The organism is Bacillus sp. ATD, assembly GCF_050585765.1.
Taxonomy (GTDB): domain Bacteria; phylum Bacillota; class Bacilli; order Bacillales; family Bacillaceae; genus Bacillus; species Bacillus stercoris.
On sequence record NZ_JBOBQH010000010.1, the window covers coordinates 1 to 57,671 of the forward strand.

Consider the following 57,671-nt stretch of genomic DNA (forward strand, 5'->3'; position numbering starts at 1 on the left):
CCCAGGGGACGGCTTTTTTCTATTGATTCAGTTTCCATTTAAATGGGTCTTCAAACAGCGACCAGTCGGAATCAAATTCATACTCAGTCAGCAGGCATTGATCAAGCTCTTTCGTGATCGCTTCTTCGTCCAGATCAGTTCCGATAAACACTAACTGCGTTAGGCGGTCGCCAAATTCAGGGTCCCACTCCGCCAACATTTCCGGCTCTTGCTGTTTGACTTGCTCCTGCTCAAGCTTTGGCAGCGCCGCCACCCAATATGATACAGGCTCAATCGTAACCGACGGACCTGCTTGCGACATCAGTAAAGCAAGGTTGTTATGAGATGCGCACCAGACGATTCCTTTGGCACGTACCACGTTCTTTGGCATTTGATCCAGCCAACGGTAAAATCGTGTAGAATGAAACGGCAAACGTCTCTTATACACAAATGAAGAGATACCGTATTCTTCTGTTTCCGGGGTATGTTCCGCATGACCTGCCGTCAGCTCTTGAATCCAGCCGGCCGATCCGCTCGCTTCCTCGAAGTTAAATAGCCCTGTATGTAAAATCTCCTGCGGTTTTACATTTCCTTTGACAGAACGTATGAATTTGGCCCTAGGCTGCAGTTTGCGTAGAACGTTTTCAAGCTGTTCGAGCTCTTGCTCGCTGACCAAATCACATTTATTTAAGATCAGTACATCGCAAAATTCAATTTGATCGATCAAGAGGTCGGCGATTTCTCTTTCATCCTCTTCCCCCAATGCCTCTTTGCGGTCCAGAAGGCTTTCGCCTGACTGATAATCATGCCAAAAACGGTTGGCATCCACCACTGTCACCATCGTATCCAGCTGACAGAATTTTGTCAGGTCGATTCCCATCTCTTCATCGATATAAGAGAAAGTCTGGGCCACCGGGATCGGTTCGCTGATTCCTGTCGATTCGATGACGATATAATCAAACCGTCCGTCCTTTGCCAGCTTCTCAACCTCTATTAATAAGTCTTCGCGAAGCGTGCAGCAAATGCAGCCGTTTGACATTTCCACAAGCTTTTCATCTGTTCTGGAAAGGCCCCCTTCCTGCTTAACCAAGCCCGCGTCAATGTTCACCTCGCTCATATCGTTTACAATGACCGCTATTTTTAAGCCTTCGCGATTCTGCAGAATGCTGTTCAACAACGTTGTTTTTCCCGCACCGAGATAGCCGCTCAGTACGGTAACCGGAATTTTTTTCATCATGATATCCTCTCTTTAAAATAGAACGATTACGATTTAAATTTTATGCTTCGCCGTATAAGCAATGGTGTAAGCAGCTTTTCGCGCTCCGAAAACATTTCTTGCTGCCGCCCGATTGCTAAATCAGTAAAGGCTCCAACCGCGTTTAATCCTTTTCCCCATCGCAAATCTCTTCCCCTTGCCGACAGCAAGATCCTTAATCAATGTCTTTCTGTTTTTCACGGATGCACAGCCAATGATAACCCATTTATCGCAAAACGTAATTGTTACGATTTGAATTGTATGGTCTTTTTTCCTTTTTGTCAACAGCTTTCAATTCAGTTGATCACCACTTTTGTATGTTCAGGGATATTTTCATATATCCATTTCGCATCCGGGATGGTCAGCCTGATACACCCGTGAGATGCTTTCGTTCCTAGTTTTGCTGCTTCAGCTTTGATGACTTTTTGATCCTTTGTCATTGGCACACTATGAAATAGAAATTCTCCATGGTTTTTCCATGATACCCAATATTCCGCGCCTTCCTGGTATCCTTCGGAGAAAAACCATTCTCCCCGTTCAGGCTCTATATGAAAGGTGCCCTTTGGCGTAGCATCATCTTTTGTTTGATCCAGTCCTGACGAGACAATCATTGTATATAAAGTTTTACTTCCTTCTTTGATGTAAGCCTTCTGTTCTTTCACGACCACATCAATCCAGACATGTTTCTGCTTGATATCCGGGTATTTACCGCCCGATGGTTTTGTCCAATCGATGCTAGTTTTTTCTGTCTTTTGGTCGGACGTTACGTGCTCTGCCGTTTTCTTTTTATCGGCACTTGCGTGTTCTTCCGCATGATCGGAGCAGGCTGACAGCAGGCATGCTGGCATAAAAACGGCAATAATGAATAATGAGAGTTTCATATTCTATCCACTTCCTTTGAAAAACACAGCTTCGCATAGGCATCGTGGAGATGGATTGATTCTTCATTCCGGCATTCAATCTCAAAGGCTGACACCCATTCAAGCTCAAACAAATCCGCAGCAATCAGCCGGGCGAGATCCTCAACAAACCTCGGATTCTCATAGGCCGTTTCCGTCACCGCTTTTTCATCAGGGCGCTTCAATACCGGATGCAGTCTCGCAGAGGCATTTGATTCTGCGGCGTGAAGCAAATCAGCTTTAACATCACTTGGCAGCGATGCAGCCGGGTGAATATCAGTCCAAATATTGACCGTTCCCCGCTGATTATGGGCACTGTATTCACTAATTTCCTTGGAACAAGGGCACAGAGTCGTTACTTTAGCTGAGATGCCGGCACGCTGTTTAAACGGCTGATCTTCACGATACATAACAGACATGAATATGTCAGCATGCATCAGACCCGTTTTCTCAAGCTTCGGACTTTCTCGTTCGAAAAACCATGGAAACCTCACTTCAACTGAAGCAGAGGATGCGTCCATGTTTTCTGCAAGCTCTTTCGTAAATTGCTGAAGGGAGGAAAATGAGAGAATCCAGCCGTTTTGATGATAGACTTGGAGCAGCTCTGTTAACCGGCTCATGTTAATCCCCTTTTGATTTCTCGGCAAATCACAAGTCATAATAAAGTTCGCGGCCGTTGTTTGCTCGGCAGGCGTCATTGCAGAAGTGATTGTGACTGGATGGGACACATCAGCGACACCTACATGCTGAATGTCAAAAAAATAATCCTTCCTGATATTTTGCAGGTCCTTCATTTTCTCTTTTTCCACTGGTTTCTCACCCTTGGCCGGACTGACCGACCCAAAGTATTGAAGACGCTCCGTTTTTTTCGGGAGCAGCATGTGTTGATTCATTCAGAAAACTCCTCTCGCTAACAAATCGTAATAATTACTATTTATTCTGATCGGTTCACTGATGAAAATCAAGAGAAAATAAAAAAGACACGCACAAACGCGTGTCCGTCAAAAACCTACACATCCGCCGGGCTGCTTTCCGCGCTCCAGCTTTTCCGCCAGTAATAGCCTGCGGCGAGCACAAGCGCAAACGCCAGCAGCGCGATACAGGAAAACGTGATAAAACCGATGGCATACGTGCCTGTCATCTGTTTGAGGGAACCTAGGATGTTCGGCAGGAAAAACCCTCCGATTCCTCCGGCCGCACCGACGATTCCCGTCACCATGCCAATTTCTTTGCGAAAACGCTGCGGCACGAGCTGGAATACCGCGCCGTTGCCCATTCCGAGCCCCATCATTCCGACAAACAATAGAACGATGACCATTGAGAGGGACGGCAGGCTGCTGACTCCGGCCATACACAGTGCCACGATGACAAACAATACAGAAAGAACTTTCGTGCCGCCGACGCGATCCGAAATTAAACCCCCGACAGGCCTGAAAAAGCTCCCCGCCGCCACACATAATGTAACGAAGTCCCCTGCGTGAATTTTTGACAGCTGGTATTGATCAACAAAGAAAATAGATAAAAAGCTTGAGAGCCCGACAAATCCGCCAAATGTGACGCTATACAGCAGGCAGAAAAACCATGTTTCCTTTTGCCCGAACACATGAAGATAGCTTTTGAGCGGCTGCGGAGCCGGCTGTGCAGGAGAATCTTTAGCCAAGGAGACAAAAAGAATAAAGACGATCAATAATGGAATAAGCGCAATTCCCATAACAATGTGCCAGCCGAACTCCTCTGCCAGACGAGGGCCAAACAGGGTTGCAAACAACGTGCCACTGTTTCCCGCGCCGGCAATCCCCATCGCAAGCCCCTGCAAATGAGGCGGATACCAGCGGCTTGCCATTGGCAGCGCAACGGCAAAGCTTGCTCCAGCTACGCCAAGCAGAATCCCGATGGCATACAGCTCAGTCAGTGAACGGCCGCCAAATGTCCCCCACAGCAGCGGAATCATTGTCACCAGCATCCCGATCACTGCCGTTTTTTTCGGTCCGATTCTGTCCGTTAAAATACCCAGAATGATACGAAACACAGATCCAGATAAAATCGGCACAGCCACGACAAGCCCTTTCTCAAAAGGAGACAGGCCAAAATCCTGAGAAATATAAACACCCAGCGCCCCAAGCATCACCCATATCATAAAACTGACATCAAAATATAAAAAGGAACAGAGCAAAGTGAGTGGATGACCGCTAGTTTTCAGTTCCGACAGCTTCATAAGATTCCCCTTTCTTGACCCTCATTATTTTACATTTTCTGAATCAAGGATATAGGACCATTATTTTCTGGAAAAGACATGTGTTAGTTTTTGTGACACGTTTAATGCGTTAACAATGCATTGTGACATAATTTTTAATAGGAGAAAACTTACGAGCCGCGTCAAAGGAGGTCTGATACATGAAGAAACAAAGATTGGTGTTAGCAGGAAACGGCATGGCCGGTATTCGCTGTATTGAAGAAATAGTAAAGCTGAATCGCCACATGTTTGAGATTGTTATTTTCGGAAGCGAACCGCATCCCAACTACAATCGCATTCTCTTATCCTCTGTATTGCAGGGTGAAGCGTCACTCGATGACATTACACTGAACAGCAAGGCTTGGTACGACAAGCACGGGATTACGCTTTACACAGGCGAAACGGTTATTCAAATTGATACAGATCAGCAGCGCATCATCACGGATCGCAAGCGCATCCTGTCGTATGACAAACTCATTGTTGCAACAGGCTCCTCCCCTTATATTCTCCCTATCCCCGGGGCAGACAAAGAAGGCGTCTATGGATTTCGGACAATAGAAGACTGCCAAGCGCTGATGGAGATGGCCGAGCACTATCAAAAGGCGGCGGTGATCGGAGCCGGCTTATTAGGACTGGAGGCTGCAATCGGTTTGCAGCGGCTCGGCATGGATGTCAGCGTCATTCACCACTCCGCCGGCATTATGCAAAAACAGCTCGATCAAACGGCAGCGCGGCTGCTGCAAACGGAGCTGGAACAAAAAGGCTTAACCTTTCTTTTGGAGAAAGACACCGTCTCCATTTCCGGCACCACGCGGGCAGACGGAATCCATTTTAAAGATGGCGCTTCACTAAAAGCAGACCTGATTGTGATGGCGGCTGGCGTTAGACCAAATATTGAATTGGCTGTATCCGCTGGAATCGAAGTGAACCGCGGGATCATCGTGAATGACTGCATGCAGACAAGCGAACCGAATGTCTACGCCGTTGGCGAATGCGCCGAGCATAACGGAACGGTGTACGGATTGGTGGCACCGCTTTATGAGCAGGGAAACGTTCTCGCCAAACATATTTGCGGCGTTCCATGTGAGGGATATCAAGGCTCAGCCTCAGCTGCGGCATTAAAAATAGCTGGAATTGATGTGTGGTCAGCAGGAAAAATCCAAGAGGATGAACACACGACGAGCATCAATATTTACGACGAACAAGCTGGCATTTACAAAAAAGCGCTTTTTGAGGATGACAAGCTGGCCGGCGTTATTTTATTCGGAGACACCCGTGATAAGCAGCGGCTTCTCGACAGCTTACTGAAACAACGAGACATCTCCATTGTCAAAAAGCAGATCATCGAACCGCAGAAAAGCGGCACTTTATTTGAATCCATGCCTTCCAGTGAAACGATTTGCCAATGCAACTCAGTGACAAAAGGCGCGATTGAAGGCGCGGTGCACACGAAAAACTTAACAACTCTTGAGGAAATTAAGCACTGTACCAAAGCATCAGGCTCCTGCGGAGGGTGCAAACCGCTCGTTGAAGAACTCTTGAGATATATGGCAAGCAGCGAATATACGGAGCCCGCAGGCACACCTTCATTTTGCGGCTGCACCGATTTTACGGAAGACGACATCATCGCTGAGCTTCAGCGCAGGCCATTCACTGATCCGGCAGAAGCAATGAACAAGCTTGGGTGGAAAACGAAAAACGGATGCAGTACTTGTGTTCCTGCGATTCAATACTACCTGGAAATGCTGTACCCAGGGTTTGTTCAGCCTGAGCCAGCCGCTGAAGACACATGCATTCTGATCCCGCAAATGTACGGCGGGCGGACAAACGCGGAGCAGTTAAGAAACATCGCCAACATCATTGAGGCATACAGCATCCCTGACGTATCCATCACTCACGGCCAAAGACTGAAGCTTTCGGGGATCAAATCTGCGGATCTCCCGAACATAAAAAAAGACCTGAAGATGCCCGTTTCCACCAATGAACACCGGCACACGCTGCAAAGCATCAAAGCATGTACATGCGGGCAAAATCGATTGATTCAGCAGCTGGCAGCCCAAATCGAAAGACACCTTGAGACGCTTTCCTTCCCCGCTCCCATTTCTATCAGCTTATCATGTGAAACAGACTGCACCGATGCCGCCCTGCAGGATGTCGGCGCGGTTCGGACACAAGCTGGCTGGGACATATACATCGGCGGCGTCCGGGGAACCCATGCCCGTTCCGGAGTCCTGTTTTGCGTGACAGACAACGCAGAAAAAACTGCCGGCATGATCAAAGGGCTAATCCAGTACTATCGTGAAACGGCTCATTACTTAGAAGCCGTTCATCAGTGGATGGACCGTCTCGGAATCGTTCATATCAGAGAAGTGCTATTTGAAGAAGACCTAAGGACACAGCTGCTGGAAAGCCTTCATACAGACCTGTCACTGATTCAAAACCCGACTGTAGAGGCTGGCACATATAAGAAAGGATGAGGCATTTTGACCGAACGACTGCTTAGATATTTCCGCGATAAACAGCAAGACATCCAATCAGAAAAAACGTATGACACCCAATGCCCGTTTTGCAGCATGCAGTGCAAAATGCAACTCGTGGAACAAACCATCGTCACACGGAAAAAGTACACAGCGATTGGGATTGACAATCCTACGACAAAGGGCCGTCTCTGCATGAAGGGCATGAATGCTCACCAGCATGCGTTGAACTCCTCTCGCATCACCCACCCGCTGCTAAAGAAAAACGGCGAGTTTATGCCTGTTTCTTGGGAAGAAGCACTGAATTACATCAAAGACCAAGTGACGATGCTCCAAACAGAACACGGCCATGACGCCATGGCTGTATACGGAAGCGCCTCGATAACAAATGAAGAGGCGTATTTGTTGGGGAAATTCGCACGGGTGGGCTTACAGACAAAATACATTGACTACAACGGGAGGCTTTGTATGTCCGCCGCCGCAACCGCAGCCAACCAAACATTCGGCGCGGACAGAGGCTTAACGAATCCCTTATCAGACATTCCCCACACCCGTGTGATCATTCTGGCCGGCACCAATATTGCGGAATGCCAGCCTACAATGATGCCGTATTTTGAAAAAGCGAAAGATAACGGAGCTTACATCATTGCCATTGATCCGCGTGAAACAGCGACAACAAAAATCGCTGATCTTCATCTGAAAATCAAACCCGGCACAGACGCTGCCCTTGCCAACGGTCTCGTCAAAATCATCATTGACGAGCAGCTCATAAACGAGGATTTCATTCAATCACGAACAAATGGATTCAAGGAGCTGAAGCAGCATACTGACTCGTTGAACTTGAATAACATCGCTGAACAGACGAGTGTTCCGCTGGCGCATATAAGAAAAGCTGCTGTAAAGTTTGCAAAGGAAACGTCCGGCATGCTGTTTACAGCACGCGGGGTTGAACAGCAAACCGATGGAACAGCGGCTGTGAAAGGCTTCTTAAACATGGTGCTGATCACAGGAAAAATCGGCAAGCCTTACTCAGGTTACGGAGCGATCACCGGACAAGGCAACGGGCAAGGTGCAAGAGAGCATGGCCAAAAAGCCGATCAGCTTCCGGGCTACCGATCTATCGAAAACGAGCAGCACCGGGCACATATTGCGAAAGTGTGGGGAATTCATCAGGATGATCTGCCGCGAAAAGGTGTCTCAGCCTATGAAATGATGGAAAAAATCCATGACGGCGACATTAAAGGGCTGTTCCTCATGTGCTCAAATCCTGCTGTCTCCAGCCCAAATGCGAATCTCGTGAAAAAAGCCTTAAGAAAACTAACATTCTTTGTCGCAATCGATTTGTTTATTTCAGAGACTGCGGAATACGCAGATGTGATTTTGCCAGCCTCCTCTTATTTAGAAGATGAGGGCACCATGACAAATGTAGAAGGCCGCGTGACACTAAGAGAAGCAAGCCGGCCTTGTCCCGGCGAAGCAAAGCATGATTGGCAGATCATTTGTGATCTCGCATCCGTTCTCGGCAAAGGCCGCTACTTTTCTTATACGTCAGCGGAGGATATTTTTAATGAATTAAGAGAAGCGAGCCGAGGAGGGATCGCCGATTATTCAGGCATCACATATGAGAGGTTAAGATGTGAAGGCGGCATTCACTGGCCATGTCCGGAACCTGATCATCCCGGAACCGGGCGCTTGTTTACAGAATCATTTGCTCATCCGGATCAAAAAGCGGCATTAAGTGTAATTCCAAATGAACCGCCTGTTCCAAAAGAGAAGCCGACAGCCGATTATCCGCTTTATTTAACGACAGGCCGCGTCATGTCTCACTACTTAACAGGCGTTCAAACAAGAAAAAGCGCCGCCCTGGCCGCGAGACATTTTGAATCGTTTATGGAAATCCATCCGCAAACAGCAGCGACCTACAATATCGAGGACCGTGTACTGGTAAAAATAGAATCTCCGCGGGGAAGCATCACCGTCCGCAGCAAATTATCAGAACAAATCAGAAAGGATACCGTTTTTGTTCCCATCCATTGGGCAGACGCTCAAAATGTGAATGATTTAATCGGGGAGGCCTTAGATCCAGCCTGTAAAATGCCCGGTTTTAAGGTATGCGCCGTCCGAATCAGACCTATTTAAATTTTTCATAAAATTTTTAGAACTTTTCGTATATTTTGTTACATTTTATAACATGTATCTTAAATATTCCTTTTTGCTGTGCTACGCTGGAAAAAACATTGATAAGGAGCGGATCATCTGATGGGAAAAAAACAGCTAGTTCTTGTTGGTAATGGAATGGCCGGGGTAAGGGCCATTGAAGAGATACTGAGTGTTGCTAAAGACGAGTTTCAGATCACAATTTTTGGTGCCGAACCGCATCCCAACTATAATCGAATCCTTTTGTCAAAAGTGCTTCAAGGCGATACAGATATTAAAGATATTACGTTAAACGATTGGGACTGGTACGAAGAAAACAACATTCAATTGTATACAAACGAAACGGTCATCAAAGTAGATACGGAAAACAAAACAGTCATCACAGACGCAGACAGAATCCAGCCTTACGACGAATTGATTCTGGCGACAGGCTCTGTCCCTTTTATCCTTCCGATTCCGGGCGCAGACAAAAAAGGCGTCACAGCTTTCCGGGATATAAAAGATACAGACACAATGCTCGCCGCGTCAAAACAATATAAAAAAGCAGCCGTCATCGGCGGAGGACTTCTTGGTTTGGAAGCCGCTCGCGGACTGCTGAATCTCGGCATGGAAGTATCCGTCATCCACCTCGCCCCATTCCTGATGGAGCGCCAGCTTGATGCAACGGCAGGACGCCTGCTGCAAAACGAGTTAGAAAAACAAGGGATGACCTTTTTACTTGAAAAGCAAACCGAAGAAATTGTTGGTGACGATCGTGTCGAAGGCCTCCGCTTCAAGGATGGCACAAGCATTGAAGCTGATTTGGTCGTCATGGCTGTCGGCATCCGCCCAAATACAACGCTCGGGGCCGAGAGCGGCATTCCGGTTAACCGCGGCATCATCGTCAACGATTATATGCAGACGGAAATCCCGCACATTTATGCGGTCGGCGAATGTGCTGAGCACCGCGGAATCGCCTACGGGCTTGTGGCGCCACTTTATGAACAGGCAAAAGTGCTGGCGAAGCATATTTGCGGCATCGACACAAAACCGTATGAAGGTTCCGTTCTCTCCACACAGTTAAAGGTATCAGGCGTCGAAGTCTTCTCTGCCGGTGACTTTAACGAATCAGAGGAGAAAAAAGCGATTAAAGTCTTTGATGAGCAGGACGGCATCTATAAAAAAATCGTCCTGAGAGGCAACCAAATTGTCGGTGCTGTTTTATTCGGCGACAGCAGCGAGGGCAACCGCCTGTTTTCTATGATTCAAAAAGAAGCCGATATCTCTGAAACCTCAAAAATATCAATCTTACAGCCTCTCGACCAAGAAGCAGGCACAAGCATTACCGCAGCGATGAGCGATGATGAAATCATCTGCGGCTGCAATGGCGTGTCAAAAGGTGCGATTATTCAAGCCATCCAGGAAAAGGGCTGCTCGTCAACGGACGAGATCAAAGCATGCACCGGTGCATCCCGTTCATGCGGAGGCTGTAAGCCGCTCGTAGAAGAAATCCTCCAGCATACGCTCGGATCAGACTTTGATGCGTCAGCGCAAAAAGAAGCCATTTGCAGCTGCACCACATTGTCGAGAGATGAGGTCGTAGAAGAAATCAAAGCCAAAGGGCTGTCACATACAAGAGAAGTCATGAATGTGCTCGGCTGGAAAACGCCAGAAGGCTGTTCCAAATGCCGTCCGGCTCTGAACTACTACTTAGGCATGATCAATCCAACCAAATACGAGGATGAACGGACATCCCGCTTTGTTAATGAACGAATGCACGCCAATATTCAAAAAGACGGAACATACTCAGTCGTTCCTCGGATGTACGGCGGCGTGACCAACTCTACAGATTTGCGCAAAATCGCTGATGTCGTCGACAAATATGAGATCCCGCTCGTGAAAATGACAGGCGGCCAGCGAATTGATCTTATCGGTGTGAAAAAAGAAGACCTTCCGAAGGTATGGGAAGATCTTGATATGCCATCAGGCTACGCGTACGGAAAGACACTCCGGACAGTCAAAACATGCGTAGGCGAGCAATTCTGCCGCTTCGGCACACAAGACTCCATGGCACTAGGCATTGCGCTTGAGAAAAAATTCGAAGGGCTGAACACGCCTCATAAAGTCAAAATGGCCGTGTCTGCCTGCCCGCGAAACTGTGCGGAATCCGGCATTAAGGACCTTGGCGTAGTCGGCATCGACGGAGGCTGGGAGCTTTATGTCGGCGGAAACGGCGGAACCCATTTGCGCGCCGGTGATCTACTGATGAAGGTAAAAACAAATGAAGAAGTGTTAGAATACGCAGGCGCCTACCTGCAATATTACCGGGAAACTGCAAACTATCTGGAGCGTACATCCGCATGGCTTGAGCGCGTCGGTTTATCCCATGTCCAGTCCGTGTTAAACGATCCGGCAAAGCGGCAGGAGCTGAACGATAGAATGAATGAAACACTCTCTGTCCACAAGGATCCGTGGAAAGACTTTTTAGAGGATAAACAAACTTCTAAAGAATTATTTGAAAATGTCGTCACCACATCATAATGACAAAAACAAACATTAAGGAGGAATGGACATGGTAAACAAAGACGTAACAAAAGTATGTATCGGAAAAATTGGAGAATTGCCTGAACAATTAGGCAAAACAGTGTATATTGAAGATAAGGAGCTTGCAGTCTTCAAGCTTTCAAACGGAAGCATCCGCGCCATCGAAAACCGCTGTCCGCATAAGGGCGGCGTTCTGGCAGAAGGCATCGTCAGCGGCGAATTTGTTTTTTGCCCGATGCACGACTGGAAAATCTCCTTAGAAGACGGAATCGTTCAAGAACCTGACCACGGATGCGTCAAAACATACGAAACACTGATCGAAGGAGAGCATGTTTATCTCGTATATTGATCAAAAGACCGGATCACTTTTCTAGTGGTCCTTCATTTTTTACAGTGACGGAAGGATGACATGATCATGAAGAACGGAATCGTATATTTCGTGGGGGCCGGACCCGGTGACCCAGGCCTGCTCACCATTAAAGGAAAACAGGCGCTCGAGGAAGCAGATGTGATTTTATATGACCGGCTCGCCAACCCGAGGCTGCTCGAATTTGCATCACCGGACTGCCAGTTTATTTATTGCGGAAAACTGCCAGACCGCCATTTTATGAAACAAAAAGAAATTAACGCCCTGCTGGTTGAAAAAGCATTGAATGGGTCAACCGTCGTTCGCTTGAAGGGCGGAGATCCGAGCGTATTCGGCAGAGTCGGCGAGGAAGCGGATGCTCTTCATGAGCACGGCATTCGTTATGAAATGGTGCCGGGAATCACCTCTGGAATTGCAGCGCCGCTATATGCGGGCATCCCCGTCACGCATCGGGATTTCGCATCGTCTTTTGCCATGATTACAGCGCATGATAAATCATTAAAAGGCACGCCGAACCTTGACTGGGAAGGGCTTGCCCGAAGCGTTCAAACCCTTGTTTTTTACATGGGTGTCAAGAACTTGTCTTATATTTGCCAGCAGCTCATTTCATACGGAAAATCGCCTTCTGTCCCTGTCATTGTCATCCAATGGGGAACGTGGGGCCGCCAGCGAAGTGTGAAAGGAACGCTTGAGAACATTCAGCAAAAAGTGCAGGAACACCAGATTACAAACCCTGCGATTATCGTCATCGGAGATATCGTTAACTTTCAAACACACAGCTGGTTTGAAAGCAAACCACTTATCGGCCGGCATATGATGATAGTCACTCATGGCGAGGATGAAGACCCGCTTGCAGACAGGCTGCGTGATTCCGGCGCCGATGTCATCGAATGGCCCAAGTGGCGGACTGAAAATATGCCCGTCAATGAAGACATTCTTCGAAAGATCGGCAGCTTTGAAGACATACTTTTCACATCGCGCCGTGCGGTTTGTGAATTTTTCAAAGCACTGGCTTCTAAGAAAATCGACATCCGCCAGCTGACAGCCCGACTGAGTGCAGCAACTGAGCAAGCAAAGGCGGAGCTTGAAAAACGGGGTTTTCTTGTCACCGCCATTCAGCCTGATTCAGAAAAACGCCTTGTTGTCGGGAGCCGCCCTGCAGTGGAAAATGTCCAGACGCATGAGTCCAGTTCGTTTTATATCACTCATGAAAACGTCATAGACGACCGGTTCACCCACATGATTCAGCGTACCATCAGTGAATCCCCGTTGCACATGGTCATTTGCCCGAACAAGCTGTCCGTTCAGCAATTGATCAGTAATGGACAACAAATTGGCATTTCACCAGAACCGTCAGCAAGCCGCCCCCCTATCGTCTGCATAGGCGATGACTCGGCTGCCGGCGCTTATGGATTCGCAGCCGTCCAAGCACAGGATGAATTGTTTGCTTTCATCCACAATCAACAAACGGAAAAAAAACTCCTTCACAGCTGATGGCAAGCAGCCCTTTTCCTCAAGGGCTGTTTATTTATGCACCAATTTTTTATGATGGGTTGAATACATCGCCATATTCTCAGCCTTAGGGTCCAAATAAGCCTTAGCGCTGTTGACCGCTGTCGGGCCTTCGGTAAAGCCGCCGGCAATCAATCTCAGCTTGCTTTCATAAAAAGCCGCGTCCCCTGCCACAAAAACGCCCGGAAGATTCGTCCGCATATGTCTATCCGCTTTCACCCTGCCTTCCTCAATCTCCAGCCCCCACTCCTTCATCGGCCCGAGATCAATTTTGAAGCCATGATTAATGATCAGTTCATCAACCTCTATCTCTTCCCTCTGGCCTGATTCAGTATGACAAATCGTCACGCTTTTGATGCGCTCCTCATTGCCGCTCAGCTGCTCCAGACGATAAGGCGTCAGCACTCGCACTGATGATTGCTTCATTTTCGTCACACTGCTTTCCATTCCGCCGAATGCCTCGCGGCGATGAACGACAGTCACAGACGCCGCAATCGGTTCCAGCTCATTGGCCCAATCGACGGCAGTATCTCCGCCGCCTGATATCACCACGCGCTTCCCTTTAAACGCATCAAGCTTCTCCACTCCATAATGAAGATTTTTGCCCGCGTACCGAGTTGCATCCTCGCTGTCAAACTCATTGACCTCAAGCGTGCCCATGCCGCAAGCCAAAATCACAGTTCTTGTATAGTGCTTTTCCCCTTCAGAACCTGTCAATACAATGGTGCCGTCATTCAGACGTTCTAACCCGGTCACACGCTGATTCAGCACGATATCAGGATCAAACGTCGCCGCCTGCTCCTTCAGCTGCTCGATCAGCTGCTTTCCCGCAATCCCCGGTATGCCGCCGATATCGCGAATGATTTTCTCAGGAAAAAATAAAGACACTTTCCCTCCGAGCTTCGGCAAAAATTCGATTACCTTTGTTTTCAGCTCCCGCATCCCGCAGTAAAAAGCAGTAAACAGCCCAATCGGCCCCCCGCCTATAATCGTAACGTCATATACCTCTTGATTCTCAGCCATCCGTCCTGCCTCCCGTTCACATCTATATCAACAACTTTAATTGAGAATGAATATCAATACAAAGTATATCATATTTCAAGGTCCTTTGTTTATTCATTTCTTCTCCTTGTGGTCAATTGCTGAAAACTCTATAATAGGCAAAAAACAATTGGGTGAAACAAATGAAAAGACGAGTCGAAACAATCACTATCGAAGGCCGTACACTAGAATATTCTGTGACAGGCAAGGGCACCCCAATCCTTGTCATGCATGGCGGCCATTCAAATTGTTACGAGGAATTCGGGTACACAGCACTGATTGAGCAGGGGTATTCCATCATTACGCCTTCAAGGCCCGGCTACGGACGAACGTCAAAAGAGATTGGAAAAATCCTTGCTGATGCCTGCCGTTTTTATGTGAATATATTAGATCATTTACAACTCGAACGCGTCCATGTGATCGCCATCTCAGCAGGAGGGCCGAGCGGCATATACTTTGCCTCACATTATCCGGAAAGAGTAAACACTTTGATCCTGCAATCCGCGGTCACAAAGGAATGGCTTACCCCCAAAGACGCGGAATATAAAGTCGGAAGAATCCTCTTCCGTCCGCCGCTGGAAAAGTGGATATGGAAGCTGATTTCTTCTTTGAATAACGCCTTTCCACGTTGGATATTTCGTGCTATGAGCCCGCAATTCAGCACGCTTCCGTTTCAGCGAATCAAGTCCTTGATGGATGAAAGCGACATAGAAGCTTTTCGAAAAATGAACAGCCGCCAGCGCTCGGGTGAAGGATTTCTTCTTGACTTGTCACAAACAACCGCTGTCTCTTCGAAAGAACTGCAGGCTATCTCATGTCCTGTGCTGATTATGCAAAGTGTTTATGATGGATTGGTTGACTTGTCACATGCACATCATGCAAAAGAGCACATTCGTGACGCCGCCCTCTGTTTGCTTCACTCATGGGGGCACCTGATTTGGCTCGGAAAAGAAGCTGCTGAAACAGACAGTATCCTACTCGGCTTTTTAGAATCCTCACCAAAGTGAAACGATCCTTTCCCCTCCTCCGTCAAACAAGCAGTGCCTTTTTTTCTGGTATCATAAGAGAGGCAGCTTACCATGAGCGGAGGTTTTATTGTGACAGCACAATCATCTTTTCTTCAGCTGAATTCTATTTTTATCAGCATTTTAATAGAAGCCATTCCGTTTATTCTGATTGGCGTCATACTTTCCGGAATCATTCAAATGTTTGTTTCTGAAGAAATGATTGCAAGAATCATGCCGAAAAACCGTTTTCTCGCCGTTTTATTCGGTGCGCTGGCCGGCGTTTTATTTCCCGCCTGCGAATGCGGCATCATCCCGATTACGAGGCGGCTTCTGTTAAAGGGAGTTCCTCTGCATGCGGGCGTAGCTTTCATGCTGACCGCGCCTATCATTAATCCTATCGTTTTATTTTCTACTTATATTGCGTTCGGAAATAGATGGAGCGTGGTCTTTTACAGAGGCGGACTGGCTCTCGCCGTTTCGCTGATCATCGGGGTCATCTTATCCTATCAATTTAAGGATAACCAGCTTTTAAAGCCTGACGAACCCGGGCACCATCATCATCACGGCACCTTGCTCCAAAAGCTGGGCGGGACCTTGCGTCATGCCATTGATGAATTTTTCTCCGTGGGGAAATATTTAATCATCGGCGCCTTTATCGCAGCAGCCATGCAGACGTATGTCAAAACATCCACTTTGCTTGCGATCGGGCAAAGTGATGTATCCTCTTCCCTCGTGATGATGGGTCTGGCATTTGTCTTGTCGCTTTGTTCAGAAGTTGATGCATTCATCGCGTCTTCCTTCAGCAGCACATTTTCATTAGGATCGTTAATCGCCTTTCTCGTCTTTGGGGCAATGGTGGATATTAAGAATCTATTGATGATGCTTGCGGCCTTCAAAAAACGATTTGTTTTCCTGCTGATTACATACATTGTCGTGATTGTTTTAGCGGGATCACTACTGGTAAAGGGGTGATTGGGTGTTTCGTCTATTGGTGCTGATGGGATTTACGTTTTTCTTTTATCATCTGCATGCCTCAGGAAATCTAACAAAATATATCAATATGAAATATGCCTATCTTTCCTTTATTGCGATCTTCCTGCTGGCCATTCTGACCGCCGTCCAAGCATATCTATTTATCAAGTCGCCTGAAAAAGGCGGGCATCACCATGACCATGATTGCGGGTGCGGCCATGATCACGAGCATGACCATGAACAAAACAAGCCATTTTATCAGCGTTATTTGATTTATGTTGTTTTTCTTTTTCCATTGGTGTCAGGCATTTTCTTCCCGATTGCAACGCTTGACTCATCGATTGTCAAAACAAAAGGGTTCTCGTTTAAGGCAATGGAGAGCGGAGATCATTACTCTCAAACACAGTATTTGCGGCCTGATGCCAGCCTTTATTACGCACAAGACAGCTATGACAAACAGATGAAACAGCTGTTTAATAAGTATTCCGGCAAAAAAGAGATTTCTCTGACCGATGATGATTTCCTAAAAGGAATGGAAACCATCTATAACTATCCGGGTGAATTTCTCGGACGGACGATTGAATTTCATGGATTTGCGTACAAAGGAAACGCCATTAACAAAAATCAGCTGTTCGTGTTGAGGTTTGGCATCATTCACTGTATCGCTGATTCCGGCGTGTACGGGATGCTTGTCGAGTTTCCGAAGGACATGATCATCAAGGATGATGAATGGATTCAGATTAAAGGCACTTTGGCCTCAGAATATTACCAGCCATTCAAGTCAACTCTTCCTGTTGTGAAAGTAACCGACTGGAACACCATTAAAAAGCCTGATGATCCGTACGTTTACAGAGGATTTTAAATGAAGACGAAACCAGTACAAGTACTGGTTTCTTTTTTATTTCTTTTTCATCAGCATCAAATCAAGATAGAGCTGGCATCGCGTTCTGAAATCGCTTAAATCGATTGATGTCATCTCAGTAATCTGTTTGATGCGGTAATTCAATGTATTTTGGTGAATAAACAGCTGTTCAGCCGCTGGTTTTGTTTTGCAGTTGTTGAGGAGATAGATTTCCAAGGTTTTGAGCAGCTCAGTGCTGCTTTCTTCGTCTTTCGCTTTTAATAAAGCCAAATCCTTATTCTCGTATTCTAAAAGTTCGTTTTTCTGTTCAATGCTTTCTAAATAGCGATAAATGCCGAGTTTGGCATATTCATATGGAATGTTTTCCTGATTGCCGGTGATTTCTGCGGCTTTGATGACTTCGAGTGCTTCTGTGTAGCTCTTGCCAAGCTTGAGAAGGTGATTATATTCGTTTCCGATACCGATATAAATAGGGGTAGGTATTTTTTGAAAGTGAAAATGTGTTAACAGCTTGTTAATAAATTCAGAAGCTGCTGAGGAGACGGAGCTTTTTTGGGAAAAACTCGCTACGACGATGACAATATTTGATTCGATCGTTAAGACATGACTGACTTTATCCCGTAAATTCAGGTACGACCTGATATTTTCCTTTAAATCCTCAACCGCTTCCCCATCCCCATTCGCGGCGTGCAGGATAACAACTGAAAACATGGAAGGCAGCACGGTGTTGATCTTTTCAGCTTCTCGTCTGAGGTCCTTCTCAGAGGTGAATTGCTGATAGATCGCCCGTTTGATGAGATCCTCTGCTTTTTCTTCCTTTTCCTGTTTCAATTTGTTCGTTTTATAAATGATTTTCCCGACATGAAAAGAGGTCTCATACAAAAAGTCGAGCTCTTCTTCCGTCAGATTTTGGTCCAGCTCCTGAACCCAGATGTAGCCCATGACTTCCCCTTTGTGCTTTGCACTCACGACCACCCTCTGGTTTAACCCAATGCTTTCAATTTTATTGACGCGAAAAGGCTCAGGTTCTGTTTTCAGTTTTTCAATGATTCCGTCCTTCAAAAACCTCTCAAAAATCTGAACCGGACATTTTTTTGAAAAAATAGTCTGCTGGTTGGCAGAATCAAAATGGTTAATATAGTAAGAATTATAGGCTAACAAAAAGAAATCCGCGCTTTCCAGGATGACTGGTTTTTGCAGTTCATAACTGATAAAATCAATCAGCTTATCAACATCTGAAAATGAAAAAACTCTCTCTAAAAGCTCTTCCATACCTTTTTCTCCTATACTTTTTTTACTTTAATCATATCCATACGGGGGCTTTTTGTATAGAAAAAAATACGTTTGTTTCCAAAAGAAAAAAATGGCCGCTTAAAAGGAGAAAAGAGGAAAAAGGGATAGCCCCTTCCTCCTCCTTTCGATTTTTATTGTGACATTGTATCTTGGTAGTCTTTAAACTGGTCTTCGACAGCTTGTGACGGAGCTTGCGTCAATACACTGACGATAAAGACAGTTAATAGACTCGCAGCAAAACCAGGTATGATTTCATACAGAAAGTCCGAAAGACCGGCATTCGCCCAAATGATTACAGTTGCTGCTCCCACAATCATGCCGGCGAGTGCCCCCCATTTGGTCATTCGTTTCCAAAACAGACTGAGCAGCACAACCGGCCCGAATGATGCACCGAAGCCCGCCCACGCATAGCTTACCAATCCAAGGATTGTATTATTTTTCTCCCAAGCCAGGAATAATGCGATGACAGAAATCACAAGCACAGCCATACGGCCCAAAAACACCAGCTCTTTATCAGAAGCTGAGCGTCTGAACATCGACTTATACAAATCTTCTACCAGAGAGCTTGATGTCACAAGCAGCTGGGAAGAAATTGTGCTCATAATTGCGGCCAAAATAGCTGAAATCAGAAAACCTGTGATAATCGGATGGAACAAAATATTCCCTAATTGAATAAAAATCGTCTCAGGATCCTTCAGTGTCATGCCATTCTGATGGTAATAAGCGATTCCGCCCAAACCGGTCAGCACAGCGCCGACTGCCGACAAAATCATCCAGCCCATTCCGATTCTGCGCGCTCTTTTGATCTCTTTTACGGACGTTATCGCCATAAAACGCACAATGATATGCGGCTGGCCAAAGTAGCCCAAACCCCAGGCAAACAAAGAAATAATGCCAAGGACGCTTGTTCCTTTGAAAATATTAAACATATCTGGATCAACAGAGCGGATTTCAGTAACTGTTTCACTTGCTCCTCCCGTATGGAAAAACGTAACGATCGGAACAAGGATGAGTGCGGCAAACATAATGATCCCCTGAACAAAATCTGTCCAGCTGACTGCCAAAAAGCCGCCAAACAGGGTATACGCCACAACAACACCAGTCACAACCCACAGGCCGGTGTGATAATCCATCCCCAAAATACTGTTGAATAAAACGCCGCCGGATACCATTCCAGACGAAACATAAAATGTGAAGAAAACTAAAATCACAATCCCTGAAAATAGTCTCAGCAGCTTCGAATGGTCTCCGAAGCGATTTTCAAGGAACCCGGGAATTGTGATGGAATTCCCCGCTTGTTCAGTATAAGTTCTCAGCCGAGGCGCAACATAGAGCCAGTTCGCCCATGCCCCAAGGCAAAGTCCGAACACAATCCAAATACCGCTCAGACCTGTTGAAAACATGGCGCCCGGGAGACCCATCAGCAGCCAGCCGCTCATATCGGCAGCACCGGCACTGAGAGCGGTTACGGCCGGACCCAAAGAGCGTCCTCCAAGCATGTAATCCGTCAGATTCGACGTGCGCTTGTAAGCAAAGTAGCCGATCAGCATCATCCCCGCCATATAAATACAAATCGAAATAATCAGCTGTATGTTTTCTATGGCACTTCCTCCTCTTTTTTATGGTATATGGATGAAATGGACATCCCCGCAGGGAGGATGCCCATTTAGTCCCGCTTTAGAACATTTCACTGATTGTTTTTGCTTGCATATGCAGTGCCAAGTAATCCGGTCCGCCTGCTTTTGAATCCGTTCCGGACATTTTGAAGCCGCCAAACGGATGGTAGCCGACGATAGCACCTGTACAGTTGCGGTTGAAGTATAGGTTTCCAACATGGAATTCCTGTTTCGCACGCTCGATGTGCTTGCGGTTGTTTGTAATCACCGCGCCTGTCAAACCATATTCAGTATTGTTTGCCACTTCTAAAGCTTCATCAAAGTCTGACACTTTACAAAATGCAACGACAGGTCCGAAAATTTCTTCCTGCATAAGTCTTGCTTTCGGATCAAGGTCAGCGAAGATCGTCGGTTTGATGAAGTATCCTTTCGAATCATCACCAGTGCCGCCGCTTACTAAACGCCCTTCCTGTTTTCCGATCTCAATATAGCTCATAATTTTATCATAAGAACCTTGGTCAATGACAGGTCCCATATAAACATCTGCACTGTCAGGTTTAGCAGTTACTTTTGATTCCGTAATTTCAATGACACGCTCTAATACTTGATCATACACTTTTTCATGGACAACTGCACGTGAACCTGCAGAACATTTTTGTCCGGCAAAGCCGAATGCAGATGTGAAAATCGATTGAGCCGCTAATTCAATGTCCGCATCCTCGTCGACAACAACCGTATCTTTACCGCCCATTTCAGCGATGACACGTTTTAAATGCTGCTGGCCCGGCTGAACCTTCGCCGCGCGTTCGAAAATTCTCGTGCCAACTTCTCTTGATCCTGTAAATGTGATAAGGCTTGTTTTCGGATGGTCAACAAGATAATCGCCTACTTCTGCTCCGCTTCCAGGAACAAAGTTGACTACGCCTTTTGGCAATCCGGACTCTTCAAGCACCTCAACAAATTTTGCTGCAATAACAGGTGTAGCACTCGCAGGTTTTAGAACCACTGTGTTTCCAGTAACGATCGGCGCCACTGTTGTTCCTGCCATGATCGCAAACAAGAAGTTCCACGGCGGAATAACAACTGTCACTCCAGTCGGCGTGTATACATATTGGTTTTTCTCGCCTTCACGGCTGTTGACCGGTTTGCCTTTTGCCAGTTCGATCATTTGGCGTGCATAATACTCCATGAAGTCAATCGCTTCAGCCGTATCTGCATCCGCCTCATTCCAAGGCTTTCCTGCTTCTTTTACAAGCAAAGCGGAAAATTCATGTTTTCTTCTGCGGACTTTGGCAGCAGCGCGGAACAGGACAGCCGCTCTCTCTTCAGGAGATGTGTATCTCCACTCTTCGAATGCTGTCGCAGCCGCTTGAATCGCTTGCTCAGCGTGCTCTTGAGAAGCTTTTGACACTCGGCCGACGACTTCTTCTTTATCAGCCGGGTTGATTGAAACGATTTTCGCTTCTGTTTCTACCCTCTCGCCGTTAATGACAAGCGGATAGTCTTTTCCTAAATATTCGCTTACTGTCGCAAGCGCTTTTTTAAACGCTTCCACGTTGTTTTGGTCTTGGAAATTTGTGAATGGCTCGTGTTTATAAGGTGTTGTCATGATAATCTCTCCTTTTTTACTTCTTTGTCATTCCTTTGAAAGCGAAGGCAATGTTTGACGGACGTTCTGCAAGGCGTCTCATAAAGTAGCCGTACCAATCCTCGCCGTATGGCAGGTAGACTCTCATGTTATAACCTTCTTTTACGAGGCTGAGCTGGGTTTGCGACCGCATGCCGTACAGCATCTGAAATTCAAACTTGTCATTGGCAATGCCATGTTCCTTGGCAAGCTGCTTTGTAAAGTCGATCATTTTGTCGTCATGTGTGGCAATCGCTGTATAGTGACCGTTTAAGAGCTGCTTTCGGATGATTTTTTTGTAATTTTCATCGACGTCGCTTTTCTCCGGGTAAGCTACTTTTTCTGATTCTTTATAAGCTCCTTTTACAAGGCGAAGGAACGGGTTTAAAGAATCTAACTCGTCAATGTCTTTTTCCGTCCGGTACAGATAGGCTTGCAGCACTGTGCTTACATACTCGTATTTCCTTCTGAAATCTTTGAAAATATCAAGCGTTTTCTGGCATCTGACTTCATCTTCCATGTCGATGGTGACCATGATTTTATGCTTCTCAGCCGTCTGAAGGATTTTCGTCATATTTTCATACACCAGATCCATATCTATATCCAGACCTAAAGACGTCATTTTTAAAGAAACGTGTGAGTTCAGCTCCTGATCCGCAATGGTCGCAATGGTTTGAATGCACTCTTCCGTACGCTCCCGTGCGACCTCGGCGCTGTTCACAAACTCTCCTAAATGATCGACAGTAACTGACAAACCTTGGCTGTTAAGCTGTCGAATGGTCGGGATTGAACTGTTAAAGTCATTCCCGCCGATAATTTTACCCGCTGCTACTCTGCTTCCCCAGTTCTTTGCCATTTTATTGAGAAAGCCGCTTTTGGATAAAAATAAGAAAAAATCTCTTGTGATCACTTCCAACCTCAACACCCCGCAATCTAAGAAGTATTTGTATGAGTTTATTGTAAATGGACAAAACCAACGTTCACAATATTCTCAAAATACAAAGATTCTGATTATTTTTGTGGTTTTTCCACAATCAGATAGTTAGAAAGTCGGGGAATTCTGTCGAATAAAGGAGAAAAGGAAGCGACAAAAAACATCAGCTTCCTCCATCCTTCCACACTTCTTCAACCGTATTCAAAAGCAAACGGTTCAATTCAGGTGTCATATCTTTTTTCTCTGTCTTCAGTTCTTTTGCCGCTTCCATGATTCTTTCGATTTCCGTTTCAATGAATTGGTGAATAACATCGATTCTTGCTTCGAGGTCAAGCTCTTCACCTCTTTTTTTCCGTGCAAGCAAGGTCTCCATTTCAGCCTTCAGCTCGGGTTCAGCAACAAGTTCCTCCATCAAAACAGTAAAGTCCATTGGCGGAATGGTTCCGTGCTTTTCAATCCATTGGCAGGCCAAGATAGGCCGAAGCACGTAGAAATACTTTTTGATTTTGACCTCTTGTCCTTGAAGGTAATCTTTGACGTTTCTTCTCGCCATATTGATATAGTGATACACGCTTGCTTCAGGCTTAAATGTCTCCGTGCGCAGTTTTCTTAACTGCTCTGCGGTCGTAAATGCTTCGTAATACACAATGTCTGAGGACAGCCATTCGAGGAGCGGAGGGTTTGACTTTTTGAAAAGCCGAAGCGTCTTTCTCAGCTCCCAGCCGCTGATATCCAGCAAATCATGAATCGGTTCTTCAATGACATCGCGCTCCTGCTCAATTGAAAAATACCACTCCTTTTTTGGCACATAAATAAAGCGGACATCGTAATCACTATCCTGCGACGGGAATCCCCATGCGCGGCTCCCTGACTCGACGGCATACACGATTTTGACCCCGTATGACTGCTCGATTCGTTTTAATTCATCAATGATTCTTTGTTTCATATCTATTCGTCTCCAGTCTGTTCTCATTCCGGCAGTTTGCAGAAAAAAACCGCCGGAAAATATTTGGCGGCTTTTCACATTTATCAGCCTTTAAGATGCTGCTTAAAGAAAGCGAGTTTTTCCGTTTGAAAAGCAGGGATATACTCATGTCCGAAGTAACGGTACACCTTCAGCTCTTTCTCTGTTTCCAAATGATTGTAGGCGGCAAATACGGTGGACGGCGGCGTGACCTTGTCAATCAGACCGATCGACATCAGGACAGGCACTTTCACTCGATCAGCGAGATTCATAATATCGAAATATGAAAGTGTCTTCATCGCCTGCAGTTCTGTTTCCGGGCTGCCATTTCTTCTAAAGAAGGAATTGATTTCAAGGTACGGCTGTTCAAGCGCCACATCAATGGCCCGTTCGAAGTTGCTTAAATAAGGATAATCGGCAACGGCGGCTTTTGGAATGTCTGACAGAGCTGCGGCGGCAATGGTTAATCCTCCGCCTTGGCTTCCGCCTGTCACACCGATCCTTGTTTCGTCAACCTCGTCAAAGCTGCTGATCACTTCAAGCGCGCGGACGGCGTCCAAATAAACACCGCGGTAATAGTATGTATCTTTATCAAGAATGCCTTTGGTCATCCAGCCCAAAGCGTGACCGTGCGGAGAAATACTCGTATCCTCACTGCTCTGCTGGCCGCGGACAAGCATGCCGAATGCGGCGTAGCCATGAAGTGCCCAGTTTACCATTTCATGAATTTCACCGTCATAGCTTGCATTGTAGCCATGATATTTCACGATCGCCGGATGCGGGCCTTCCTTGTCAGGCACCGCGTACCATCCAGAAATGCGGGCGTTTCCGAAACTTTTATATGTGAGGCGGTACACTTTTACTCCGTCAGCAGGATAGTCAACCAGTTGTAAATCAGGTTCTGCTTGGACTTTTGCAAGTTCATCCAAAGACAATTTCCAAAACTCAGAAAAATCTTTCGATGCTGTTTTTTCAGGCTTATATGTTCGCAATTGGTCGAGCGGCAGATCGAATAGTTGCATTTCCGATTATTCCCCTTTGTTTTATAAGATTTAGTTTGTATTCCTATACTATCATGTTTCAGATTTGTTTTCTAAATATTTTCATCTTTGTTTCCCAGACAGCTTTCATCAAACGTTTGTTTAAGACCTTCCCGGCTCAGTTCCATAAAGGCCCGGGCTGTCAGACTGACATAGCGGTTCTTTAGAAAGACAAAGACGAGGGTTCGTGATGGCGCGGATTGAATCGATAAATAGATCACACCCGGATCTTTATCCCTTCTAACCATATTCGGCGCCATTGTCACGCCTAATCCGTTAGCCACAAGGGATTGGGCCGTTTCAATATGGCTCGTCTTGAAGGCAGCATTCGGCTTAAAGCCGCTTTCCGCACAGAGATCGAGAACTGTTCTGCGAAAGCCGAAGCCTTCTTTTAACAGAATAAATGGCACCTGCCTGACCATGTCAAGCGGCACGCACGGCTGGCGGCCCTCTTTACCTTCCAGCGCTTTCTCAATCAGCGCGATCATTTCCGGCGGCATCCATCTTTGCTTTTCCTTCGGCACTGCGAGAACAATCGGTTCCGTGAGCAAGGGTGTAATGGAGAGCCGTTCATCTTCGATCGGCAAGGATAAAACAGAAAGGTCAACCTCTCCCTTTGCCGTCATTTCCTCTAATGAAACCGGATCTTTTTCAACAAGCTGAACCTCCACATGGGGATAGCGCGCCAAAAACTGCTTCAGCAGCGGCGGAAAGAGATATCTCCCTGTTACAGCAGGAATCCCAATCGAAAGTTTGTGCCCAATTCCTTGCGAGCGCTCCTGCATCTCCCGGAGCAAGTCATCTCTGGAACGAATGATGTCCTCGGCTTTTTCAATGAAACGCCTGCCGTGGGGTGTCAGTGTAACAGAGCCGTGGGATCTGTGAAAAAGAGTTAGGCCCAGCTCTGCCTCAAGCTTTTTGATTTGCTGGCTGAGAGACGGCTGAGCGATATGAAGATGCTCCGCCGCTTTTGTAAAGCTTTGGCGCCGGGCGATTTCCGCTGCGTATTCCATTACTCTAATATCCATTTCAGCCTCCATAGGTTGAACCTATCGTTTTTATCATTTTTATATCTTGGACGAATCATAACAGAAATTGCTAACATAATCCATATCATCATTAAACAAAAGAAGGAGCTGGTTCAAATGACAAATGAAACACCGTTTTCTACAAATGCCGAGATGTATCGGGATGAGAAGGTATTTGCCGAGGGGGAAGATTTGGGGCTGATGATCAAAACGGCGGAATGCCGGGCAGAGCATCGGGTGCTGGATATCGGAGCGGGTGCCGGACATACGGCGCTGGCATTTTCTCCTTATGTACAGGAGTGCATCGGTATTGATGCGACGAAAGAGATGGTAGAGGTTGCGTCCTCCTTCGCGCAAGAAAAAGGAGCTGAAAACGTACGCTTTCAACAAGGAACGGCAGAGTTACTTCCCTTCCCTGACGATTCATTTGATATCATCACCTGCCGATACGCAGCCCACCATTTTTCAAATGTCCGCAAAGCCGTCAGCGAGGTTGCGCGCGTATTGAAACAGGACGGACGTTTTCTTTTAGTGGATCACTACGCGCCTGAAGATCCCATTCTTGATGAGTTTGTCAATCATTTGAACCGGCTTCGAGACCCTTCCCATGTTCGAGAAAGCTCATTATCAGAATGGCAGGCGATGTTCAGCGCCAACCAACTGGTCTATCAAGACATCCAAAAGTGGAATTTGCCGATTCAATATGATAGCTGGATCAAACGAGGCGGAACCTCCGCTGACCGGGAAAAACAAATCATTACCCACTTGAATCACGCATCAGACGAAGCACAAGACACATTCTGTATTACATTGAACCAAAACGGACAGCCCGACTCCTTTTGTTTAAAAGCGATTTTGATACAAGGGATAAAACGATAAAAAAAGCCGTGCGCTGCGCACGGCTTTTTACATCGGCTGATAAAGGTCCCAGCCAATTTTTAATGTCTCTACAATATAATCGGCAACCTCTTCCGGGGAAAGGTTGTCTGTTGCCACTTTTGAATTGTGCTTGTCATAAATGACTTTTCTCTCGTTAAACAGCTGTTCCATTTCATCCATTGAACGGTTATGCAGCACTGGGCGGCTTTCGATCAATAAATCCGCGCGCTGCTTCCAGTTCTCCCATGACAGGTCCAGATGGAGCACGAGACAGTTTTCCAGACAGCAATTTCTGATTTCTTCTTGTTTAAAAGATCCCCCGCCCAGAGATACGATTTTGAATCGTTTATGATGGCAGATGTCTAAAATATATTCCTTCTCCGTTTTTCGGAAAAAGTCTTCTCCCTTTTCCTCAAACATCTCAGGGATTGACATGTTGAAATCCTTTTCGATCTCTTGGTCAATATCGATAAAATCTCTATATAATTTTTTAGCGACCAATTGGCCGATTGTTGTTTTTCCAACACCCATGAATCCGATCAGGACGATATTTCTTTCTCTTACTGGGATGGCTCGTTTTGCGTTCATCTTCGGCGAAATCCTCCTAAGGAATGAAATTTTATTTTCATTATATGCTTATTTAGCGAATATTTATATAGATGCCAGCTTGCCCGTCCTTTTCCGTTCAAACGTTTTTGCCTGAATGACATTCATTGTACAACATTTCTGCAGATATTTTAATACTTCGACGCAAAAAAGCATTAAAACCTTCTGTATTTTTCCAGCTGATTCTTCGATCGAAGGGTCTTTTTTTGTATGATAAATAAGAAGGGAGAAATGGCGATGATCATTTGGATAAACGGGGCATTCGGTTCCGGAAAAACACAAACAGCCTTCGAGCTGCACAGAAGGCTGAAATCCTCTTATGTGTATGATCCTGAGAAAATGGGCTTTGCGCTGCGCTCCATGGTGCCGCAAGAGATTGCGGAGGACGATTTTCAAAGCTATCCCTTATGGCGGACGTTCAATTACCGTTTGCTAGCTTCTCTGACAGATACATACCGCGGCATCATTATTGTGCCTATGACGATTGTGCATCCTGAATACTTCAATGAGATCATCGGCAGGCTCAGACATGAAGGCAGGATCGTTCACCACTTTACACTAATGGCTTCAAAGGAAACCTTGTTAAAACGGCTGCGTACCAGAGCAGAAGGAAAAAACTCATGGGCCGCCAAACAAATTGACCGCTGCGTTGAAGGATTATCATCATCCATTTTTGAGGGCCGCATTCAAACAGACAACCTGTCGATTCAGGATGTGGCAGAAACCATTGCCGCGAGAGCCGAGCTCCCATTAGATCCTGATACGAGAGGCAGTCTCCGAAGGTTCACCGACAGATTAAGGGTTAAACTGAATCATATCCGCATCAAATAAAGCGCCTGTTCACGACAAAAGCCCGCTCTCGGAGCGGGCTTTCATCTACTTATTTCCACCAGTCATCAAACATTGACGCTGGAACCTGACGTTTATGTTCAGTTATGCTGTAGCGTTTTTCCAATGCTTCTGATACTTTCGCTGATACTTGTTTTCCTTCGAGATAATCGTCAATCTCCTCGTAGGAAATGCCAAGCTCTGTTTCATCCGACTGCTGCGGTTTTTCATCGAGCAGATCGGCAGTTGGTTCTTTTAAGTATAAGCGTTCCGGTGCACCCAGCTCTTTCAGCAGGCTTCTTCCCTGGCGCTTCGTCAAGCCTGTCAGCGGCAGGAGGTCTGCTCCGCCGTCACCGTACTTCGTAAAGAAACCAGTCACTGCTTCAGCCGCATGATCTGTTCCTAACACAAGAAGGCCTTCCTGGCCGCCGATCGCGTATTGCGCAATCATTCTTGTTCTCGCTTTTACGTTTCCTTTATTAAAGTCAGTCAGCTGGCCGCCTGTTTCCTGCTGATACTGATCCGAAAAAGCGCTGACTGTCGATTTAATATCAAACTTCCATGATTTATCCGGCTTAATAAACTTCAAAGCGAGCTGGGCATCGTCTTCATCCTGCTGTGTGCCATGCGGAAGACGGACCGCGATAAATTGAGCGTCCCCGCCCTCCTCGCGAATACTCTCCACCGCAAGCTGGGCAAGTCTTCCCGCAAGCGTTGAATCCTGTCCGCCGCTGATTCCCAATACAAAGCCTTTAGCACCGGTTTTCTTTACATATTGTTTTAAAAAATTGACTCGGTCCTCAATTTCTTGCTTTGGATCAATTGAGGGCTTCACATGTAACTCACGCATAATCTTTTCCTGCATGCTCATCCCAATCATTCCTCCTGTACATTTTCCCTTGTTACTGTTCATTTCCCCAAATCAATGAAAATGAATCATGACTGTTATGTATCCCTCTTAAATATAGCACAGGTCTTCATTCACAGTGAACAAGAGAGATCAGCTGACTTCAACCCGTATGGATGTCACACTGTCGCCATTGCATTTCCCTTTTTCAATCGGGCAGGAAGAAAACGCGACAATTAAATCCATCTCCGCCCTAAGCCTTACGTAATCTCCGGCATTTGAAAGCGGTGTTTCCACAGACAGATTCCCTTTCTCATCAAGAACGGTATTCATAAAAATCGCAAAGGGATAATGCATGTGAGGCTTCGGCACGCCAAACTGTTCAAGCGCACGGTTCATATTGTCATAGCACGTATCCTGAAACTCATCCTTTTGCTTCCCATATAAGAGCCTGTTCATATCAGGACGGCAGGCGGGCAGCAGCAGATCATGCTTGCCGACCGTATCTTCAATCAGGGTTAACATCGGCTTATACAGGTTGGAGTAGAGATGGTCGTTGACCTTCACATGAATGGAGTGATTGGCGTCTATCGTCGCTCCCTGATCAAGGTGTTCATAAAAATCCTTGGCATGGTACGCGACAAAATCAGCAACCTGCTGGCCTTCTACATCAACCACCTTCAAAATCTGCCCCTTTTTCAGCTTCAGCCCAAGCCCTTTTTTCGGCTCCACGATATATTGCTGTGTCATTGGTTTGCTCCTTTTTTCATTAGTATGAGCGTCCGCCTCCATCTCCATGTAAAAAGAGGCAAAAATCTGATGTATATAAGCTTCGGGCGGGTCGCAATCTAACCTTAGATAAAAGGGGTTGAATAAATAATGAGCCAAACAAAAAAAGACCAGCCAAAAGGGAATCTGGCTTGGTGGCAGCTGTCACTGATCGGAGTCGGCTGCACGATTGGAACTGGCTTTTTTCTCGGTTCCAGCATCGCAATTGTAAAAAGTGGTTTTTCCGTTCTCCTTTCATTTCTGATCGCAGGGATCGGTACGTATTTTGTCTTTGAACAGCTCGCCAAGCTGTCGGCGAAGCAACCGGAAAAGGGCTCGTTTTGTGCGTATGCCCGGAAAGCATTCGGCAAATGGGCAGGCTTCAGCAACGGCTGGGTGTACTGGTCGTCAGAAATGCTGATTACCGGCAGCCAGCTGACAGCCATTTCGCTATTTACGAAGCATTGGTTTCCTCAAGTGCCGCTATGGGTGTTTGCCTCAATCTACGCGGTACTGGGGCTTCTTATTATTTTCACCGGCCTGTCTGTCTTTGAAAAAACAGAAAACGTGCTGGCAGTGATTAAAACAGCCGCTATTTTTATGTTTATTGTCATTGCCATTCTGGCGTTATGCGGTATCCTGTCAGGCGGAAAGCATGGCATACATGTTCCCAATAAGACGAGTGAGTTTTTCCCATACGGCGCCATGGGGCTGTGGACAGGTTTAATCTACGCGTTTTACGCCTTTGGCGGAATTGAAGTCATGGGGCTGATGGCGGTTCACTTAAAAAAACCTGAGGAAGCGTCTAAATCAGGGAAGCTAATGCTGGCGACACTGGCGATTGTTTATATCATTTCAATCGGGCTGGCTCTGCTTTTGGTTCCGTTACACACGTTTACCGAACAGGACAGTCCGTTCATTACGTCGTTAAAAGGATATCACCTTGAGATCATCCTTGATATATTTAACGGGATTTTCATCATCGCCGGGTTCTCGACCCTTGTCGCTTCGCTTTTTGCCGTTACGACATTGCTTTGTACGATGGCTGATGACGGCGACGCGCCGAAATGCTTTACTCTAAAGGAAGGCAAAAAAATATGCTGGCCGGCACTTGGCCTGACGTTTGCGGGGCTTGTCCTCTCCATTATTCTGTCGTTAGTGCTGCCTAAAAACATTTATGAGCATATGACAACAGCCGCGGGGCTTATGCTTTTATACACTTGGCTGTTTATCCTGTTCTCCAGCAAAAAGCTGACTGATCCTGAGGGCATGGGAAAAACGCAAATTTATTTAGCGATGATTCTGATTGCTGCGGCTGTGTCCGGTACATTGTTTGAAAAATCAAGCCGGCCCGGTTTTTTTGTGAGCATCGGTTTTCTTGTGATCATCGCCATCGTGACCATGATCTATCAAAAAAAGCAGGGTCATAAAGACCGCCCTGCAAGTCCGTGATTTATTTCAGTTTGTTGAACATGTTCTTTAAATAAGAAAATGGGCACTTCGATACCTGTTTTTCGTCATCACGGAGGAAATACTGCTTCCATTCACGATTATTCTTTTCTCCATACCAGCCTAATTTCGGGTGAATCGGAGCTTCATCATAGGCCTCTAAACGGGAGCGGATCAGGTTGCTCATGTTGCGGCCAAAAGCGGTTGAGCCATTTAACTCTTCAAACACCCATCTCGGCTGAAAGGTGATCATAAAAAAAGGAAAGCTTCGGCTTTTTCTCGCCTCGTGCCCCGGTGTAGCGCAAAGAATAAAGTACGGCTCGCCGTCAAAACAAAACTCCCATTTATAATGCTCAGGATCGGCCGGAATGTCTTCCGGCCATTCTTTTTCGTCTTGATGACTCAGTCTATTTAAAAAGCGCCAAAACAGCTCTTCATACGCTTCAATCGAATAATGCTCCGCCAAATCTTCCGGTGTATCAAACAACACAACGAGGGATGCGTATTTTCCCGTGTCCCGCGATATCTTGCCGTACTCCGCAAGCAACGGAGCCAGTTCCTCCGCTGTACGGTTTTCCCGCGGATCTCCGGCAAAAGCAATCCGAAGCTGATCAGTCAGAAACGCCTGGCGTCCGGGAATGCACGGAAACGTATCCGCGTCGTCCGCCAGAGTTTCTGCCAGCAGCTCAAAAGCGATTCTTTGCCATTCAGGAAGCTCTTCCTGAATACGTTCCAGAAAACTTTTGGTGTAAATCCCACTCACCATTGATCCACCTCCAGTATCATCTGGATACTATATTAAAACTGGAAGCGGCAGGTGACTGTCCTTTATGAATCAGCCCAATAACTGTTTGATGCCCTGATAACCAAAGTAAAGGCCAAACACGAGGAGTGATACACCGGCCATTCCGGTCAATCCTCTCAATAGCTTTTCATGAAGCAGGTTTCTGAATGTACTGGCTGTAATCGCCATGCAGAAATCCCAGATTAAAATGCCGATCATGATGCCCGAGCTATAGATCAGAAGCTGATTCATATTGTAGGCCTCTGCTGTTTTCGCAAGAATGCTTCCGTAAATTCCAAGCCAAAAAAGGATGCTCAATGGATTCGAGAGTGAAATGAGAAAACCTGAAGCGAACGTTTTCCGGAATGACGGCTTTCCCCGCGAGCCTCGCACATCCATCGGCTCTCTGACGTTTTTCAGCGTTTCAATTCCAGTATAGGTCAGCACAAAAAAGCCGAAGAGCCACAAAAACGTTTTCACAAATGGAGCGGTCAAAAACTGTGACAGCCCGAAATAGATAAAAAGCATGTACAGCCCATCCGCTGTCATGGCGCCTAAACCAAATATCCATGCATGCCAAAAACCGTTTTTAATTCCTTTGTCTATTTGCGCCGCATTCACTGGCCCCACAGGCGCAGACAAGGACAGTCCCAGCACAATATAGCTCAAAAAAATGTTCACCGGCCCGTACTCCCTTCTCTTACGTAACTTGTACAATTTATTCGGGAACGGGCCAAGCTATGCACAATTTCACTTACTGTTTCAAACGTTGAAGCTCTTTCTCCATGATATCAGCGGCTTTGCCTACAAAACTGAAAATGAGTTCCAGTTCCTCTTCCGTATATTCGCAGCACAAATCCATCGTCGACTCAGACAGAGGACGGAACAAATCCTTTATATGTTTTTTCGAAGCAGTCAAAGGGACGATTACGACTCTCCTGCGATCGTTCGGGTCCTTTTCACGAGCCACATACCCCGCTTTTTCCAGCCGGTCAACAAGCGCCGTGACGGAACCCGTGCTAAGTCCGGTTTTTTTCCCCAGCTCTCCGGCCGTCATCGGTCCTGCTTCATTTAAAATGTCAGCTGATTTCAAATCGGTGGGAAACAGACCGAGAGCTTGAGCGGCTGCCTGATGAAACAGAACCGTTCTTGTGCCCAGTTTTCGAAAAAGCTGAACAGCAGTCTTTTCCAACTCACTTCTGGAATTTCTTGTTGACAACTGACAGTCCTCCCTATAAAATCGAGTTTATCTTGATAATCGAGATATTCAATAATCAAACTATTATCATGATATCAGAACTTACATAGAAAAGTAAGAGGAGGTAGAACAAATGGACACAACAACAGCAAAACAGGCTTCCACAAAATTTGTTGTTCTCGGTCTCCTGCTGGGCATCTTGATGTCGGCGATGGACAATACGATTGTTGCCACCGCGATGGGCAACATCGTAGCCGATCTTGGAAGCTTCGATAAATTTGCCTGGGTGACGGCATCCTATATGGTGGCGGTTATGGCTGGCATGCCGATTTACGGCAAGCTTTCTGATATGTACGGCCGAAAACGTTTTTTCCTGTTTGGACTCATTTTTTTCTTAATCGGTTCGGCTTTATGCGGAATTGCCCAGACGATGAATCAGCTGATCATCTACCGGGCCATTCAAGGAATCGGGGGCGGCGCGCTCCTGCCGATTGCCTTTACGATTATCTTTGATTTGTTTCCGCCGGAAAAACGCGGAAAAATGTCCGGCATGTTCGGCGCTGTATTCGGATTATCCAGTGTTCTTGGGCCGCTTTTAGGCGCAATCATTACAGATTCGATCAGCTGGCACTGGGTGTTTTACATCAATGTGCCGATCGGCGCATTGTCATTGTTTTTCATTATTCGCTATTACAAAGAATCTCTGGAGCCCAGAAAGCAGAAAATTGACTGGGGCGGCGCGATTACCTTAGTCGTATCCATTGTATGCCTGATGTTCGCCCTTGAGCTTGGCGGCAAAACATACGATTGGAATTCCATTCAGATCATCGGCCTGTTTATTGTATTCGCCGTTTTCTTCATTGCCTTTTTTATTGTGGAGAGAAAAGCGGAAGAGCCAATCATTTCTTTCTGGATGTTTAAAAACCGTTTGTTTGCCACAGCGCAGATTCTCGCTTTCTTGTATGGCGGAACATTCATTATTTTAGCGGTATTTATTCCGATTTTCGTTCAGGCGGTCTACGGCAGCTCAGCGACAAGCGCGGGCTTCATTTTGACGCCGATGATGATTGGATCAGTCATCGGCAGCATGATCGGCGGAATCTTCCAAACAAAGGCAAGCTTCCGCAATTTGATGCTGATATCTGTTATGGCTTTCTTTATCGGCATGCTGCTTCTTTCCAATATGACGCCTGACACAGCACGGGTATGGCTGACAGTCTTTATGATGATTTCAGGCTTTGGCGTAGGCTTTAACTTCTCACTGCTGCCGGCGGCATCGATGAATGACCTCGAACCTCGCTTTCGGGGGACGGCAAACTCTACAAATTCGTTTTTGCGATCATTCGGCATGACCCTGGGCGTCACCATTTTCGGAACGGTGCAAACAAACGTATTTTCAAACAAGCTGAGTGACGCCTTCAGCGGCATGAAAGGTTCAGCGGGATCAGGCGCGGCGCAAAATATCGGCGACCCGCAGGAGATTTTCCAAGCGGGAACACGTTCCCAAATTCCTGACGCGATTCTGAATCGCATTATTGACGCAATGTCATCAAGTATCACGTATGTCTTTTTGCTCGCTTTGATTCCAATTGTCCTCGCGGCGATTACCATTTTGTTTATGGGAAAAGCCAGAGTGAAGACAACAGCCGAAATAACAAAGAAAGCAAATTAACATAAAAAAGCAGTACATGCTGGGCATGTACTGCTTTTTTCTATTACACTCCTAATCTTGCAAGAATAAACGTCCATATACATATGCCCAATAACAGAACCAGGCTGTACGCCACTGTCCGTTTAAACAGTTTAGATTCCTTGCCTGTTTGGCCGACCGCTGCGGCAGCGATGGCGATAGATTGAGGAGAAACAAGTTTCGCCATGACCCCGCCCGCAGTATTTGCGGCCAACAGCAAGTCAGAACCCGCACCGATCTGCGCTCCGGTGACAACCTGCAAATGTCCAAACAAAGCGTTATTGCTGACAACAGAACCGGTAATGAACACGCCGATCCAGCCGAGAACAGGACTGACAAATGGGAACAGGTCCCCCGTTTTCGCCAGCGCTAACCCAATTGAAGAGCTGAGCCCTGCGAAGTTGGCCAGATTGGCAAACCCCATCACGAAGCAGATCGTGATAATCGGCACCCACAGCTCTTTTCCTGTCTCCTTCAAGGAAGCAAAGGCATCTCGAGAGGAGAAATGTTTGCTGAACAGTCCTGTCACGATGACTGCGGCTAAAATCGCTGTACCAGTCGCTGACAGCAAATCAACTTTCAAGACTGCATCTAACGGCATGGCAGATGGCGCAATCGGCGGCATTTTCATAATTTGCTGGTGCAGAAAAGGCATTTTAAACAGGAGCGTTGTTTGATATAACAGTCCGCCTTCTTGGAAAAGCGCTTTGAAGGCGGGAAGGCTCCAGATGGTGATCGCCGCAGTTAAAATGTAGAAAGGTGACCACGCTTTCGCAATGTCAGCGGCACGGTATGTCTTTTGCTCACCAGCATCGCCGGCTCCTTCCTCCCTGTAAATCTCTTTCGGCTGCCATTTGCGGAGGAAGAGGGCAAGCCCGCCCATGCTGAACAATGCCGCCAAAATGTTGGCTAATTCCGGCCCGAGCACCGCCATTGTCAGTGTCTGAACCGCTGTATACCCACCGCTCACAACCAGAAGGGCAGGCCATGTCTGTTTGATTCCTTTCATTCGATCTAATAGGAATACAAGCAGAAACGGTATGAAAAATGAGATCATCGGCAGTGTCCACATCAATGTCCGTGACAGCTCAAGAGCAGACAAATCACCAATCTGCGCCCCTGTGATGACAGGAATCCCGATTGCCCCAAAGGCTCCGGAAGCTGCGTTTGCGATCAAGCAGAGCGCTGCCGCTTTTAACGGTTTAAAACCAAGTTCGACGAGCAGCGCCGCGCTGATCGCAATCGGAACACCAAAACCGGCCGCGCCTTCCAAAAACGCGTTAAAACAAAAACCAATTAATAATAGCTGTAATCGTTGGTCAGGCGAAATGCCGGCAATGCTGGACCGAATAATAGTAAATTTCCCGGTTTTCACTGCGATTTTATACAGCCATACCGCCATCAGGACGATGTAGCCAATGGGCCACAGCCCGCTCCCGATTCCTAGCAAAACAGAAGAAATCGCTTTTTCAACCGGCATGTGAAATGCCAAAACGGAGACGAAGAAACTGACGGCTAGAGTAAGAAACGCCGCAAGTATGCCTTTCATTTTCAAAACAGTTAAAGCCAAAAGAAAAAAGAGAATCGGAGTGAGCGCCACAAGTGCGCTCACATACTCGTTTCCAAACGGATCATACAACTGCTCCCACATTGACAATCAGCCCTTTACTCTAAAGTTGCGATTAGTTGACTTTTTGTTCTGCAAAATGAGGCTTTAAAATGTTTTTAAGGACGCCGGCGCTGTGAAGGAACTGTTCTTTTTCTTTCTCATTCAAGTTCAGCTCAGTGATACCAGCGATCCCTCCGCGGTTCACGACAGCTGGAACACCGATGTACACGTCATCTGCACCGTATTGCCCGTCCACATATGTGCTGACAGTTAATATGCTGTTTTCATTATGAAGAATCGCTTTTGTAATGCGGGCAAGACTCATCGCAACGCCATAATAAGTCGCGCCTTTTTTCTCAATGATATGGTAAGCTGCGTTTTTCACGTCATCTACAATTTGGTCGAGCTCCTCTTGTTTGTACGCATCGTTTTTCTCAACGAGTTCACTGACCGGCACACCGCCGACATTCGCGTGGCTCCAAACAGGAAGCTCAGTGTCGCCGTGCTCTCCGATAATATGCGCGTGCACATTTTGAGGCGCTGCGCCAAAGTATTCGCTCAGCATGTAACGGAATCTCGCAGAATCTAGTGTTGTGCCGCTTCCGATCACCCGCTCTTTTGGCAGGCCGCTGAATTTCCATGTCGCGTAAGTCAGGATATCAACCGGATTTGTCGCGATTAAGAAAATGCCGTCAAATCCGCTCGCCATGACTTCACCGACAATGCCTTTGAAAATCTTTAAATTCTTTTCTACTAATTCAAGGCGTGTCTCACCAGGTTTTTGGTTTGCTCCGGCGCAAATGCAGACAATATCAGCATCCTTGCAGTCTTCATATGTTCCGAAAGATGTTTTGACCGGTTGCGGCGCAAACGCCTTTCCGTGGTTTAAATCCATTACATCGCCCATTGCTTTTTCTTTATTTAGATCAATGACCACAAGCTCATCTGTGATCCCTTGGTTAATTAACGCAAATGCATAACTGCTTCCAACAAAACCCGCTCCGATTAAAGCTACTTTATTTACATGTTTGTTCATCATTAATCATCCTTCCAGGGTATGTTTCTCTTTGATGTCTTTTTATTTGTGAAGTATTTCACATTTATATTGTGCAATACTTCACAAACTTTTGCAAGAGAAAAGTTTTGTCTGATTTATGAACAAAAAAGAAACCATCTATGATGGTTTCTTTCACTATAACCCGTCAGCCTTGTACTCAATAAGGAAGAGAACCACTTAAGCCCGAGTCATTATATAAACCATTTTGCACGTAATCAAAGCCAGGCTGATTCTGGCCAGGCACTTGGGCGCTGCCATTATTAAAAATCACTTTGGCGTTGGTTGTATCCGTATCCGCAGGCAGCGTCAGGGTGTAAATTCCGTCTGCATTTTTAGTCATTGGTTTTCCAGGCCAAGATCCGGTCAATTCAATTGCCCCGCCCCCATCCTGTTTATAGATATAAGCATTTACCTGACTCCAATGATTCGGATTTTGATAGCCGATGGTTTTGGCCGAAGCTGGGTCTCTTTTAACAAAACTGTACTCCTCGGTCCTCGTTACACCATCACTGTTCGTTCCTTTTAACATGATGGTGTATGTTTTGCCAAATGGATCTTCTTTTCCGATTGTGAATTGATCTCCATCTTTAAACGCTGTCTCTTGTCCATTATTGATTTGATAAACAGCTTTTGTTGTGTTCGCATCTGCACGCAGGGTAATCGTCAGTTGATCATTGAAAGAATGTGTTACGCCTGCTTTGTAATTCTCAAGGAAAACTTGAGGCGCATTTGCAATATCGTCAGGATAAAGCACAGCCACAGATCTGGCATTGATCGTGCCTGTCAGTTTACCGTCCCTGACTTGAAATGAACCGGTCCCGGCTTTATTATCATAGCTGCCATCAGGTAATTTCGTTGAAGCATTTATGCTGACAGAAGAGGAACCTGCATTTGCCAGCACAACACCTTTTGAGCCGCGCTGATTCATAAATATTTGATTGTTCCCATTCGGATTTGAGAGTTCCTCAGGCTGCCCGGCCATTTCATTGTGAAATTGATTGACCGCAGTGATCGCCTGATCTTTAAATAAGGCGCTCCCGCGATCTCCTATTTGACTTTTCCCTGGAAATCTTACACCATTTCCGCCGCCCTCAGGCCTGGAAAAGAAAAGAGGCGTGCTTCCTGAGCGCGAACCAATCACTGCCCAGCCTAAACGGATATCGTCATCACTCATCCATGTGGACTCTTCATCATCATTGGCATACGTATCATGTGACTCCACCCATGTGACTAACTTGTCCGCAGACACGTCAGATGCATAATGGGAGATATTCGACACACTCAGATTGCGATTCTTTAAAGCGGATCTGATGGAATGCCCATAGTTAGACGCTGTCACATTCATATAATTCGCATATGCAGCATCCCTGGAAGCACTATCCTGAAGGATTTCTCCGTATTGGAACTCCGCCGATGTATTTGTGATATTCGGCCAAAATTGGCTTCCGTAATTCCCATCATCCGGAAGCTCTATATGCTTGGCGGCATCATAGCGGAACCCGTCTGCTCCGTCATCCAATGCTCTTTCTAAGAAACGTTTCAGATAGGTTTGCACCTCAGTGTTCTGTGTATTCCAATCATACAACCCTAGCAATGCATTCTGCGTGACATCCCATCGATCCGACCAGTTTTTAATTTGTGTGTTTCCGTGTGTCCAGTTTGGAATACTCTTAATCTCATTGGAAATGGCGGCATAGTCACTGGTGGTATGATTGATGACCGCGTCAACTATGACTTTTACGCCATATTCTTCAGCGGCTGCACACATTTCTTTAAATTCTTGTTCAGTGCCTAAGTAGTGGTTGCCAATTTGGTACGATGTCGGCTGATAGAGCCAGTACCAGTTCGGCATGCTTTTATTTCCTTGGTTCCCTTCCTTTACTTGGTTAATCGGAGACGTCTGAATGGCTGTATATCCTGCATCATGAATGTCCTTCATATTGTGTTTTAACGTATTGAATGACCAATTCCAAGCATGAAGAATGGTCCCACTTTCAATCGATGGCGCTGCCAGTTCATTTGATGTGTTCTGTGTTTCAGCATTTGCAGCCACCGGTCCTGCCAAAACCATATGAAACAGCAACAAAAATCCAGCGAATAACGGCAGTAAAGAGGTTTTGAATCGTTTTTTAAACATTTTTGACACTCCTTATTTGATTTTTGAAGACTGACTGCGGAGTCAAAAATTCCTCTTACTCTTTCTACAGCTTCCTCCTTTCAACTGTTGTGAAGACTGGAGAAGAATTATGTTAACGCTTACATTTGAACTTATCACACCCTCTCTATCAAAGCAACGCGGCAGAGTGAATTCAAATCTATATTCCTATCAAATAAAAAGACTTTGCTCTTATAAACAAAAAAAGAAACCACCATCAAGATGATTTCTTCTTTGCTTCTTCTTTTACCGCTCTTCTGTAAGCCAACTTCACAATCACATATCGAAGCAAAAACAGAACGCCGCTACAGACGATAAAAAGAAGAATCATTTTCAGCCAAGCGAAGAATGTATGGGGAATCCCCCTGTCGTACATCGTAAGCACCACTACCGCAAAGGCGACCGCAATTGAATCTATTCGCTGCTGCTTTACCCGTTTTCGCAGTTCTTCTTCGGTGTCTATTCTCGGCATGAGCATTCCTGACGCTCCTGCCCTGATGCAGTAATATAAGATGATGAGGAACAAAAACACAAGGCTTGCAGCCCATTCTTTAAACGGAAATTCAAACATAATGCCGCGGATGATCACATCAAGGAGCGCAAACGATCCCGCTATCATCCCAATCTCCGACCAGATTTTTTGTTCTTTTTCTTTTACTCTCTTATTTTCCCCATTCACGCCTGAAAGTCTATTACGCAGATTATTCATGACCTTCCTCCCGCACTTTTACGAATGGCTATGGCTTACATGTTACAATAACAGCCTGCGCTTCTGCAATGAATAACTCAAAAGCCCGCCGTACAAGCCGGCGGGCAGCAATTGTTAAAACGGCCCCCAATTGATCATGACGCCGATCACAATAAAAACAAGCCCGATCAAGAACCAAATCAGAGCAAGCGGCACCATAAACCGCAGCCACTTGACGTACGGAATGCCGCTGGCGGCAAGTACCGCCATGAGAACACCGGATGTTGGATTGACACAGTTGACGACCCCTTCTCCAAGCATAACCGCCTCCACCGCAACCTGTCTCGTGATTCCCATCAAATCAGCGAGCGGCGCCAGGATTGGAATAAATACAACGGCTTCGCCAGATCCTGAGGAGATGAGAAAATGAAGCAGCGCACTGGCGATATACATGCCGATTGCCCCGGCAATCGGACTGAAACCGTCCAACAGTGAAGCCAAAGCATTGACGACTGTATCGAGTAACTTTCCATTTTCAAGGATGACGGAAATGCTTCGTGCCATCCCGACAATCAGCGCCCCGTATACAAGGCTTTGACAGCCCGTAATGAAGGTTTTGGCAATATCGTTCGCCGCAAGTCCGCCTATTAAACCGACAAGGACAGAAATAAAAATAAATGTCGCAGCCATTTGGGAATCCGACCAGCCAAGCTTCAAAGCGCCGTATAAAAAGCCGACCAGCGAGAGTCCCGCCACGGTCAAAATCAGCTTATGGCGAACAGTAAATGACACTGACTGATCTTCTTCTTTACCGGCTTCGCCCATTCCTGCCCCAGGGAACCAATCTGTTCCTAACACACTGGCATCTTTTGATTTTTTTAATTTTCTCGTATACAAATAGATATAAATAATAGAAGACAGCAAAAAGCAAATGTAAATCACAACTCGCAGGCCGATTCCTGAAAAAAGAGGGAGCTCCGCAATTGATTGTGATAAACCGAGCGGGGACGGTGATAGTATAGTGGAGTTAAATCCAGCGTAGCAGCCGATGTAAATGACAGCGGCTCCCGCGACGGCGTCCCATTTTAAGGATCGTGCCACAATGAGGCCGATGGGGATAAAACCGATAACTGAATTCACGACAATCCCGGTTGTTCCGAGAATAGAGAACAACGCGCCGACAATACAAATAAATAATAATTGCTTGGTGCGGAATTTGCTGATGACATTGTAAATCAGGCCATTGATGGCACCCGTTTTTTCTAAAATGGCAATGGTGCCGCCTGTGAATAAAATCAGAAAGATGATTGGTGCTGATCCCACCATTCCATCCTGTAGGGAAGTAAAAAAACCGATCAGGCTGACCGGTGACTGTTCAATGGAATGATAGCTTCCCGGAACAGCAGTCGTGACATCCCCCTTTGTCACGCGGTCAAATTCACCTGCCGGCACAATATATGAAGCGATTGCGCAAATGAAAGCAATGATAAATAAGAGGACATAGGCGTCAGGCATTTTAAATGTCATTCGTTTTTTCTTAGGCTGTGTTTCGGCTGCTGGCATACTCATATTTCGATCCATCCCCTCTGTTTGAAAATATTAATTATTCTGAAAAGTCTCAATATGTGCTATATTATATACAGCCTATCTTCCTGTTTCAATATAAATAAAGTAAAGAAGGTAAAAATTCATTCTAATAGAAGGAGGTATTTCTTACCATGCAAAAGCTTTCAGAAGACATGAAACAAACCATTATGGACATCTTCGAGCATCTGCACGCGAACCCTGAAGTCAGCTGGAAGGAATATGAGACGACTGCATTTCTCAAACAAAAGCTTGAGGAGTTAGGATGCCGGACGCGCACGTTTTCAGACTGCACCGGGGTTGTCGGCGAAATCGGCTCAGGCTCACCTGTTGTAGCTGTGCGCGCTGATATTGACGCGCTATGGCAGGAGGTAAACGGCACATTTCGCGCCAACCATTCCTGCGGACACGATGCACATATGACAATGGCATTGGGCACATTAATGCTGCTGAGAAAACAACCTGAGCTTCCTAAGGGCACAATCCGTTTTATCTTTCAGCCGGCAGAAGAAAAAGGCGGCGGTGCCTTGAAAATGATAGAAGAAGGCGTACTTGATGATGTCGACTATTTGTATGGTGTTCACGTCCGCCCAATTCAGGAAACACAAAACGGCCGCTGCGCCCCGTCTATTCTGCACGGATCAAGCCAGCACATTGAGGGAACGATTATCGGAGAGGAAGCCCATGGCGCCCGCCCGCACCTCGGGAAAAACAGCATTGAAATTGCGGCATTTCTTGTACATAAGCTCGGGCTCATCCATATTGACCCGCAAATCCCGCATACCGTCAAAATGACAAAGCTTCAAGCCGGCGGAGAAAGCTCTAACATCATTCCGGGAAAAGCATCGTTCAGCCTTGATTTGCGCGCACAGACCAATGAAGCCATGGAGGCGTTAATTGCCGAAACAGAAAGAGCCTGTGAAGCGGCCGCCGCCGCATTCGGCGCTAAGATCGACCTGCAAAAAGAACACAGTCTGCCTGCAGCGACACAAAACAAAGAAGCTGAAGCGATCATGGCAGAAGCCATTACGGAAATCATCGGGGCTGAGCAGCTTGATGACCCGCTTGTCACCACCGGCGGCGAGGATTTCCATTTTTACGCCGTGAAAGTGCCGAACCTCAAAACAACAATGCTTGGTCTCGGCTGCGGACTCCAGCCGGGACTCCATCATCCGCACATGACCTTTGACAGAAATGCAATGTTCAACGGCATTCACATTTTGGCGAACGCCGTGCTCAAAACATTTCAGAAAGCGGAATCGCTTGCTGCCGCTAACGCTTCTTAACGCAAAAAAAAGCAGCCTGATCCCAGGCTGCTTTCTTCATTACTTCTTCAAATCTTCAATTGAGTTAACGTTTTTCATATATTGAGGAACAACAAGACCCATTTTCACGCCCGTCATACTGGTGCCAATATCGTCATATTTGCCTTTATATTTGGCGGCGTATGCTTTATGGGTATTCGGCAGCCATGCGGAAAGGGATGCATCCGCACTTCCCGTCGCAATTGCAGTCCACATCGGCCCGGCCTCTACCTGAGTAAGTGTTACCTCATAGCCCAAGTCTTCTAAGACTTTGCCGATCACGTTTGTACTTGCAATTTCACTGTCCCACGCCACATAGGCAAGGTTGATTTTGTCCCCCTTGACCTTTTGAACGCCTTTTGTCCACTCCGCAATCTGATCTTTGTGCTTCTTCACATACTCAGCTGCGACTTTGGCAGGTTTCTCGCCTTCTTCCACTTTGATCATCACTTCGCCCATATCGTCTTGCGTCCATTTAAACTGGCTCAGAAGCTTTGCGGCATTCGGCTGCTCTTTGCTGAAGCCTTTGCGTGTGATCGTATGGATTTCCTCCGCGCTGCCATAAGATTGTTTCGGATCATCGAGATATTTCAGCTTATATCTGGAGAACATCCAGTGCGGTGTCCATCCTGTAATGATAATCGGTTTCTTACGGTCGTATGACTTTTTAAGTGTTGCGGTCATCGCGGCACTTGACGCTGAAATCAATGTCCAGTCATTCAGGTCATAATCCTTCATCGCTTTGTCAGTCAGGGACATAATCCCTGAACCGGGGTCAATCCCGATGATGGTCTTATTCACCTGTTCTGCTGCGGTTGCATTTTCATCGTGTTGTGAACCGCAAGCCGCAAGTGAGAGCGCCAGCATGGCGGAAACGCCAATGCCGATGATTTTTTTAAGCATCAGGCATTCCCCCTGCTTTTCTTCTTCACTTTAATATTTTGAGTAATACGGTCCAGGGTAATGGCAACGATAACGATGGCGATACCCGCCTCTACTCCGACCCCGGTTTTCAGCTGTGTAACGGCGCTGTATACTTCAGAACCAAGTCCCGGCGCACCGACCATTGCGGCGATAACAACCATTGATAACGCAAGCATGATGCTTTGGTTGATTCCGGCCAGGATGGTTTTTGTCGCAAGCGGAAGCTGAACTTTAAACAAACGCTGAGCTGTTGTAGAACCGAACGCCTCAGTCGCCTCAATCAGATCCGCCGGCACTTGTTTAATACCGAGAACGGTCATGCGGATTGTCGGAGGCATCGCGAAAATAACTGATGCAACAACACCCGGCACAACACCGATGTTAAAGAAGAAAATCGCCGGCAATAGATATACGAAAGCAGGCATTGTCTGCATTAAATCAAGAATTGGCGTTACAATACGCCGTACCATTTCTTTCTGGGACGCCCAAATTCCGATCGGAACCCCGACCACAATCGAAATAATCACAGATGTCAAAACAAGCGCCAATGTTTGCAGCATTGGGTCCCAATATCCTAAATAATCGATCAGGAGGAATCCAATCAATGTAAATAACGCAATTCCTCTTGTACTGATCCACCACGCAAGTGCGGCGAAAATAATCGTTAACAAAATAGATGGGATAAATCCAAGTCCGCTGACAATTCCATTTACAAAAGCGGCAAGTCCGTTTGCGATTCCGTCGAAGAATCCGCCAAACGTCAATGTAATCCAGTCAACAAAACGGTCAATGATATCTGCTAAAGGTATTCTAGGCAGTCTATCCATCTTACTTCACCTCCTGTGCAGAAGGATCTTGTGTTTGTTCGCCAGTGCCTTCAGCATTGATATACTCGTTATTGCCGGCAAGCGCGCCAATCAGTGCGCCTTTTACGACAATCCCTTTCATTCTTTGCTTCTCATCTACAACCGCAATTGGAATATTCGCGTCAGAAACAACGTCAAAAATCTCTGTCAAATACGTATCCTCTGGTACAGTCGTAAATTCTGTATTCAAGATATTTTGAAGTGACAAATCAGATTCAGCCGCTTTTTTCGCATCAGACGCATAGATAACACCTAACAATTTCTTTTGTTTATCCACTGCGTAAATTGAAGAAATTCCAAGGTTTTTCATCAATGTCAATGCCACGCGAGGCCCTTTATCAATCCGCACTGTTTCAGCGCGTTTCATAATATGGCCTGCTGTGAGGACTTTAGATAAATCAACATCCTCGACGAATTTCTCAACATATTCGTTAGATGGATTCATCAGGATTTCTTCAGGCGTGCCGATTTGAACGATGTTGCCGTCCTTCATCAGAACAATTCTGTCGCCGATCCGCAATGCTTCGTCCAAGTCGTGCGTAATAAAGATAATCGTTTTTCCGACATTATCGTGAAGATCAAGAAGTTCATCCTGCATATCTTTACGAATCAGTGGATCGAGCGCACTGAACGCTTCATCCATCAGAAGAATGTCCGGATCATTTGTCAACGCGCGGGCAAGGCCGACACGCTGCTGCATCCCGCCGGAAAGCTGGTCAGGATATTGGTGTTCAAATCCTTCAAGTCCGACGAGCTTTAAGGACTCAAGCGCTTTTTGCTGGCGCTCCTGTTTGTCTACACCTTGAAGCTCCAGTCCGTATTCTGTATTTTCAAGTATCGTTCTGTGCGGGAACAGAGCGAATTTTTGGAAGACCATGCTGATTTTTTTCCGGCGGACTTCCCGGAGCTGGTCTTTAGACATATTTGTTATCATGTCACCATCAATGTAAATATTTCCGGCAGTCGGTTCAATAAGCCGGTTTAACATCCGTACTAAAGTTGATTTACCGCTCCCTGATAGACCCATGATGACAAATATCTCACCATCATATACTTCAAAATCTGCCTGATTAACCCCAACGGTTGAACCGGTTGCTTTCAGGATCTCTTTTTTTGTCTTTCCGTTGGCAAGCATTTGAACTGCCTTTTTTGTTTGTTTCCCAAAAATCTTGGAGACTTTCTCGACTTTTATCTTAATTGGTTTCTCATCTACACTCATATTTTCCCTCCATATTAAGCAATCCTAATAACCGTAACATTTATGTAACTTCCCAGACAAACAGCATATTCTCTTTTATTCTGTACCATTTCTTTATAAACATCCATGTGACCACATGATCTTATTTATGCTTCTAAATACTCTGTAATCCTCCTATATAATTGTATTTTACGGGTGATTTTTCTCCTATCTATAGATGAAAACGCTTTTATTGGAATTGAATTCCTCCTGCCTATTATGACTTCCTGCTCCTTTACTGGAAAATTAAGTTGCTTTCCCAGCATCAATTATGTATTATAGTTTCATGACTATGAAACAAACAGATGATCAAATCAGAGCGCAAATTTTTAAAGCACTGTCTGATGAATCAAGGCTTGCTATTATTCGTACGCTTTATGTCAGCGGAAAAGAACTCAGCTGCGGTGAAGTAGGTGAAAAGTGCAATATTGTGAAAACCACGGCATCTTATCATTTTAAAACGCTGCGTGAAGCGGGATTGACGGCAACCCGAAAAGATTCGCGGACAAAATATGTCAGTCTCCGTGAAGACACATTTCAAACATACCTGCCTGGCTTTTTGGAAACCCTCTAACAAAGGGTTTTCTCTATACATATTTGTTTCATAGTTTCAAAGTTATAAAACTATAGGAGTGATAAAATTTGAATCGTATTTGGCTTTTCTTCAGTGTCATGTTTGTCATTGGCACAGATACCTTTTTGCTTTCCCCGCTTCTCCCGCTTTTACAGGAGCAGTTTCATGTCTCTACTGATTTGTCAGGCTGGATGGTCAGTGCTTATGCACTCGGTTATGCGCTCTTCGCTTTCATTGCGGGCCCAATCTCAGACCGTTTGAACAGGAAAACAGTCATGCTGTGGGGGCTTGCGGGCTTTATCGTATCCACGTTTTTATGCGGCATCGCTCCCTCTTTTGCCGCCATGTGCCTGTTCCGTTTTGCCGCAGGCGTTAGCGCTGCGTTTGTGACGCCTCAAATTTGGGCGTCCATCCCAATTATTGTTAAGCCTTCTCAGATCATAAAAAGCATGGGTATTGCGACAGCAGGATTGGCCGCTTCACAAATGCTCGGACTGCCGATCGGAGGGTTTTTCGCTTCCTTTACATGGCATACGCCATTTTTCGCTTTGTCAGCGTGCTCGATTATTCTTCTATTGATTCTGGCGGTGGTTATGCCTGATATCCGCCCTTCTGAACCATTGGCGCGCCCATCAATAATCAACCCATATCGGGAGCTGTTTTCACTGCCGAAAACATCGGTCATTCTGCTTGCCTATTTTCTCTTTCAAACCGGAAACTTCGCTTCATTCAGCTTTCTCGGCACTTGGCTTTCCGCGGATTATCATTTAACCGTGTCACAAATTGGAGCCGCTATGCTTGTACTCGGACTGGGAAATATGCTTGGAAGCCTTATCGGCAGCCGGATTTCAGCAAAGCTTGGCATGTTTAAGACATTGATCGGCGGGATGCTGCTGATGGGCGCTCTCTATTTCGCTCTTCCTTTCTTTCCTAACTTATTTTTAGTTGAAACGAGCTTTTTTCTCACGTTCTTTACAGCTGGCATTATCTTTCCGTTAATGATGGGTGTCTCTCAATCCATTTCACCAAACGCGCGAGGAACCATCGCTTCCCTTTCCAATGCCGCTATGTATGCAGGAACCACTGTCGGCACAGGTATTGCAGGTTTTTTATATCAAAGCACACAGCATTTCGGAGCTGTCACAGGATTTACTGCCATTCTGTTCATACTTTCTATGACGCTCTACCAGACAATCAGTAAAACCGGGAAACGCCAATCCGCAGCCCGGACGCAATTGTAAAAAAGCACCTCATTCCAGAGGTGCTTTTCCTATTCCAGCTCAGTTTGTTTCGTCTCTTTCCCCATAATTAAAATACAAGCAACCGCGAGTAAGATGGCAATGCAAAAGATTGAAAAGATGACCGAAAACGAAATATGACGGGCTGCGAGCGTTCCAACGAGCAAAGGCCCGAAGATGCCGCCGATTCTTCCAAATGCCGCCGTCGTTCCTGAACCTGTTGCGCGAATCGCAGTCGGATATTGCTCCGGGGTATACGCATACAGCACGCCCCACGCACCGAGATTGAAAAACGATAACAGCATTCCAGCCGTAAGCAGAAGGCCTAAAGAATCAGCCGTTCCGAAGAAATAGGCGCTTCCTGCTGTACCAATCAGGTAAATGACGAGTATCCACTTCCGGCCCGCTTTTTCAATCAGCCATGCGGCAGAGAAATAGCCCGGTAGCTGAGCAAGCGTCATCAGCAGGACATATTCAAAGCTTTGAATCATGCTGAAGCCTTTCAGCAGCATGACACTCGGGAGCCATAGGAACATGCCGTAATAAGAAAACACCACACAGAACCAAACGATCGACAGCATTACGGTCGGCCGTATATACTGTCTTGCCCAGACGCTTTTTACATTCTCCCACACAGATTTCTTTTTGGCAGAAAGCGATTCATATTTTGGTGAATCAGGCAGACCCGTCCGCAGGTATAACGCATAAAAAGCAGTCAGTGCGGTTAACAGCAGGGCAGCCTGCCAGCCGAAGCTTGGTATCACAAAGTAAGAAATCAAGGCCGCTGCGAGCCAGCCCACGGCCCAAAAGCTCTCCAGAAGCACAATCACTCTGCCCCGCTTTTCAGGCACAACCGCTTCCGAAACGAGTGTCGAAGCGACTGGAAGCTCTCCGCCAAGTCCCATGCCGATCACGAAACGAAGGATTAGAAATGCCGATAAGCTCGTCACAAAAGCGGAAATGCCGCTTCCGATGGAAAAGCATAGAAGGGTGATAATAAATACTTTTTTGCGGCCGATTCGATCAGCCAGCAGACCAAACAAAAACGCTCCCGCAGCCATGCCGATGGAATTGACGCTTCCGATCCATTTCATTTCCTCGGGCGACAGATTCCACTCTACATGAAGCGCGGCGATAATAAACGATAATATTCCGACATCCATTGCATCAAACAGCCACCCCAAACCGGCGACGCCCAGCAGTTTACGCTGGGATATAGGCTGTTGTTTTCCCATTGCCAACACCTCTGATATGCAAAATGATTACCGTTTAAGTTTACACCTGTCTTTACACATTGTCATTAACTAAATGATGTAAATGAAAAACCCCGCTTATGTTCCACAAGCGGGGTTCTGATTATTGCTGTAATGCTGCTTTTTTAATATTATCCTGAAGCTGGGCAATTCGTCTCGCGCCGTCTTCGCGGAGGCGTTTGTTTTCTTCTTCGATTTGTTTTGTTTCCTGCATGCCGCTGACAATCGTGTTCCAAGACGATTCGATCGTTTCAATATCTATGCTCGGTCTGCCGGCCATTCTGGCAATTTCAACACTTTGGCTCGAGATGTTTTCAGCATTTCGTTTCAGCATCTCGTTTGTCCGGCGGTCAAGCTCGCTCATAGAATCAGCCACAAGCTTTTGGCGTTTCACCGTAACAGCCTGAATAATGCCGTTTTTGAAAATCGGAATGGTAGTGATAAACGCGGAGTTGATTTTCCCGATCAGCTTTGCGTTTCCGCGCTGCAGGAGACGGATTTGTGGTGCGGTTTGAAGAGCCACCATCCGTGCCATATCCAGATCATACACCCGTTCCTCAAGCGCCTGAATGCCGTTGCGCAACGTATCAAGCTGCATTTGCGCCAGCTGGTTTCCGCTTGCCGCTTTTTCCTCATATGAAGGAAGGATCGACTGCATCTCTTCCAGTTTCATCTGTCCGGCAACGACGTATTTTTCAAGCTCCATATAGTATTTAATATTGTTTTCATACATTTCATCGAGCGTGTAGTTCGTCTTCGTCATCTCATCTTTGTATTTCGAAATCTCAACGTTGATTTTTTCAATCTCTCCGCCAAGTGTCTGATACTTTTTAAAGATTTTTTCAATCATGCTGCCGCCGCGTTTGAAAATTTTCGCCATTAATCCCTTAGGCTCATCAAAATCATTTTTGTCGAAGCGGTCCATGATTTTTCCAAGCTGGGTCAGCATTGTGCCAGAGTCTGTCACACTTGTTGTTTTCATCATCCCCAAGATGCGGTCAGAGAACTTGGAAATTTCAACGGCCGGCTCCTTGCCGTACTCAAGCAGCTCCATTTGGTTTTTGACGTCAATTTGTTGAGCAAGCCGCTTTACCTCTGGTTCCTGACGGAGCTGAAGACGGATATCGTCAGCTTTTTGCTGGGAAATCTCTTCATTTTTATCGAGAACAAGCGGATTTTGATTTTCTGTTGTCATGCTTTTCTTCTCTCCTTATTTTTGGGTAATGTTTCTGAAGAGCCTTTTCACAAGCGAAGGCTCTTTGTAGTCCTGCTGGAACACCATGTCGTCCAGCCAGTGGATATCATACTGATCGTCTTCAATAAACTGCTCAATATCTTGGTGTCCGGGCGGATTATAAATGATGATATCGATTCCGATTTCATTCAGGAACAGCAGGGCGGCAGCATCCGAACGCGTGAGTCCGCCGCTCATTTCCGTATGATATAAAACGAGTTTCGGAACGGTTTGCGCATAGTCAAACATTTGAATTAATTTCAGCAGATTAGCAGGCAGGTTTGTCGTTTGTTTAAACAAATAGATTTGAACATCCTTGACTTGTTCCTGATGCAAAGCCTTAAGCCGAGGATGCCTGCACATTCTCGAAATCGTTTTGGCAATGGCGGTCTGAACGCCCGCCGGCAGCTGTTTGTACTGCCACACATTGCTTGCCATCAGCTTGTCCGGATCAATATTCCCTTCTTGATCAAGTGCGTGGCTGTAGTGAAATTGATAGTTCGACTTTATTTCTTCTGTAAATGGAAAGCTTCTGACCATTTCTGTTTCCTGATAATCCGCTAGAGTATGAAGCCTGTTCCAATATTCCTTATTGTCTTTCGACACGCCCATAATTTTGGCGAATACATTCGGAATTTCAATGGAGTGTTTATCTGCTTTGAAATTCGGCCGAATAAAGGCGCGTTCTTTCGTGATTAAAAACAGTTCATCATAGGTCGTTTTCAGCGTAACGGACACCGGTGTGTGATCTCTGAACTGCCATGGCTTGTACAGCATGGACTCCTCGTGATTCAGCACATGTTCAATTTCTTTTGTTGAGCGGTAAGCCACTGTTGATTTACGGTCTGGTTTTTCTTTCGGAAACGGCTGAAGCTCCGAAACATCCGGGAGCTTTTCCGTAAAACTGAGCTCCTGCTTTGGATCGACAAGCGCCAGCTGATCGGTTCCCGCCGGATGGAACAGCAGAACATCACAGCCGACCAGCATCAGATAATATAAGAAATAGAGCTGGCTTTTCGTCGCATCTCCATACCAAACAACCTTTGGCATCTCACGCTCTATATCGGTTTTTTCCAGCCACGGATTCAGGTGATTTAAAGAAAACTTCGAGACATCAAGCAGCACTCTGCGAAAATCAGGATGATTCAGCCCCTTCTCATGACTGTCCGCAAAGGTATGTAAAAGCGTCATCAGCGCTTTTCTTAAATGGCGGTGCATCAAGGGATTTGAGTGCTTCGCAATCAGCTTTTCCCCGTCCAGAAAGGCAACAAAGCGGCTGACTGACAGCCCTTTTTCTTTCTGATTGATGGAATGAATATGCTGAAGCTTTTGAAATGTTTCCGGTTCGATTGTTTTATCAAGCGTTTCACTCAAAATAGTCATGCGGTCATTTACAGACAGCTCATACAGCTCGTTATAGTAGTCTGTCTCATCAATAGGCGTGCCTAATATCTGTCCGGCAAGGCGGGAAAACGAAAGGCCCTGTGCTGTTTCATAGTGATCACGCTCCGGCAATGGCTGAAACAGCAGGCTTTTCCAATCCCCCTCAGCCGGAAGTGCTTTATGAATGATTACTTCTTCTTGTCTCATCATATCCTCCTTTCCGGTTTGTCATTGAACGATATTTCGGTAACAAAAAAGGAAGGACATTGAACCTCCCTCCTTGTTTTGTTTTATTCTTCTTTTGAAGCGGCTGTTTGTTCGCGCACCTGCTTTTGTTTGTTGATGTAGTGAATGATCAATGTTACCGCAAATGCAGCGATAATGATGATGAAGAATACAGAGTGCGGCATTTCGTAATGGAAAGCGCTCCCCGCCATTTTGAGCGCGATAATGCCGATTAACACGAATGCTGTGTTTTCCAGCTCAGGAATTTTATCAATCAGCACAAGGAACACTTTTGCCACTGTACGCATCATTAAAATACCAAGCATACCGCCGATCAGAAGCACCCATACTTTTTCAGATACCGCAAACGCGGCCAGGATGCTGTCCACAGAGAAGGCAAGATCCATTAATTCTACTGAAACGACAGTCGCCCAGAAGATCCCGAACGTGCGGACCATCCAAGAGTTTTTCTTCATGCCGTCCGCTTCTTCTTCTTTTTCGCCTATCCAGAAGTGCTTAATGACGAGCCAAGCCAGGTAAAGCGCGCCAAGCACCTTGATCCACCAGAATTTAATGAGGAGCATACCGAGCCCGATGAAAATAAACCGGAAAATATAAGCTCCAAACAAACCATACGTTAACGCTTTTTTACGCTGTTTTTCCGGCAGGTGTTTGACCATGACCGCAAGAACAAGCGCGTTATCGGCCGATAAAAGGCCTTCCAGAACAACAAGGGAACCGATCAGACCCCAGGAAACAGGATCAGTCAGAACTTCCCCCCACATTTTCCAATCGAAAAATGAAGCATACGTAGACATGATATGATGTAAAAAGTCCAAGTTTTTTCCTCCTATTAATTTGAAACGGTGACTTCTCTATTTGTCACTCGTTTACACTTGCAAACCGTAATTCCGGCACAATGCAGCCAGCCCGCCGGAAAAACCGCTGCCGATCGCATTGAATTTCCACTCGCCGCCGTGTCTGTACAGCTCACAAACGACAACAGCTGTTTCTATGGAGAAGTCTTCTCCCAAATCGAAGCGAAGAAGCTCATTCTGCGTCTCTTCGTCCACAACACGCACAAACGCATTGGAAACTTGTCCAAAGTTTTGGCTGCGTGCTTCAGCATCGTGGATGGTCACTGTGATGCCGATTTTCTCAATGTGAGCAGGAATTTTTGAGAAATCCACGATAATCTGCTCATCATCTCCGTCGCCTTCACCCGTGCGGTTGTCACCCGTATGGATGACACCGCCGCTCGGGTGTTCAAGGTTATTATAGAAGACGAAATCGAGATCATTTACGCAGTTATCATGCGCATCAACTAAAAAGGCCGAAGCATCCAGGTCAAAATCGTGTCCGCCGGAGTACTTGTTTGTATCCCAGCCTAAACCGATCACCGCTTTTGTCAGTCCCGGATTTGTTTTCGTTAAATCAATGCGCTGTCCTTTTGATAATTGAATGGCCATACTGCCTCTCTCCTTTCTGCTCTTCGTATTTGTCTTAACCGACTTGCAAACCGTAGTCTGTTGCAATGCGGGCAAGGCCGCCTTGGTAGCCTGAGCCGATTGCGGAGAATTTCCACTCGCCGTTATGTCTGTAAAGCTCCCCTGCAATGATTGCCGTTTCAATAGAGAAATCTTCTGCAAGATCGTAACGGATGAGCTCTTCATTTGTTTCTTCATTTACGATGCGGACAAACGCGTTTGATACTTGTCCAAAGTTTTGGCTGCGGGCTTCTGCTTCGTGAATGGTGATAACAAAGGAGATTTTATCAATGTTTGCCGGTACAGCGCTGAGATTTACTTTTACATTCTCATCGTCGCCTTCGCCAGCACCAGTCAGGTTGTCGCCTGAATGAACGACTGAACCGTTGCCGCCTTCAAGCTGGTTGTAGAAAATAAAGTCGTTTGGTGACGCGCATTTGCCTGCGGCGTCTAACAGAAACACACTTGAGTCAAGATCAAAGTCGTGTCCGCCGTCATACTTGTTCGTATCCCAGCCTAAACCGACAACAACCTTTGAAAGACCCGGATTTGTTTTTGTTAAATCTACTTTTTGTCCTTTTGCCAATGAAATTGTCATGTTTCATCCACTCCTTTTCTTTTATACGTATCGGCTGATAATATCTTCTAATCTCGTATCGTTCGTGCCTTCACCAATCGCCGCAAACTTCCACTCACTGCCGCTGCGGTAGATTTCTGCTGTAATCAGGCTTGTTCTGCCGGCATAATTGTCTCTCAAATTGTATTTGAGCATTTCTTCATGATTAGATTGATCAACTACGCGAATAAACGCATTTTGAATCATGCCGAAATCTTGTTTTCTTCTGACACAATCGTAAATGTTCACTACAAATACAAGCTTATCGATGTTTCCAGGCACTTTATCTAAATCTATCATAATTTGCTCGTCATCGCCCGCACCGTCACCCGTCAGGTTGTCGCCTGTATGCTGTACACCGCCGCAGCGGCTTTTCAGGTTGCCGAAATAAATCAGATTTTTCTTTTCGGTGAATTTTCCGTTTTCCAACATCAGCACTGAAGCGTCACAGTCGATATTCGGACCGCCTCCGCCAAGCAGTTTGCTGAAGAATCCTCCGCCTGAGGACACTGGGTCCCAGCCGAGACCGACCATCAATTTTGACAGACCGGCTTTTCCTTTTGTTAAATCAATTCGTTGACCTTTTTCTAAAGAAATTGCCACACGATTCACTCCTACTCATCAAAATGTGAAGATAGTCACATTTATTTTTACGCTCACAAGGAAAATAAGCCGTAAATTACTAATATATACGTTTGTTATTATATCAAAGTTTCGTAAAAGTTAAGAATAATTGACGAAAAACCTCGAAAAAAAACTTCCATATTTGATATATGATTTGCAAATGCTATAAAATGCACTTCTTAAACAAACCATTTGACGTGAGCGAGTCATTTTGCCTATTCTTGTGTCACATTGTAAAAACAGACAGAAAGGAAGCGGCCATTTGATTCATGTAAGCATACTTGATCAGGCACCTGTTTCTAAAGGAGAAAGCCCTGTGACAACTCTTCAGCATTCGGTTGAGCTTGCTCAATTAAGCGAACAGTGGGGCTATAAGCGTTATTGGTTTGCCGAGCACCACAGCACGAAAGGACTGGCAAGCACAGCGCCTGAAATCATGATCGCCCGCATCGCAGCACAGACAAACACGATTCGTGTCGGATCAGGCGGCGTGCTCCTGCCCCAATACAGTCCGTTTAAAGTGGCTGAAACCTTTCGCCAGCTTGAGGCCCTGTATCCAAACCGGATTGACCTTGGCGTCGGCCGTTCCCCCGGAGGCACGACAAAAACCCGGCTTGCGCTAACAGACGGGGTGAAAAGAAGCTTAACCGAATTTAACAGACAGCTGCAGGATGTCTCTTATTTTCTCACAGATTCCCTTCCTCCCGACCATCCGTATGCCGGAATCAAAGCGGCGCCCCTGATTGATACTGCACCAGAGCTATGGGTGCTCGGTCTTGGCGAAAACAGTGCAAGACGTGCAGCGCACCAGGGGATTGGATATGTATTTGGGCATTTCATTAATCCAGAACGAGGAGAAAATGCGTTCCGCATCTACCGAGAAAGCTTTAGGCCCTCAGCCCATTTCTCAAATCCGGCCGCCCTTTTTACGATTTTTGTCATTTGCGCAAAATCAGATGAAGAGGCAGAGGAACTCGCATTAAGCCAGGATTTATGGCTTCTTCGCGTCGGAAAAGGCTTGGACAGCCGCGTGCCGAGCATCGAGGAAGCGAAAGCGCATCCCTACACGGAGTCCGATAAAAAACTCATTGCAGAAAACAGAAAGCGGATGGTAGTCGGTTCTCCAAGCACTGTCAAACAGCAGCTGTTAGACCTCATAGACTGCTATGAAACAAATGAAATCATGGCTCTGTGCAATGTGTTTGATTTTGAGGCGAAAAAAGAATCGTATGAGCGCCTTGCCGGATTGTTTCTATAAAAAAAGCAGTTTCCCCTGGGGAAACTGCTTTTTTTGTTATTGGCGCCCTTTTTTGCGCTGCGCTTCTTTTTTGATAAACATCCAAACCCCCTGAACTGCAAATCCGAGCAAAAGCAGAACGATCAATAGCAGGGTAATAGACGGCCCTGGCGGCGTCCCGAGCTGATAGGATGATGTCAGTCCCGCAAATACGCTGAATAACGAAATGATTATGGCTGTAATGAAGACCAGGTTAAAGCCTTTTGCAATTCTAATGGCGAATGCAGCCGGCAATACGAGCAGGGCTGATACAAGAAGGACCCCGATGATCGGTATAATGACTGAAATCGCAAGACCTGTGACAATACTGAATGACAACGAGAGAACGTTTGTATTGATTCCCGATGTTTTGGCTGTTGCTTCATCAAACGTCAGCAGGTAGAGCGGCCTTCTCAATACGATAAAGTAAAGCAGGATCAGCAGTGTGATAATACCGATAATATAGACCTGCTGCTGGTTGACTGTCACAAGCGATCCAAATAGGTATTGATCGATGCTCATATTGGCTGTGCCTTTGGAAAGGCTGATTAAAAACATCGCGAAGGACAAACCGGCTGCCATTAAGATGGCAATGGACACTTCTGAATAAGTCCGATACGCCCGCCGCATGTATTCAATTCCGATCGCGCCGATGGTCACGACGACTATGCTCGCTGCGGTAATATTGGTGCTGAGAAAAAAGCCGATGGCCACACCTGACAACGAGATATGTGAAAGTGTGTCAGCCATTAAGGCCTGTCTTCTGAGAACGAGATACACTCCCAGTATCGGAGCCATGATGGCAATCATGCCGCCTGCTAGAAAAGCTCGTCGCATGAATTCCAAGTCAAACATTTCCATCCGCCTTTTTCTCCTCTCTCTAACCGAATCACTTTATCTAAAAATTGCTGTACTTCGTTTTGTTCGTGAGTAACCATCACAACTGTGCGGTTGTGATTTTTCACGAGGTGATGCATAAATTCGTAAAATCCTTTTCTGCTGTCGTAGTCAACAGCTGTTGTCGGTTCGTCCAGCATAAGGAGATCCGGGTTGCTGGCGAGCATTCTGGCGATACAGATTTTCTGCTTCTGTCCGCCTGATAAATCACCGATTTTGCGATGGCGGAGCTCCCACATTTCCACCATTTTCAGTGCTTTTTCTACTTCTAGATGATCTTCTTCATTTAAACGTTTAAACCATTTCCCTTTTGTGTATCGGCCTGACTGAACAAGCTCCAGCACCGTGCTCGGAAAGCCGGCGTTAAATGAAGAAATTTGCTGCGGGACGTACCCAATGGTCAGGCGTTTCCCTTCTGTATTTCTTTTACTGATCGTCACTGTGCCTTCCCACGGTTTCAGCATGCCGAGCATTACTTTTATGAGCGTCGATTTAGAGGCGCCGTTTGGTCCAGTGATGCCGACGAACTCACCGCTTTCAATATCAAGTGATACTTTATCTAAAACAGGCGTATGGGAATAGCCGAATACGATATCTTTCAATGA

At 46.2% G+C, this 57,671-nt stretch carries 52 protein-coding genes (1 of these 52 running past the window's edge); 16 read left to right on the top strand and 36 right to left on the bottom strand.

The genetic code is table 11. The features are described from left to right. Positions 1 to 19: 19 nt before the first annotated feature. From zinU to ACQXR1_RS18735, 5 genes are all read right to left on the bottom strand, one after another. Entirely contained in the window at positions 20 to 1,213 is a 1,194-nt protein-coding gene (gene zinU, locus ACQXR1_RS18715) for a zinc metallochaperone ZinU (RefSeq protein ID WP_040084212.1), read from the bottom strand. A gap of 29 nt (positions 1,214 to 1,242) precedes the next feature. Next, the gene (locus ACQXR1_RS18720; protein ID WP_014662725.1) at positions 1,243 to 1,380 is read right to left on the bottom strand and encodes a hypothetical protein; all 138 of its coding nucleotides are present in this window, start codon (positions 1,378 to 1,380) and stop codon (positions 1,243 to 1,245) included. Positions 1,381 to 1,530: 150 nt separating this feature from the next. Then, positions 1,531 to 2,115: a L,D-transpeptidase gene (locus ACQXR1_RS18725; protein WP_430772655.1), complete on the bottom strand. Its 585-nt coding sequence runs from the start codon at positions 2,113 to 2,115 to the stop codon at positions 1,531 to 1,533. After that, positions 2,112 to 3,026: a GTP cyclohydrolase FolE2 gene (folE2, locus tag ACQXR1_RS18730; protein WP_430772656.1), complete on the bottom strand. Its 915-nt coding sequence runs from the start codon at positions 3,024 to 3,026 to the stop codon at positions 2,112 to 2,114. Before folE2 ends, ACQXR1_RS18725 begins: the two co-directional genes overlap by 4 nt. Before the next feature lie 116 nt (positions 3,027 to 3,142). Further along, a complete protein-coding gene (locus tag ACQXR1_RS18735; protein WP_430772657.1) occupies positions 3,143 to 4,348 on the bottom strand; it encodes an MFS transporter in 1,206 nt (401 codons plus the stop codon). Between the two features lie 179 nt (positions 4,349 to 4,527). Between ACQXR1_RS18735 and nirB the strand changes: the two genes are divergently transcribed. The 5 genes from nirB (at position 4,528) to cobA (ending at position 13,384) form a co-directional block, all read left to right on the top strand. Next, a complete protein-coding gene (gene nirB / locus ACQXR1_RS18740) occupies positions 4,528 to 6,843 on the top strand; it encodes a nitrite reductase large subunit NirB (protein WP_430772658.1) in 2,316 nt (771 codons plus the stop codon). A 6-nt stretch (positions 6,844 to 6,849) separates the two neighbouring features. After that, positions 6,850 to 8,982 (top strand): assimilatory nitrate reductase catalytic subunit NasC, encoded by a 2,133-nt coding sequence (gene nasC, locus ACQXR1_RS18745; protein WP_306289192.1) that lies wholly within the window; start codon positions 6,850 to 6,852, stop codon positions 8,980 to 8,982. A gap of 120 nt (positions 8,983 to 9,102) precedes the next feature. Beyond that, entirely contained in the window at positions 9,103 to 11,520 is a 2,418-nt protein-coding gene (gene nasD / locus ACQXR1_RS18750) for an NADPH-nitrite reductase (protein ID WP_069148920.1), read from the top strand. A 31-nt stretch (positions 11,521 to 11,551) separates the two neighbouring features. Continuing rightward, positions 11,552 to 11,872 (top strand): nitrite reductase small subunit NirD, encoded by a 321-nt coding sequence (gene nirD / locus ACQXR1_RS18755; protein ID WP_168781916.1) that lies wholly within the window; start codon positions 11,552 to 11,554, stop codon positions 11,870 to 11,872. 60 nt (positions 11,873 to 11,932) lie between these two features. Then, positions 11,933 to 13,384, top strand: coding sequence for a uroporphyrinogen-III C-methyltransferase (gene cobA / locus ACQXR1_RS18760; RefSeq protein ID WP_080488091.1), 1,452 nt, complete (start codon positions 11,933 to 11,935; stop codon positions 13,382 to 13,384). Between the two features lie 30 nt (positions 13,385 to 13,414). Here cobA and ffoR read toward each other — a convergent pair whose 3' ends face one another. Next, complete coding sequence (gene ffoR / locus ACQXR1_RS18765; protein WP_430772659.1) at positions 13,415 to 14,425, bottom strand: ferredoxin--NADP(+) reductase; 1,011 nt, start codon at positions 14,423 to 14,425, stop codon at positions 13,415 to 13,417. 161 nt (positions 14,426 to 14,586) lie between these two features. Here ffoR and ACQXR1_RS18770 point away from each other — a divergent pair, with 161 nt between their 5' ends. The 3 genes from ACQXR1_RS18770 (at position 14,587) to ACQXR1_RS18780 (ending at position 17,284) form a co-directional block, all read left to right on the top strand. Then, positions 14,587 to 15,450: an alpha/beta fold hydrolase gene (locus ACQXR1_RS18770; protein ID WP_430772660.1), complete on the top strand. Its 864-nt coding sequence runs from the start codon at positions 14,587 to 14,589 to the stop codon at positions 15,448 to 15,450. 90 nt (positions 15,451 to 15,540) lie between these two features. After that, on the top strand, positions 15,541 to 16,422 hold the full coding sequence (locus tag ACQXR1_RS18775) for a permease (RefSeq protein ID WP_430772661.1): 882 nt from the start codon (positions 15,541 to 15,543) through the stop codon (positions 16,420 to 16,422). Between the two features lie 4 nt (positions 16,423 to 16,426). Continuing rightward, a complete protein-coding gene (locus tag ACQXR1_RS18780) occupies positions 16,427 to 17,284 on the top strand; it encodes a TIGR03943 family putative permease subunit (protein WP_430772662.1) in 858 nt (285 codons plus the stop codon). A 36-nt stretch (positions 17,285 to 17,320) separates the two neighbouring features. On the opposite strand, the gene putR is transcribed toward ACQXR1_RS18780, so the two are convergent. The 7 genes from putR to ACQXR1_RS18815 form a co-directional block, all read right to left on the bottom strand. Next, complete coding sequence (gene putR, locus ACQXR1_RS18785; RefSeq protein WP_014662710.1) at positions 17,321 to 18,556, bottom strand: proline utilization transcriptional regulator PutR; 1,236 nt, start codon at positions 18,554 to 18,556, stop codon at positions 17,321 to 17,323. A gap of 152 nt (positions 18,557 to 18,708) precedes the next feature. Continuing rightward, positions 18,709 to 20,163: a sodium/proline symporter PutP gene (gene putP, locus ACQXR1_RS18790; RefSeq protein ID WP_071581388.1), complete on the bottom strand. Its 1,455-nt coding sequence runs from the start codon at positions 20,161 to 20,163 to the stop codon at positions 18,709 to 18,711. Between the two features lie 91 nt (positions 20,164 to 20,254). Then, the gene (gene pruA / locus ACQXR1_RS18795; protein WP_040084225.1) at positions 20,255 to 21,802 is read right to left on the bottom strand and encodes an L-glutamate gamma-semialdehyde dehydrogenase; all 1,548 of its coding nucleotides are present in this window, start codon (positions 21,800 to 21,802) and stop codon (positions 20,255 to 20,257) included. A gap of 16 nt (positions 21,803 to 21,818) precedes the next feature. After that, on the bottom strand, positions 21,819 to 22,730 hold the full coding sequence (gene putB / locus ACQXR1_RS18800; RefSeq protein WP_430772701.1) for a proline dehydrogenase PutB: 912 nt from the start codon (positions 22,728 to 22,730) through the stop codon (positions 21,819 to 21,821). Positions 22,731 to 22,917: 187 nt separating this feature from the next. After that, the gene (locus ACQXR1_RS18805; protein ID WP_430772663.1) at positions 22,918 to 23,700 is read right to left on the bottom strand and encodes a nucleotidyltransferase domain-containing protein; all 783 of its coding nucleotides are present in this window, start codon (positions 23,698 to 23,700) and stop codon (positions 22,918 to 22,920) included. A gap of 83 nt (positions 23,701 to 23,783) precedes the next feature. Then, on the bottom strand, positions 23,784 to 24,740 hold the full coding sequence (gene cah, locus ACQXR1_RS18810) for a cephalosporin C deacetylase (protein WP_014662705.1): 957 nt from the start codon (positions 24,738 to 24,740) through the stop codon (positions 23,784 to 23,786). Between the two features lie 71 nt (positions 24,741 to 24,811). Continuing rightward, positions 24,812 to 25,786 carry a LysR family transcriptional regulator gene (locus tag ACQXR1_RS18815; protein WP_430772664.1) on the bottom strand — a complete coding sequence of 325 codons (975 nt, stop codon included), beginning with the start codon at positions 25,784 to 25,786 and terminating at the stop codon, positions 24,812 to 24,814. 75 nt (positions 25,787 to 25,861) lie between these two features. Between ACQXR1_RS18815 and ACQXR1_RS18820 the strand changes: the two genes are divergently transcribed. After that, on the top strand, positions 25,862 to 26,665 hold the full coding sequence (locus ACQXR1_RS18820) for a class I SAM-dependent methyltransferase (protein WP_430772702.1): 804 nt from the start codon (positions 25,862 to 25,864) through the stop codon (positions 26,663 to 26,665). Between the two features lie 27 nt (positions 26,666 to 26,692). Here ACQXR1_RS18820 and ACQXR1_RS18825 read toward each other — a convergent pair whose 3' ends face one another. Beyond that, the gene (locus ACQXR1_RS18825) at positions 26,693 to 27,253 is read right to left on the bottom strand and encodes a shikimate kinase (RefSeq protein ID WP_014662702.1); all 561 of its coding nucleotides are present in this window, start codon (positions 27,251 to 27,253) and stop codon (positions 26,693 to 26,695) included. A gap of 255 nt (positions 27,254 to 27,508) precedes the next feature. On the opposite strand from ACQXR1_RS18825, the gene tmrB reads away from it, so the two are divergent. Then, positions 27,509 to 28,102: a tunicamycin resistance ATP-binding TmrB gene (gene tmrB / locus ACQXR1_RS18830; protein WP_069839808.1), complete on the top strand. Its 594-nt coding sequence runs from the start codon at positions 27,509 to 27,511 to the stop codon at positions 28,100 to 28,102. 49 nt (positions 28,103 to 28,151) lie between these two features. Here tmrB and nadE read toward each other — a convergent pair whose 3' ends face one another. Both nadE and ACQXR1_RS18840 read right to left on the bottom strand, forming a co-directional pair. Beyond that, the gene (gene nadE, locus ACQXR1_RS18835; RefSeq protein WP_430772665.1) at positions 28,152 to 28,970 is read right to left on the bottom strand and encodes an ammonia-dependent NAD(+) synthetase; all 819 of its coding nucleotides are present in this window, start codon (positions 28,968 to 28,970) and stop codon (positions 28,152 to 28,154) included. A gap of 129 nt (positions 28,971 to 29,099) precedes the next feature. Continuing rightward, positions 29,100 to 29,696, bottom strand: a complete 597-nt coding sequence (locus ACQXR1_RS18840) for a DUF1989 domain-containing protein (protein ID WP_003246345.1) — start codon at positions 29,694 to 29,696, stop codon at positions 29,100 to 29,102. 129 nt (positions 29,697 to 29,825) lie between these two features. On the opposite strand from ACQXR1_RS18840, the gene ACQXR1_RS18845 reads away from it, so the two are divergent. Continuing rightward, positions 29,826 to 31,166 (top strand): amino acid permease, encoded by a 1,341-nt coding sequence (locus ACQXR1_RS18845; RefSeq protein ID WP_430772666.1) that lies wholly within the window; start codon positions 29,826 to 29,828, stop codon positions 31,164 to 31,166. Between the two features lies 1 nt (position 31,167). On the opposite strand, the gene ACQXR1_RS18850 is transcribed toward ACQXR1_RS18845, so the two are convergent. The 3 genes from ACQXR1_RS18850 to ACQXR1_RS18860 form a co-directional block, all read right to left on the bottom strand. Continuing rightward, positions 31,168 to 31,929, bottom strand: a complete 762-nt coding sequence (locus tag ACQXR1_RS18850; RefSeq protein WP_430772667.1) for a YqcI/YcgG family protein — start codon at positions 31,927 to 31,929, stop codon at positions 31,168 to 31,170. A gap of 69 nt (positions 31,930 to 31,998) precedes the next feature. After that, entirely contained in the window at positions 31,999 to 32,628 is a 630-nt protein-coding gene (locus tag ACQXR1_RS18855; RefSeq protein WP_227099574.1) for a LysE family translocator, read from the bottom strand. Positions 32,629 to 32,701: 73 nt separating this feature from the next. Next, the gene (locus ACQXR1_RS18860; protein WP_014662695.1) at positions 32,702 to 33,166 is read right to left on the bottom strand and encodes a MarR family transcriptional regulator; all 465 of its coding nucleotides are present in this window, start codon (positions 33,164 to 33,166) and stop codon (positions 32,702 to 32,704) included. Between the two features lie 112 nt (positions 33,167 to 33,278). Here ACQXR1_RS18860 and bmr3 point away from each other — a divergent pair, with 112 nt between their 5' ends. Continuing rightward, positions 33,279 to 34,817, top strand: coding sequence for a multidrug efflux MFS transporter Bmr3 (gene bmr3, locus ACQXR1_RS18865; RefSeq protein ID WP_136654889.1), 1,539 nt, complete (start codon positions 33,279 to 33,281; stop codon positions 34,815 to 34,817). Between the two features lie 43 nt (positions 34,818 to 34,860). Here bmr3 and ACQXR1_RS18870 read toward each other — a convergent pair whose 3' ends face one another. The 5 genes from ACQXR1_RS18870 to ACQXR1_RS18890 all read right to left on the bottom strand — a co-directional run bounded on the left by ACQXR1_RS18870 (position 34,861) and on the right by ACQXR1_RS18890 (position 41,913). Continuing rightward, positions 34,861 to 36,486 (bottom strand): L-lactate permease, encoded by a 1,626-nt coding sequence (locus tag ACQXR1_RS18870; protein ID WP_338709351.1) that lies wholly within the window; start codon positions 36,484 to 36,486, stop codon positions 34,861 to 34,863. Positions 36,487 to 36,517: 31 nt separating this feature from the next. Next, the gene (locus ACQXR1_RS18875; RefSeq protein WP_069839801.1) at positions 36,518 to 37,483 is read right to left on the bottom strand and encodes an L-lactate dehydrogenase; all 966 of its coding nucleotides are present in this window, start codon (positions 37,481 to 37,483) and stop codon (positions 36,518 to 36,520) included. Between the two features lie 175 nt (positions 37,484 to 37,658). Next, a complete protein-coding gene (gene amyE, locus ACQXR1_RS18880) occupies positions 37,659 to 39,638 on the bottom strand; it encodes an alpha-amylase (protein WP_430772668.1) in 1,980 nt (659 codons plus the stop codon). 235 nt (positions 39,639 to 39,873) lie between these two features. Beyond that, the gene (locus ACQXR1_RS18885) at positions 39,874 to 40,365 is read right to left on the bottom strand and encodes a DUF6773 family protein (RefSeq protein WP_069839799.1); all 492 of its coding nucleotides are present in this window, start codon (positions 40,363 to 40,365) and stop codon (positions 39,874 to 39,876) included. 114 nt (positions 40,366 to 40,479) lie between these two features. Further along, complete coding sequence (locus ACQXR1_RS18890) at positions 40,480 to 41,913, bottom strand: YfcC family protein (protein ID WP_430772669.1); 1,434 nt, start codon at positions 41,911 to 41,913, stop codon at positions 40,480 to 40,482. A 149-nt stretch (positions 41,914 to 42,062) separates the two neighbouring features. Between ACQXR1_RS18890 and ACQXR1_RS18895 the strand changes: the two genes are divergently transcribed. Further along, positions 42,063 to 43,214, top strand: a complete 1,152-nt coding sequence (locus tag ACQXR1_RS18895) for a M20 peptidase aminoacylase family protein (protein ID WP_430772670.1) — start codon at positions 42,063 to 42,065, stop codon at positions 43,212 to 43,214. Positions 43,215 to 43,253: 39 nt separating this feature from the next. On the opposite strand, the gene opuAC is transcribed toward ACQXR1_RS18895, so the two are convergent. The 3 genes from opuAC to opuAA are packed head-to-tail and all read right to left on the bottom strand — an operon-like array spanning position 43,254 to position 46,241. Continuing rightward, complete coding sequence (gene opuAC / locus ACQXR1_RS18900) at positions 43,254 to 44,135, bottom strand: glycine/proline betaine ABC transporter substrate-binding protein OpuAC (protein WP_095431210.1); 882 nt, start codon at positions 44,133 to 44,135, stop codon at positions 43,254 to 43,256. After that, on the bottom strand, positions 44,135 to 44,983 hold the full coding sequence (opuAB, locus tag ACQXR1_RS18905) for a glycine/proline betaine ABC transporter permease subunit OpuAB (protein WP_069839795.1): 849 nt from the start codon (positions 44,981 to 44,983) through the stop codon (positions 44,135 to 44,137). Before opuAB ends, opuAC begins: the two co-directional genes overlap by 1 nt. 1 nt (position 44,984) lies before the next feature. Continuing rightward, complete coding sequence (opuAA, locus tag ACQXR1_RS18910; RefSeq protein WP_014662684.1) at positions 44,985 to 46,241, bottom strand: glycine/proline betaine ABC transporter ATP-binding protein OpuAA; 1,257 nt, start codon at positions 46,239 to 46,241, stop codon at positions 44,985 to 44,987. Between the two features lie 289 nt (positions 46,242 to 46,530). On the opposite strand from opuAA, the gene ACQXR1_RS18915 reads away from it, so the two are divergent. Next, positions 46,531 to 46,833 carry an ArsR/SmtB family transcription factor gene (locus ACQXR1_RS18915; RefSeq protein WP_268555828.1) on the top strand — a complete coding sequence of 101 codons (303 nt, stop codon included), beginning with the start codon at positions 46,531 to 46,533 and terminating at the stop codon, positions 46,831 to 46,833. A gap of 68 nt (positions 46,834 to 46,901) precedes the next feature. Continuing rightward, positions 46,902 to 48,074 carry an MFS transporter gene (locus tag ACQXR1_RS18920; protein WP_430772671.1) on the top strand — a complete coding sequence of 391 codons (1,173 nt, stop codon included), beginning with the start codon at positions 46,902 to 46,904 and terminating at the stop codon, positions 48,072 to 48,074. 29 nt (positions 48,075 to 48,103) lie between these two features. Here the strand turns inward: ACQXR1_RS18920 and niaP are convergent, their stop codons facing one another. The 7 genes from niaP to ACQXR1_RS18955 all read right to left on the bottom strand — a co-directional run bounded on the left by niaP (position 48,104) and on the right by ACQXR1_RS18955 (position 54,872). Beyond that, on the bottom strand, positions 48,104 to 49,306 hold the full coding sequence (niaP, locus tag ACQXR1_RS18925) for a niacin permease NiaP (protein WP_430772672.1): 1,203 nt from the start codon (positions 49,304 to 49,306) through the stop codon (positions 48,104 to 48,106). A gap of 121 nt (positions 49,307 to 49,427) precedes the next feature. Then, positions 49,428 to 50,519 (bottom strand): toxic anion resistance protein, encoded by a 1,092-nt coding sequence (locus ACQXR1_RS18930; protein WP_430772673.1) that lies wholly within the window; start codon positions 50,517 to 50,519, stop codon positions 49,428 to 49,430. Positions 50,520 to 50,534: 15 nt separating this feature from the next. Beyond that, the gene (locus tag ACQXR1_RS18935; protein WP_430772674.1) at positions 50,535 to 52,148 is read right to left on the bottom strand and encodes a YceG family protein; all 1,614 of its coding nucleotides are present in this window, start codon (positions 52,146 to 52,148) and stop codon (positions 50,535 to 50,537) included. Between the two features lie 83 nt (positions 52,149 to 52,231). Beyond that, positions 52,232 to 53,005, bottom strand: a complete 774-nt coding sequence (locus ACQXR1_RS18940; RefSeq protein ID WP_014662678.1) for a TerC family protein — start codon at positions 53,003 to 53,005, stop codon at positions 52,232 to 52,234. Between the two features lie 51 nt (positions 53,006 to 53,056). Continuing rightward, positions 53,057 to 53,635: a TerD family protein gene (locus ACQXR1_RS18945; RefSeq protein ID WP_003241242.1), complete on the bottom strand. Its 579-nt coding sequence runs from the start codon at positions 53,633 to 53,635 to the stop codon at positions 53,057 to 53,059. A gap of 34 nt (positions 53,636 to 53,669) precedes the next feature. Further along, complete coding sequence (locus ACQXR1_RS18950; protein WP_014475718.1) at positions 53,670 to 54,251, bottom strand: TerD family protein; 582 nt, start codon at positions 54,249 to 54,251, stop codon at positions 53,670 to 53,672. A gap of 21 nt (positions 54,252 to 54,272) precedes the next feature. Next, positions 54,273 to 54,872, bottom strand: coding sequence for a TerD family protein (locus ACQXR1_RS18955; protein WP_014662676.1), 600 nt, complete (start codon positions 54,870 to 54,872; stop codon positions 54,273 to 54,275). A 283-nt stretch (positions 54,873 to 55,155) separates the two neighbouring features. Between ACQXR1_RS18955 and ACQXR1_RS18960 the strand changes: the two genes are divergently transcribed. After that, the gene (locus tag ACQXR1_RS18960; RefSeq protein ID WP_430772675.1) at positions 55,156 to 56,151 is read left to right on the top strand and encodes an LLM class flavin-dependent oxidoreductase; all 996 of its coding nucleotides are present in this window, start codon (positions 55,156 to 55,158) and stop codon (positions 56,149 to 56,151) included. 36 nt (positions 56,152 to 56,187) lie between these two features. Here the strand turns inward: ACQXR1_RS18960 and znuB are convergent, their stop codons facing one another. Both znuB and znuC read right to left on the bottom strand, forming a co-directional pair. Next, positions 56,188 to 57,030 carry a zinc ABC transporter permease ZnuB gene (znuB, locus tag ACQXR1_RS18965; protein WP_430772676.1) on the bottom strand — a complete coding sequence of 281 codons (843 nt, stop codon included), beginning with the start codon at positions 57,028 to 57,030 and terminating at the stop codon, positions 56,188 to 56,190. Further along, on the bottom strand, positions 56,988 to 57,671 hold the 3' portion of the coding sequence (gene znuC / locus ACQXR1_RS18970) for a zinc ABC transporter ATP-binding protein ZnuC (protein ID WP_014475714.1). 12 nt of this gene lie beyond the right edge of the window; 684 of the gene's 696 nt are visible here — the last part of the coding sequence; its start codon lies beyond the right edge, outside the window; the stop codon is at positions 56,988 to 56,990. Before znuC ends, znuB begins: the two co-directional genes overlap by 43 nt.

What these genes read in the sequence shown, in the direction of transcription:
- zinU (WP_040084212.1), bottom strand. Translation starts at nt 1,213, where the DNA reads ATGAAAAAAATTCCGGTTACCGTACTGAGCGGCTATCTCGGTGCGGGA.
- ACQXR1_RS18725 (WP_430772655.1), bottom strand. Translation starts at nt 2,115, where the DNA reads ATGAAACTCTCATTATTCATTATTGCCGTTTTTATGCCAGCATGCCTG.
- folE2 (WP_430772656.1), bottom strand. Translation starts at nt 3,026, where the DNA reads ATGAATCAACACATGCTGCTCCCGAAAAAAACGGAGCGTCTTCAATAC.
- ACQXR1_RS18735 (WP_430772657.1), bottom strand. Translation starts at nt 4,348, where the DNA reads ATGAAGCTGTCGGAACTGAAAACTAGCGGTCATCCACTCACTTTGCTC.
- nirB (WP_430772658.1), top strand. Translation starts at nt 4,528, where the DNA reads ATGAAGAAACAAAGATTGGTGTTAGCAGGAAACGGCATGGCCGGTATT.
- nasD (WP_069148920.1), top strand. Translation starts at nt 9,103, where the DNA reads ATGGGAAAAAAACAGCTAGTTCTTGTTGGTAATGGAATGGCCGGGGTA.
- nirD (WP_168781916.1), top strand. Translation starts at nt 11,552, where the DNA reads ATGGTAAACAAAGACGTAACAAAAGTATGTATCGGAAAAATTGGAGAA.
- cobA (WP_080488091.1), top strand. Translation starts at nt 11,933, where the DNA reads ATGATCATGAAGAACGGAATCGTATATTTCGTGGGGGCCGGACCCGGT.
- ffoR (WP_430772659.1), bottom strand. Translation starts at nt 14,425, where the DNA reads ATGGCTGAGAATCAAGAGGTATATGACGTTACGATTATAGGCGGGGGG.
- ACQXR1_RS18770 (WP_430772660.1), top strand. Translation starts at nt 14,587, where the DNA reads ATGAAAAGACGAGTCGAAACAATCACTATCGAAGGCCGTACACTAGAA.
- putR (WP_014662710.1), bottom strand. Translation starts at nt 18,556, where the DNA reads ATGGAAGAGCTTTTAGAGAGAGTTTTTTCATTTTCAGATGTTGATAAG.
- pruA (WP_040084225.1), bottom strand. Translation starts at nt 21,802, where the DNA reads ATGACAACACCTTATAAACACGAGCCATTCACAAATTTCCAAGACCAA.
- ACQXR1_RS18805 (WP_430772663.1), bottom strand. Translation starts at nt 23,700, where the DNA reads ATGAAACAAAGAATCATTGATGAATTAAAACGAATCGAGCAGTCATAC.
- cah (WP_014662705.1), bottom strand. Translation starts at nt 24,740, where the DNA reads ATGCAACTATTCGATCTGCCGCTCGACCAATTGCGAACATATAAGCCT.
- ACQXR1_RS18815 (WP_430772664.1), bottom strand. Translation starts at nt 25,786, where the DNA reads ATGGATATTAGAGTAATGGAATACGCAGCGGAAATCGCCCGGCGCCAA.
- ACQXR1_RS18825 (WP_014662702.1), bottom strand. Translation starts at nt 27,253, where the DNA reads ATGAACGCAAAACGAGCCATCCCAGTAAGAGAAAGAAATATCGTCCTG.
- tmrB (WP_069839808.1), top strand. Translation starts at nt 27,509, where the DNA reads ATGATCATTTGGATAAACGGGGCATTCGGTTCCGGAAAAACACAAACA.
- nadE (WP_430772665.1), bottom strand. Translation starts at nt 28,970, where the DNA reads ATGAGCATGCAGGAAAAGATTATGCGTGAGTTACATGTGAAGCCCTCA.
- ACQXR1_RS18840 (WP_003246345.1), bottom strand. Translation starts at nt 29,696, where the DNA reads ATGACACAGCAATATATCGTGGAGCCGAAAAAAGGGCTTGGGCTGAAG.
- ACQXR1_RS18845 (WP_430772666.1), top strand. Translation starts at nt 29,826, where the DNA reads ATGAGCCAAACAAAAAAAGACCAGCCAAAAGGGAATCTGGCTTGGTGG.
- ACQXR1_RS18850 (WP_430772667.1), bottom strand. Translation starts at nt 31,929, where the DNA reads ATGGTGAGTGGGATTTACACCAAAAGTTTTCTGGAACGTATTCAGGAA.
- bmr3 (WP_136654889.1), top strand. Translation starts at nt 33,279, where the DNA reads ATGGACACAACAACAGCAAAACAGGCTTCCACAAAATTTGTTGTTCTC.
- ACQXR1_RS18870 (WP_338709351.1), bottom strand. Translation starts at nt 36,486, where the DNA reads ATGTGGGAGCAGTTGTATGATCCGTTTGGAAACGAGTATGTGAGCGCA.
- ACQXR1_RS18875 (WP_069839801.1), bottom strand. Translation starts at nt 37,483, where the DNA reads ATGATGAACAAACATGTAAATAAAGTAGCTTTAATCGGAGCGGGTTTT.
- amyE (WP_430772668.1), bottom strand. Translation starts at nt 39,638, where the DNA reads ATGTTTAAAAAACGATTCAAAACCTCTTTACTGCCGTTATTCGCTGGA.
- ACQXR1_RS18885 (WP_069839799.1), bottom strand. Translation starts at nt 40,365, where the DNA reads ATGAATAATCTGCGTAATAGACTTTCAGGCGTGAATGGGGAAAATAAG.
- ACQXR1_RS18890 (WP_430772669.1), bottom strand. Translation starts at nt 41,913, where the DNA reads ATGAGTATGCCAGCAGCCGAAACACAGCCTAAGAAAAAACGAATGACA.
- ACQXR1_RS18895 (WP_430772670.1), top strand. Translation starts at nt 42,063, where the DNA reads ATGCAAAAGCTTTCAGAAGACATGAAACAAACCATTATGGACATCTTC.
- opuAC (WP_095431210.1), bottom strand. Translation starts at nt 44,135, where the DNA reads ATGCTTAAAAAAATCATCGGCATTGGCGTTTCCGCCATGCTGGCGCTC.
- opuAB (WP_069839795.1), bottom strand. Translation starts at nt 44,983, where the DNA reads ATGGATAGACTGCCTAGAATACCTTTAGCAGATATCATTGACCGTTTT.
- opuAA (WP_014662684.1), bottom strand. Translation starts at nt 46,241, where the DNA reads ATGAGTGTAGATGAGAAACCAATTAAGATAAAAGTCGAGAAAGTCTCC.
- ACQXR1_RS18915 (WP_268555828.1), top strand. Translation starts at nt 46,531, where the DNA reads ATGTATTATAGTTTCATGACTATGAAACAAACAGATGATCAAATCAGA.
- niaP (WP_430772672.1), bottom strand. Translation starts at nt 49,306, where the DNA reads ATGGGAAAACAACAGCCTATATCCCAGCGTAAACTGCTGGGCGTCGCC.
- ACQXR1_RS18930 (WP_430772673.1), bottom strand. Translation starts at nt 50,519, where the DNA reads ATGACAACAGAAAATCAAAATCCGCTTGTTCTCGATAAAAATGAAGAG.
- ACQXR1_RS18935 (WP_430772674.1), bottom strand. Translation starts at nt 52,148, where the DNA reads ATGAGACAAGAAGAAGTAATCATTCATAAAGCACTTCCGGCTGAGGGG.
- ACQXR1_RS18945 (WP_003241242.1), bottom strand. Translation starts at nt 53,635, where the DNA reads ATGGCCATTCAATTATCAAAAGGACAGCGCATTGATTTAACGAAAACA.
- ACQXR1_RS18950 (WP_014475718.1), bottom strand. Translation starts at nt 54,251, where the DNA reads ATGACAATTTCATTGGCAAAAGGACAAAAAGTAGATTTAACAAAAACA.
- znuB (WP_430772676.1), bottom strand. Translation starts at nt 57,030, where the DNA reads ATGGAAATGTTTGACTTGGAATTCATGCGACGAGCTTTTCTAGCAGGC.